The 57,671-nt window shown below is 54.5% G+C and carries 49 protein-coding genes and 3 pseudogenes (1 of these 52 cut by a window edge); 32 read left to right on the top strand and 20 right to left on the bottom strand.

What is annotated here, in order from left to right; translation table 11 throughout:
* From DZE2538_RS08550 to DZE2538_RS08540, 3 genes are all read right to left on the bottom strand, one after another.
* Positions 1-218: the start of a response regulator gene (locus tag DZE2538_RS08550; RefSeq protein WP_012884573.1), read on the bottom strand. The gene continues 424 nt to the left of window position 1, outside the view; 218 of the gene's 642 nt are visible here — the first part of the coding sequence; its start codon is at positions 216-218; the stop codon falls past the left edge of the window.
* 32 nt (positions 219-250) lie between these two features.
* Positions 251-1,717, bottom strand: coding sequence for a PAS domain-containing sensor histidine kinase (locus DZE2538_RS08545; RefSeq protein WP_038916102.1), 1,467 nt, complete (start codon positions 1,715-1,717; stop codon positions 251-253).
* Positions 1,718-1,967: 250 nt separating this feature from the next.
* Positions 1,968-2,522 carry an RNA polymerase sigma factor gene (locus DZE2538_RS08540; RefSeq protein ID WP_019845520.1) on the bottom strand — a complete coding sequence of 185 codons (555 nt, stop codon included), beginning with the start codon at positions 2,520-2,522 and terminating at the stop codon, positions 1,968-1,970.
* Positions 2,523-2,845: 323 nt separating this feature from the next.
* Between DZE2538_RS08540 and sctW the strand changes: the two genes are divergently transcribed.
* From sctW to sctU, 11 genes are read left to right on the top strand one after another with little or no spacing between them, the layout of a single operon-like run.
* Positions 2,846-4,000, top strand: coding sequence for a type III secretion system gatekeeper subunit SctW (gene sctW, locus DZE2538_RS08535; protein ID WP_038916101.1), 1,155 nt, complete (start codon positions 2,846-2,848; stop codon positions 3,998-4,000).
* A 3-nt stretch (positions 4,001-4,003) separates the two neighbouring features.
* On the top strand, positions 4,004-6,106 hold the full coding sequence (sctV, locus tag DZE2538_RS08530; protein WP_038916100.1) for a type III secretion system export apparatus subunit SctV: 2,103 nt from the start codon (positions 4,004-4,006) through the stop codon (positions 6,104-6,106).
* Positions 6,107-6,116: 10 nt separating this feature from the next.
* Entirely contained in the window at positions 6,117-7,088 is a 972-nt protein-coding gene (gene sctD / locus DZE2538_RS08525; protein ID WP_038916099.1) for a type III secretion system inner membrane ring subunit SctD, read from the top strand.
* Positions 7,088-8,470, top strand: a complete 1,383-nt coding sequence (sctN, locus tag DZE2538_RS08520) for a type III secretion system ATPase SctN (protein ID WP_038916098.1) — start codon at positions 7,088-7,090, stop codon at positions 8,468-8,470. Before sctD ends, sctN begins: the two co-directional genes overlap by 1 nt.
* The gene (locus tag DZE2538_RS08515; protein ID WP_023639552.1) at positions 8,457-8,936 is read left to right on the top strand and encodes a hypothetical protein; all 480 of its coding nucleotides are present in this window, start codon (positions 8,457-8,459) and stop codon (positions 8,934-8,936) included. Before sctN ends, DZE2538_RS08515 begins: the two co-directional genes overlap by 14 nt.
* Positions 8,933-9,472: a type III secretion system HrpP C-terminal domain-containing protein gene (locus DZE2538_RS08510; protein WP_038916097.1), complete on the top strand. Its 540-nt coding sequence runs from the start codon at positions 8,933-8,935 to the stop codon at positions 9,470-9,472. Before DZE2538_RS08515 ends, DZE2538_RS08510 begins: the two co-directional genes overlap by 4 nt.
* Positions 9,469-10,671, top strand: a complete 1,203-nt coding sequence (sctQ, locus tag DZE2538_RS08505; RefSeq protein ID WP_038916096.1) for a type III secretion system cytoplasmic ring protein SctQ — start codon at positions 9,469-9,471, stop codon at positions 10,669-10,671. The genes DZE2538_RS08510 and sctQ overlap by 4 nt, the downstream gene beginning before the upstream one ends.
* Positions 10,668-11,321 carry a type III secretion system export apparatus subunit SctR gene (gene sctR, locus DZE2538_RS08500; protein ID WP_038916095.1) on the top strand — a complete coding sequence of 218 codons (654 nt, stop codon included), beginning with the start codon at positions 10,668-10,670 and terminating at the stop codon, positions 11,319-11,321. Before sctQ ends, sctR begins: the two co-directional genes overlap by 4 nt.
* A gap of 7 nt (positions 11,322-11,328) precedes the next feature.
* Positions 11,329-11,589 carry a type III secretion system export apparatus subunit SctS gene (gene sctS, locus DZE2538_RS08495; RefSeq protein WP_012884562.1) on the top strand — a complete coding sequence of 87 codons (261 nt, stop codon included), beginning with the start codon at positions 11,329-11,331 and terminating at the stop codon, positions 11,587-11,589.
* A 7-nt stretch (positions 11,590-11,596) separates the two neighbouring features.
* Positions 11,597-12,400 (top strand): type III secretion system export apparatus subunit SctT, encoded by an 804-nt coding sequence (gene sctT / locus DZE2538_RS08490; RefSeq protein ID WP_038916094.1) that lies wholly within the window; start codon positions 11,597-11,599, stop codon positions 12,398-12,400.
* A 36-nt stretch (positions 12,401-12,436) separates the two neighbouring features.
* The gene (gene sctU / locus DZE2538_RS08485; protein ID WP_038913866.1) at positions 12,437-13,516 is read left to right on the top strand and encodes a type III secretion system export apparatus subunit SctU; all 1,080 of its coding nucleotides are present in this window, start codon (positions 12,437-12,439) and stop codon (positions 13,514-13,516) included.
* Between the two features lie 240 nt (positions 13,517-13,756).
* Here sctU and DZE2538_RS08480 read toward each other — a convergent pair whose 3' ends face one another.
* Positions 13,757-14,362 carry a hypothetical protein gene (locus tag DZE2538_RS08480; protein ID WP_019845509.1) on the bottom strand — a complete coding sequence of 202 codons (606 nt, stop codon included), beginning with the start codon at positions 14,360-14,362 and terminating at the stop codon, positions 13,757-13,759.
* Positions 14,363-14,722: 360 nt separating this feature from the next.
* Here DZE2538_RS08480 and sbmA point away from each other — a divergent pair, with 360 nt between their 5' ends.
* The 4 genes from sbmA (at position 14,723) to DZE2538_RS08460 (ending at position 22,259) form a co-directional block, all read left to right on the top strand.
* Positions 14,723-15,952, top strand: coding sequence for a peptide antibiotic transporter SbmA (gene sbmA / locus DZE2538_RS08475; RefSeq protein ID WP_038916093.1), 1,230 nt, complete (start codon positions 14,723-14,725; stop codon positions 15,950-15,952).
* Between the two features lie 660 nt (positions 15,953-16,612).
* Positions 16,613-18,586 (top strand): methyl-accepting chemotaxis protein, encoded by a 1,974-nt coding sequence (locus DZE2538_RS08470; protein ID WP_038916092.1) that lies wholly within the window; start codon positions 16,613-16,615, stop codon positions 18,584-18,586.
* A 562-nt stretch (positions 18,587-19,148) separates the two neighbouring features.
* The gene (locus tag DZE2538_RS08465) at positions 19,149-21,104 is read left to right on the top strand and encodes a methyl-accepting chemotaxis protein (RefSeq protein WP_038916090.1); all 1,956 of its coding nucleotides are present in this window, start codon (positions 19,149-19,151) and stop codon (positions 21,102-21,104) included.
* A 345-nt stretch (positions 21,105-21,449) separates the two neighbouring features.
* Complete coding sequence (locus DZE2538_RS08460; protein WP_413464262.1) at positions 21,450-22,259, top strand: transporter substrate-binding domain-containing protein; 810 nt, start codon at positions 21,450-21,452, stop codon at positions 22,257-22,259.
* Positions 22,260-22,276: 17 nt separating this feature from the next.
* Here the strand turns inward: DZE2538_RS08460 and DZE2538_RS08455 are convergent, their stop codons facing one another.
* On the bottom strand, positions 22,277-23,686 hold the full coding sequence (locus DZE2538_RS08455) for an MmgE/PrpD family protein (protein ID WP_038916089.1): 1,410 nt from the start codon (positions 23,684-23,686) through the stop codon (positions 22,277-22,279).
* Positions 23,687-23,965: 279 nt separating this feature from the next.
* Between DZE2538_RS08455 and DZE2538_RS08450 the strand changes: the two genes are divergently transcribed.
* From DZE2538_RS08450 to DZE2538_RS08425, 6 genes are all read left to right on the top strand, one after another.
* Entirely contained in the window at positions 23,966-25,333 is a 1,368-nt protein-coding gene (locus tag DZE2538_RS08450) for a pyridoxal-phosphate dependent enzyme (protein ID WP_038916088.1), read from the top strand.
* A 30-nt stretch (positions 25,334-25,363) separates the two neighbouring features.
* Positions 25,364-26,518, top strand: coding sequence for a trans-sulfuration enzyme family protein (locus tag DZE2538_RS08445; RefSeq protein ID WP_019845952.1), 1,155 nt, complete (start codon positions 25,364-25,366; stop codon positions 26,516-26,518).
* A 227-nt stretch (positions 26,519-26,745) separates the two neighbouring features.
* Positions 26,746-27,417, top strand: coding sequence for an amino acid ABC transporter permease (locus DZE2538_RS08440; RefSeq protein WP_038904190.1), 672 nt, complete (start codon positions 26,746-26,748; stop codon positions 27,415-27,417).
* An 8-nt stretch (positions 27,418-27,425) separates the two neighbouring features.
* Positions 27,426-28,100, top strand: coding sequence for an amino acid ABC transporter permease (locus DZE2538_RS08435; RefSeq protein ID WP_012884550.1), 675 nt, complete (start codon positions 27,426-27,428; stop codon positions 28,098-28,100).
* Positions 28,101-28,143: 43 nt separating this feature from the next.
* Positions 28,144-28,926, top strand: coding sequence for an amino acid ABC transporter ATP-binding protein (locus DZE2538_RS08430; protein ID WP_038913857.1), 783 nt, complete (start codon positions 28,144-28,146; stop codon positions 28,924-28,926).
* 9 nt (positions 28,927-28,935) lie between these two features.
* On the top strand, positions 28,936-29,853 hold the full coding sequence (locus tag DZE2538_RS08425; RefSeq protein ID WP_023639534.1) for an aminotransferase class IV: 918 nt from the start codon (positions 28,936-28,938) through the stop codon (positions 29,851-29,853).
* 83 nt (positions 29,854-29,936) lie between these two features.
* Here the strand turns inward: DZE2538_RS08425 and DZE2538_RS08420 are convergent, their stop codons facing one another.
* The 3 genes from DZE2538_RS08420 to hisN form a co-directional block, all read right to left on the bottom strand.
* Positions 29,937-30,746 carry an HAD family hydrolase gene (locus DZE2538_RS08420; RefSeq protein ID WP_038916087.1) on the bottom strand — a complete coding sequence of 270 codons (810 nt, stop codon included), beginning with the start codon at positions 30,744-30,746 and terminating at the stop codon, positions 29,937-29,939.
* Between the two features lie 28 nt (positions 30,747-30,774).
* On the bottom strand, positions 30,775-31,953 hold the full coding sequence (locus DZE2538_RS08415) for an MFS transporter (RefSeq protein WP_050568667.1): 1,179 nt from the start codon (positions 31,951-31,953) through the stop codon (positions 30,775-30,777).
* Between the two features lie 75 nt (positions 31,954-32,028).
* The gene (gene hisN, locus DZE2538_RS08410) at positions 32,029-32,820 is read right to left on the bottom strand and encodes a histidinol-phosphatase (RefSeq protein ID WP_038916086.1); all 792 of its coding nucleotides are present in this window, start codon (positions 32,818-32,820) and stop codon (positions 32,029-32,031) included.
* Positions 32,821-32,933: 113 nt separating this feature from the next.
* Between hisN and DZE2538_RS08405 the strand changes: the two genes are divergently transcribed.
* Complete coding sequence (locus tag DZE2538_RS08405) at positions 32,934-33,713, top strand: DeoR/GlpR family DNA-binding transcription regulator (RefSeq protein ID WP_038916084.1); 780 nt, start codon at positions 32,934-32,936, stop codon at positions 33,711-33,713.
* Between the two features lie 45 nt (positions 33,714-33,758).
* Here the strand turns inward: DZE2538_RS08405 and DZE2538_RS08400 are convergent, their stop codons facing one another.
* On the bottom strand, positions 33,759-34,616 hold the full coding sequence (locus DZE2538_RS08400) for a pyridoxamine 5'-phosphate oxidase family protein (RefSeq protein WP_038916083.1): 858 nt from the start codon (positions 34,614-34,616) through the stop codon (positions 33,759-33,761).
* Positions 34,616-35,218, bottom strand: coding sequence for a glutathione S-transferase (locus DZE2538_RS08395; RefSeq protein WP_038916082.1), 603 nt, complete (start codon positions 35,216-35,218; stop codon positions 34,616-34,618). The genes DZE2538_RS08400 and DZE2538_RS08395 overlap by 1 nt, the downstream gene beginning before the upstream one ends.
* Positions 35,219-35,317: 99 nt before the next feature.
* Here DZE2538_RS08395 and DZE2538_RS08390 point away from each other — a divergent pair, with 99 nt between their 5' ends.
* A complete protein-coding gene (locus DZE2538_RS08390; protein WP_038916081.1) occupies positions 35,318-36,217 on the top strand; it encodes a LysR family transcriptional regulator in 900 nt (299 codons plus the stop codon).
* An 82-nt stretch (positions 36,218-36,299) separates the two neighbouring features.
* On the opposite strand, the gene DZE2538_RS08385 is transcribed toward DZE2538_RS08390, so the two are convergent.
* The 5 genes from DZE2538_RS08385 to DZE2538_RS08365 all read right to left on the bottom strand — a co-directional run bounded on the left by DZE2538_RS08385 (position 36,300) and on the right by DZE2538_RS08365 (position 42,559).
* On the bottom strand, positions 36,300-37,118 hold the full coding sequence (locus DZE2538_RS08385; protein WP_023639526.1) for an ABC transporter permease: 819 nt from the start codon (positions 37,116-37,118) through the stop codon (positions 36,300-36,302).
* Between the two features lie 33 nt (positions 37,119-37,151).
* Entirely contained in the window at positions 37,152-38,423 is a 1,272-nt protein-coding gene (locus tag DZE2538_RS08380; protein ID WP_038916080.1) for an ABC transporter permease, read from the bottom strand.
* 34 nt (positions 38,424-38,457) lie between these two features.
* Positions 38,458-39,489 (bottom strand): ABC transporter substrate-binding protein, encoded by a 1,032-nt coding sequence (locus DZE2538_RS08375; protein WP_023639525.1) that lies wholly within the window; start codon positions 39,487-39,489, stop codon positions 38,458-38,460.
* Positions 39,490-39,811: 322 nt separating this feature from the next.
* Complete coding sequence (locus tag DZE2538_RS08370; RefSeq protein ID WP_038913850.1) at positions 39,812-41,272, bottom strand: NAD-dependent succinate-semialdehyde dehydrogenase; 1,461 nt, start codon at positions 41,270-41,272, stop codon at positions 39,812-39,814.
* A gap of 21 nt (positions 41,273-41,293) precedes the next feature.
* Positions 41,294-42,559: a 4-aminobutyrate--2-oxoglutarate transaminase gene (locus DZE2538_RS08365; RefSeq protein WP_023639523.1), complete on the bottom strand. Its 1,266-nt coding sequence runs from the start codon at positions 42,557-42,559 to the stop codon at positions 41,294-41,296.
* Positions 42,560-42,684: 125 nt separating this feature from the next.
* Between DZE2538_RS08365 and pdxR the strand changes: the two genes are divergently transcribed.
* The 6 genes from pdxR to DZE2538_RS08335 all read left to right on the top strand — a co-directional run bounded on the left by pdxR (position 42,685) and on the right by DZE2538_RS08335 (position 49,711).
* Positions 42,685-44,172 carry a MocR-like pyridoxine biosynthesis transcription factor PdxR gene (pdxR, locus tag DZE2538_RS08360; RefSeq protein WP_019845968.1) on the top strand — a complete coding sequence of 496 codons (1,488 nt, stop codon included), beginning with the start codon at positions 42,685-42,687 and terminating at the stop codon, positions 44,170-44,172.
* A gap of 387 nt (positions 44,173-44,559) precedes the next feature.
* Positions 44,560-45,654 (top strand): ABC transporter ATP-binding protein, encoded by a 1,095-nt coding sequence (locus tag DZE2538_RS08355; protein WP_023639522.1) that lies wholly within the window; start codon positions 44,560-44,562, stop codon positions 45,652-45,654.
* 275 nt (positions 45,655-45,929) lie between these two features.
* The gene (pptA, locus tag DZE2538_RS08350) at positions 45,930-46,160 is read left to right on the top strand and encodes a tautomerase PptA (protein ID WP_012884527.1); all 231 of its coding nucleotides are present in this window, start codon (positions 45,930-45,932) and stop codon (positions 46,158-46,160) included.
* 215 nt (positions 46,161-46,375) lie between these two features.
* Positions 46,376-46,867, top strand: coding sequence for a hypothetical protein (locus DZE2538_RS08345; RefSeq protein WP_050563657.1), 492 nt, complete (start codon positions 46,376-46,378; stop codon positions 46,865-46,867).
* 807 nt (positions 46,868-47,674) lie between these two features.
* The gene (locus DZE2538_RS08340; RefSeq protein ID WP_038916079.1) at positions 47,675-48,652 is read left to right on the top strand and encodes a DUF1852 domain-containing protein; all 978 of its coding nucleotides are present in this window, start codon (positions 47,675-47,677) and stop codon (positions 48,650-48,652) included.
* A gap of 27 nt (positions 48,653-48,679) precedes the next feature.
* The gene (locus DZE2538_RS08335; RefSeq protein ID WP_038916077.1) at positions 48,680-49,711 is read left to right on the top strand and encodes a methionine synthase; all 1,032 of its coding nucleotides are present in this window, start codon (positions 48,680-48,682) and stop codon (positions 49,709-49,711) included.
* Between the two features lie 146 nt (positions 49,712-49,857).
* On the opposite strand, the gene DZE2538_RS08330 is transcribed toward DZE2538_RS08335, so the two are convergent.
* Positions 49,858-50,481 carry a glutathione S-transferase family protein gene (locus DZE2538_RS08330; RefSeq protein ID WP_038916076.1) on the bottom strand — a complete coding sequence of 208 codons (624 nt, stop codon included), beginning with the start codon at positions 50,479-50,481 and terminating at the stop codon, positions 49,858-49,860.
* A 371-nt stretch (positions 50,482-50,852) separates the two neighbouring features.
* Between DZE2538_RS08330 and bglB the strand changes: the two genes are divergently transcribed.
* Genes bglB through DZE2538_RS08315 form a run of 3 tightly spaced genes read left to right on the top strand, consistent with a single transcriptional unit; the run spans position 50,853 to position 55,832 of the window.
* Positions 50,853-51,929, top strand: coding sequence for a beta-galactosidase BglB (gene bglB, locus DZE2538_RS08325; protein ID WP_038916075.1), 1,077 nt, complete (start codon positions 50,853-50,855; stop codon positions 51,927-51,929).
* Between the two features lie 36 nt (positions 51,930-51,965).
* Positions 51,966-54,449 carry a PA14 domain-containing protein gene (locus DZE2538_RS08320; RefSeq protein WP_050568666.1) on the top strand — a complete coding sequence of 828 codons (2,484 nt, stop codon included), beginning with the start codon at positions 51,966-51,968 and terminating at the stop codon, positions 54,447-54,449.
* A 36-nt stretch (positions 54,450-54,485) separates the two neighbouring features.
* A complete protein-coding gene (locus DZE2538_RS08315; protein ID WP_038916074.1) occupies positions 54,486-55,832 on the top strand; it encodes an MFS transporter in 1,347 nt (448 codons plus the stop codon).
* Positions 55,833-55,856: 24 nt separating this feature from the next.
* On the opposite strand, the gene DZE2538_RS08310 is transcribed toward DZE2538_RS08315, so the two are convergent.
* The 4 genes and pseudogenes from DZE2538_RS08310 to DZE2538_RS21470 form a co-directional block, all read right to left on the bottom strand.
* Positions 55,857-56,897, bottom strand: a complete 1,041-nt coding sequence (locus DZE2538_RS08310; protein WP_023639515.1) for a LacI family DNA-binding transcriptional regulator — start codon at positions 56,895-56,897, stop codon at positions 55,857-55,859.
* Positions 56,894-57,043 (bottom strand): annotated as a pseudogene (locus DZE2538_RS20305) (helix-turn-helix domain-containing protein); the annotation flags it as partial. The gene DZE2538_RS08310 and the pseudogene DZE2538_RS20305, both read right to left, overlap by 4 nt.
* Before the next feature lie 52 nt (positions 57,044-57,095).
* Positions 57,096-57,292: pseudogene (locus DZE2538_RS21475) on the bottom strand (IS481 family transposase); the annotation flags it as partial.
* A gap of 57 nt (positions 57,293-57,349) precedes the next feature.
* Positions 57,350-57,460, bottom strand: a pseudogene (locus tag DZE2538_RS21470) (IS481 family transposase); the annotation flags it as partial.
* Between the last annotated feature and the right edge of the window lie 211 nt (positions 57,461-57,671).

Below are 57,671 nucleotides of genomic sequence, written 5' to 3'. Positions count from 1 at the left end.
ACAATGCGAATAATCAGCTCTTCGCCACAAATCCCTGGCATGCACATATCCAGCAGCAGCAAATCAACCTGACATTCCCGCAGTTGCGAGAGCACCTGTGAGCCAGTTCCCGCCTCTGCCACCACTTCCAGACTCTCGTCTAATGCAAAGATCTGCTTTAACCCTTCGCGCATAATCACATGATCGTCGGCGATCATCAGTTTTATCAGTCTATCCATTCGCGTTTTCGTCCCCTTTAGAGAAATCTGTGTTACGCGGTATCCTGCGGAAACGTCAATCGAACCAGCGTACCGACTCCCGGCTGGCTGTTTATCGTCACTTCACCTCCCAGCATCCGGCCACGTTCTTTCATACTCATCAGGCCGAAGGCATTAGGTTTACAGGTTTGAGCGTCAAATCCTTTACCGTTGTCGCGCACGCTTAACACAATCATGCCGTCACGATTTTCCAGTGAAATCACCACCTGTGTCGCTTGTGCGTGCCGTGCAATATTAGTGAGCGACTCCTGTACCACCCGAAATGCCGCGGTCGCATACTCATCATTGAGCAGCACTTCCGGCTCTGGAGCATGCAACAAACAAGGGCAGCGATACTGACGAATAAAATCATCACGCAGCCACTCCAGTGCCGGTGTTAACCCCATGTCCAGCACGTTGGGCCGTAACCGGGTGGCGACATGCCGCACTACCTGGATGGTCTTATCAGACAATGCCATTAAATTCTGTAATTGTGTCAGCATATGCGGATTATCGCGGGCAAACTGCATACGCATCAGCGACAGGCTCATGCGCATGGAGGTCAGGTGTTGACCCAGTTCATCATGAATTTCTCTGGCGATGTGCTTACGCTCCTCTTCACGGGAAATCTCCCTCTGGCGCGCCAGCAACCGTAATTGCATGTGAGAGTTTTCGAGCTTTTTTTCGGCGTAGCGTATGGCGGTGATATCGCGCCCGACCGTCAGAATCGAAGTCAGCCGACCGTTCTGGTCAAACTCCGGTACACAACGAATGTGGTGGATAACCCGATGGCGCGTCGTCGTTACTCCCATGTCCTCTTCCAGTTCGCCCTCAACGCTGCTTTGTGTATCTACCACCTGTTTCACCAGTTGCAAAATCCGCTGTGCACAGCGGGCATTCGGCAGTAAATCCGTCATCCTGCGTCCACGTAACTGCTCGGCGGTAAAACGCAAATGGGCCAGCGTAGCCGGGTTGGCGTACTGGCAGTTAAGCTCTGGATCAAAGCGCGTAATCAGATCCGGTGAATTCTCGACCAGCGCCTGGAATTCCTGTTCCCGGGCATAGGCCAGTTGCTCGTTCTGTTTACGCTCACGAATATCCCTGACTACACACATACTGTACTGTCGTCCTTTATGGAGAAAATGATTCACGCTGACTTCTACCGGCAAGATCATCCCCGAGCGGGTTTTGTGCTGAGTTTCAAACGTCAGCCCACGCTTCCAGCAGCGCGGATCGCGCCAGTGGCGATTCGCCTCTTCTTTTTTCCAGCTCAGATCGATGTTGTGTATCTGCATGCGACGAAAATCGTGGCTACTGTAGCCCAGCATGCGACAGGCCTCGTCATTGACGTAACAAAACCGCTCCCTATCGTTGACGATATAAATGGCATCCTTGATACGGCTAAAGGCAAAATCCACCAGTTCCAGCGGCGGTACATCGTCCGGCTGCTGGGGTTGCCGGAAAGTCGGGGTATATAACATTGCCATCTCCTTGCTAGCGCTAAGCCTGCCAACGCGTGCTTACAGGCGTCGGCAGCGAAAGGAAAGCCGCAGGCACCACCTTCAGGTGAGAAGACCTGCGACCCTGTTAGGCGGCACCATCACACTACGTGGCGGCGACAGCCTGATGCTGACTGACAGGTTCCTTCATCTCCCGATTCCAGGGAGATGCCCTCCTGAGCATGGCAATATAAGTCATCCCCTGCGCGGGTGTACCACGCAGGGGCTGGGCTTATGCATCAACGGCCTGGCGCAGATATCCTCTGGCGCGGGAAAGACGCGAACGAACAGTACCAATGGGAATGTTGAGCTGAGTGGCAATATCCTGATAGCTGATATCGGCATCCAACAGCATCACTAACATCTTGCGTGTGTCCTCCGGCAAGTGCGCACTGGCGGCCAGAGCCCGGTCCAACGCGTGATCACACTCGGTAATCCGGCTGGGATCGATATCCGTTGACATCACCTCCACGGCCTCCAGTACCTCGTCGCTGATATCGACGGTGCGATAACGCGCCTGCTTGAAGTGATTACGCACCAGATTCAAAGCAATGCCGAAAACCCAGGTCTCCGGACGTGAAGCACCGGCGAATTTCTCACGGTTTTTCAACACTTCCAGATAGGTCATCTGTTGTAAATCTTCCACATCCTCACGGTTCGATACACGCTTACGAATGAAGTTTTGCAGTCGCTTGCCATGCAGGCGGAAAACCTGCTCCCAGTCCACGGTATTGGCAGGGGTATGAACCTGACACACATCCAATTGTTTCAGTGCAGTAGTTTCCATTTCATTTACTCTCCATCGTTGTGCCCTCATTGGCGCATCCGGGAGAGCAAGGCGCGTGCCAGCCCATGAAAACCACTTAACCAACTGTTATATAATAATTTATTTTTTCTCTGCGTGACGTTTTACGCCAGTTATTGCCCATGAAATTCGGTCCGAATTGCAAGCTCTTGCAGAACAAATCAATCAAATAATTTCAAATATAAATAATAACTAATTGTTACTTTTCGTTGTTGACTTGCATCATTTAACGGGAACCCAGCATCAGGTCCAGCCACATAACAGCACACCGCTAACGCTGAGGCCGCTTCAGGCAGGACAGGACCATGATTTCACTCAACAACGTTTCTTCTGTGCTCACGACCAGCAGCACATCCATCAACGACAACGACATCGATGACCAGGAGCCGGTCGGCTCACCGGCCAAAGCCAGCGAAGCCCGCCCGTCGCACGACAAAGCGCTGAACGATGCAATGGAAGAAGTGACAGCCAGCTTTGGCGAGCAGGTTGAACGCAAAAGTAAGGCGCTTAGCCGTCGGCAAATCAGCCAGCCGCAAAGCCGCATGCTGGCCAATATCGAACGTATCGAAAAACTGACGGAACTGTTTCAGTTACTGGAAAACCCGAAACACCCGACGCTTGACCAGCAAATTCGTCAGATGCAGGTGCTGTTGGGCCAGTCATCGCCGCCATCGGTCGATGCTATTCTGCACGCGGCAGGCGGTGATGCGGCACGCAGCGATATCGTGCTGCGCCATGTGTTAAGTCAGGCACAACAGCAGCAGGACGCTGCGCTCACACAGGCAGCCAGCCAGAGCCTGACGCAGTTGCAACAAGAGAAAGGGCCGGAAGTGCGGGCCGGTCTGAATACCGCCGCCGCTATCTCCCTGTTCAGTACCGATCCAAACCAGAAGCAAGCGCTGCGTGAGCTTTACTACCAGCGCATTGTCCACCAACAGTCTCCCGCCGCCCTGTTGGATGCTCTGCTGGAACGTTTTGACGCTCAGCATTTCGCGGCCGGATTACGCACCCTCCAGCGCGCGCTGGCGGCGGATATCGCCTCGCTGGCGCCATCCATCTCAAAAACGGTGCTAAGCCGGATGCTCAGCAACCTGAACGACTCACGCCAACTCAGCCATACGCTGTCGGCCAGTCAGTCACTGCTGGCCAGGCTGGCGTCGCGGATGCCGGAATGCACACTGGGCGCGGTAGACCTGACGCGGCGGTTGATTGGCCTGAGCGCCAACGGGGCGTATGCCCGCGATCTGCACAATCTGGGCCGTGAAGTCGCCGGGCAGGACATGCAACGCCAGTTACTGTTTTTCAACGGGTTACTGCCGCTGGTTAATGACCTGCCGCACCCGCTGTGGCGCGATGCCAAAAACCGGCTCACCGCCCTGCAACTGATTCGTGGTCTGATTGGCGATATCGCCCAGTACGAAAAACAACAGCAGAACGACCGAACCCAGGCTAAGGGGTAACCGATGGCTGTGTTGATCGTATGGCTTAACCGTTTTGCCATGAGCGCGATGCAGCGCTCCGAGGTAGTGGGTGCTGTGATCGTCATGGCAATAGTGTTCATGATGATCATCCCGCTGCCGACCGATCTTATCGACGTGCTGATTGCGCTCAACATCTGTATTTCATCACTGCTGATTGTGCTGGCGATGTACCTGCCCAAACCGTTGGCGTTTTCCACCTTCCCGGCGGTACTGCTGCTGACCACCATGTTTCGGCTGGCGCTGTCTATCTCCACCACCCGGCAGATCCTGCTGCAACAGGATGCCGGTCACGTGGTGGAGGCTTTCGGCAACTTTGTGGTTGGCGGCAACCTGGCGGTCGGTCTGGTGATCTTCCTGATCCTGACGGTGGTGAACTTTCTGGTCATTACCAAAGGGTCGGAGCGGGTGGCGGAAGTCGCCGCGCGTTTTACGCTGGATGCCATGCCCGGTAAACAAATGTCCATCGACAGTGACCTGCGTGCCGGGCTGATTGATTCCCAACAGGCTCGTCAGCGCCGGGAAAACCTCGCCAAAGAGAGCCAACTGTTCGGCGCGATGGACGGCGCGATGAAGTTTGTGAAAGGGGATGCCATCGCCAGTCTGGTGATCGTGTTTATTAACATGATTGGTGGCTTCGCCATCGGCGTACTGCAAAACGGCATGGCCGCCGGTGACGCCATGCATATCTACTCGGTGTTGACCATCGGCGACGGGTTGATTGCCCAGATCCCGGCGTTGCTGATTTCCCTGACCGCCGGGATGATCATCACCCGTGTGTCAGCCGACGGCCAGCAAACGGACAACAATATTGGCCGGGAAATTGCCGAACAGCTAACCAGCCAACCCAAAGCCTGGATTATCTCCTCAGTCGGCATGCTGGGTTTCGCTCTGCTGCCGGGGATGCCAACACTGGTTTTTCTGATGATCAGTCTGGTTTCGCTCACCAGCGGGTTATTCCAGCTCTGGCGTGCCAAGCAAAACGGCCTGCAGGATGCGTTACTGGCAAACAACAGCCTGCCTGCCGACCAGAACGGGTATCAGGACCTGCGGCGTTTCAACCCCACCCGTGCCTACCTGTTGCAGTTTCACACGGTATGGCAAAGCGCCGCGGCGACGGCCGTTCTGGTGCAAAACATCCGACGCCTGCGCAACCAGCTGGTGTACCACTTTGGTTTTACCTTGCCCTCGTTTGATATCGAATTTACCCCTGCCATACCGGAAGATGAGTTCCGCTTCTGTGTCTATGAAATTCCGCAGTTGCGGGCCAGCTTCGGCGTGCCGTTGCTGGCCGTTTCACGCGAACAGCTGCCGCAAGACGCACCGGACGACGGCATGATACCTGGCCTTGCTGCCCGCGATGAACAGCACCTGCTGTGGATGACACCAGAACACCCGATGCTGCAACAGCCGCAACTGTGTCCCTGGAGCGCGGAAACGCTGATCCTGATGCGTATGGAGAATGCGATGCATCGCAGCGGCGCACAGTTTATCGGGCTACAGGAAACCAAATCGATCCTCGCCTGGCTGGAGAGCGAACAACCGGAACTGGCGCAGGAGCTGCAACGCATCATGCCGCTATCGCGTTTTGCCAGTGTGCTGCAACGGCTGGCGTCAGAACGGGTGCCACTGCGCTCAGTGCGGCCGATTGCCGAAGCGCTGATCGATATCGGCCAGCATGAGCGCGACATCAACGCCCTGACCGACTATGTGCGTCTGGAACTGAAAGCTCAGATTTGCCATCAGTACAGTCAGGACGACAGCCTTACCGTTTGGCTGCTGACACCAGAAACCGAAGAGCTGCTGCGTGATGCGTTGCGCCAGACGCAAAACGACACCTTCTTTGCTCTCAACCAGGAATACGCCGCCACCCTGCTCGGCCAGTTGCGACGTGCATTCCCACCGATGCTGCCGCCATCAACGCTGATCCTGGTCGCGCAGGACCTGCGCAGTCCACTGCGCATTCTGTTACAGGACGAGTTTCATCACGTCCCCGTGCTGTCATTCACCGAACTGGAATCGCACCTGTCCATTAACGTCGCCGGTCGTATCGACCTGCTGGACAGAACTGACCCTTTTAACGCATAGGAAACGCAATATGTTTGAACTACGAGTTCTGACCGGATTGCACCGTGGGGCCGCGCTGCCGCTGAGCGGAACCTCATGGCGTATAGGCTCGGCCGATGAAGCCGACATGGTGCTCTACGATCCCGGTATCCGCGAGCAGCACTGCCTGCTGGAAGCCTCATCCGACGGCTGGCAGGTCTGCGTACTGGATGGCCCAGTCAGCAATAGCGAAGGCCACAACGTGGAACAGTCGCTGATACTGCCGCCCGGCACGCCGTTCGCCGTCGGGGCTATCTGGCTATGCGTGGTCAGCGCCGACACCCCGTGGCAGGACGACACCTCAGCCACACCGTCACAAGACGCATCGCGCCACGACCGTGCTGACATCGACGCTGACATGCCTGCGGTGGATACCGACATCGTCGTGAATACACACCAGCCTTCTCTGCCGGAAGCAGCCACCGCATGCCGGGAAAAACGCCGTCTGCCGCTGTGGGCGAAATTCAGTTACCTGCTACTGGGCGTATTACTGTTTATGATCGTCGGCAGTTGGATGCTACAGGAAACGGCTGCGATGCCGCCTGCGCCATCACCGCAGGATAACCGTTTGCCCGTCGGCACGCTGCCACAGTTAAACAGTACGCTGCAAACCATGCTCACCGACCGCGAACTGGAACGACTGGTCACCCTCAGTCAGGACAACAGCCGCATCGTGCTGAGCGGGGCGCTCCTACCCGCGCAACACACCCGGTTGGCACGAATGCTGGCGCAATTCCACCAACGCTACGTCACCGCCTTACAGATTGAAAACCGCACGACGGAGAAAACCGACGGGCTACCGTTCCAGATTGTGCAAGTCACCAGTGGTCCGAAAGCCAACATCGTCACCGCCGATGGTCGACGCCTGTTCGTCGGCGACGAGGTGGATAACCTGCGGCTGGTCAGCATCAACGACAGCCAGATCGAATTTCGCGGCAAGCAGCAGATCAAGGTGAACTGGTAATGACGACGCAGGACACCATCGATAGCCGTTACCCCGCGCTCACCCACTGGCTGCAACAGCAGCAACGCCAGCTGGCGGCCTATTCGCCGGTGACGCGGCAGGGGCAAATCATCGGCATCAGCGGCATTTTGCTGGAATCCAGCCTGCCTAACGCCCGCATCGGTGATCTGTGCCTGATCGAACGTCACGACCACTCGCAGGTGCTGGCGGAAATTGTCGGCTTCAGCCCGAAAAATACCTTTCTGTCGGCACTGGGGGCGCTGGACGGTATCGCTCAGGGCGCTGTCGTCACACCGTTGTACCAGCCGCATTGCGTACAGGTTTCCGAAGCCTTGTTGGGCAGCGTGCTCGACGGCTTCGGCAGGCCGCTGGAACACGGCAGCCACAGCGCATTCGTAGAGCCTGGCTCGCTTAGCGAAAGCCCGCCGATACCGGTGATCGGCGATGCCCCACCGCCGACCGAACGCCCACGTATTGCCTCGCCACTCCCGACCGGCCTGCGCGCCATCGACGCTCTGCTGACTATCGGCTGCGGCCAACGTGTGGGGATATTCGCCGGAGCAGGCTGCGGCAAAACCACCTTGCTGGCAGAGCTGGCGCGTAATACGCCCTGTGACGCCATCGTATTCGGTTTAATCGGCGAGCGTGGCCGCGAACTGCGCGAGTTTCTCGACCATGAGCTGGATGCGCAGTTACGAAGTCGCACCGTGCTGGTCTGCTCTACCTCCGATCGCAGCAGCATGGAGCGCGCTCGCGCGGCGTTTACCGCGACCGCCATCGCCGAAGCCTTTCGTGCCGCAGGTAAACAGGTGCTGTTGATTATCGACTCGTTAACCCGTTTTGCCCGCGCCCAGCGTGAAATCGGCCTGGCGCTCGGCGAACCGCAGGGGCGCGGCGGGTTACCGCCTTCGGTCTATACCCTGCTGCCCCGGTTGGTCGAGCGTGCCGGGCAAACCCGTCAGGGGGCGATCACCGCGCTTTACTCGGTGCTGATCGAACAGGACTCCATGAACGACCCGGTCGCCGACGAAGTCCGTTCGCTGATTGATGGTCACATCGTGCTGTCGCGACGTCTGGCTGAACGCAACCACTACCCGGCTATCGACGTTCTGATGAGCCTGAGCCGCACCATGAGCAATGTCGTCGAACCGGAACATACCTGCAATGCCAACGCAGTACGTCGGTTGATGGCGGCGTACAAACAGGTAGAAATGCTGATTCGTCTCGGTGAATACCAGCCGGGGCACGATGCGCTCACCGACGCCGCCGTCAACGCCAACGACGACATCAACCGCTTTCTGCAACAGGCGATGCGTGAACCACAATCTTTTGACGACATCCAGAGGCAACTCGCCGGGGTGAGTCAGTATGCCGAGGTCTGACACCATGACATCCGTCAGCGTAATGGAAGAAGAACAGCCAGACAGCCGTGTGCAGGAGTTGCACGCGGTACTGACGCCGTTATTGCCGATCCGCCGCCAGCGCCTTAGCCGTGCCGAACGCCAGTTGCGTCAGGCCGAGTTAGCGCTCAGGCAAACCGAGGACGCGTTGCGCACCCAACAAGCACAACTGGCGCAGTTGCAGGCCGAATGGCAGCAACAGCGCGACACCTTTCTGCGCGACGCGCTGGGCAAAACCCAAACACTGGAAACCCTGAAAAACCAGCTGGAGCAGGAACAGCAACATATCCGCCAGATTCAGGCCCAGGTGCTGCTGTGTACCGACTGGCAGCAACAGTACCTGAACCAACAGCAACAGGTCGGGCAGGCCAGAGAAACCGCACGCCTGTGCCAGAAAGCCGTCGAGAAACTCGAATTTCTGTTAACCACCTATCAGGAGGCGATATGACCCCTTCCCGCGCTACTCCACCCGAGGTTTCGCCGTCTGGCCCACCACCGCTATCGCACCAGCCGCAACCGGATCTGCCCGGTTATGGCTACGGTGCTGACGATGATGCTTTTTGGGAACCGTTCGGCCGCCTGTCCGAACCTGACGACGCGCTGCCCGATATCCGTTGGCTGCCGTTTGGCCCATCGCTGGCGCTCTACCCAGCGCTTACGCCGACGTCCTTCCAGGATACCCCGGTGCAAACGATACCGGTCATGCCTACAGGCTGGTCAGCCTTGGAATCTTCGCTGGCCGACATGCCGTCGTTACACCGTGGCGAGCCGCTGTCGTTCAGCGTGCAGTTGCCACAACTGGGCAGCGTAGACGTTCGCATGGTAGCGCTCCCCGCTCACGGCTGGGATGTGTCGCTGCGGTTTGGCAAAACCACTTATGAACGGTTGAAAAACCAACGTGACGCGTGCCGCCGTTCGCTGGCAAGCACGTTACGCGCACCGGTACGCCTGCAATTCGACAGCCGGGAGGATGACGACCTATGACCCCACTGGCACAGACACTACGGCACATCAGTCAGGCGCAAGCGACGCTATCGCGCCAGTTGGCGAGCGCACAGCGCTTCGCCTTCACGCTGGAGGGACAACCGGGGGAATTGCGCATGCAGTTAGCGCACGACGCGCCCGTTGTCGGAGCGGAAAGCGGCTGGCGTTGCCACGACGGTACACTATGGCTGGACAATGCTGCCCCCTTGCTGTCGCTGCTCTCCGCCTGCCCGGCACTATTACCCGGCAAGCATGACAACAATGAAACCGTGACCCGTTACTGGACGCACTACAATCAGGCGCTCAGCCCGGCATTGCGCGAGCTGTTCGGTGAAATTCAGCCGCTGTTACCTGCACAACCTGATTCTGTAGCAGCATCAGATGACAATACGCCTTCAGGTGATAACACATCAGCCGAATTAACATTGTGGCTGGAGGTGATACGGGGTGATTTTCGTATTCGCAGTCGGTTACGAACGTCATTCCATACGGTGCAGCGATGGCAGAGTCGGCCGGGGTGGCACGCACCACGCTCGGTTTTGCCCAATCACCTGGCGATACGCCTGCCATTAATACTGGCCGACGTGACGTTGTCACAAGAACAGTTGGCGAGTCTGGAACCGGGTGACGTGATCTGTCCACATAGACAGTACTTCTCACCGCAAGGCGACGGCAGCATTACGCTGGCCGACCGGCGGTTAGCCGGGCAACTCAGGATGGAGGCACTCGCCCCTTACTGGTTTGCCGTGACAGAACTGGAGGACTGCCCCGTGACCACATTTCCTGGCGACACAACGCGCTTTGGTGACCCGACACCGTTTGACGACACCGCTGCTTACGGCAATACCACGTCTTACGGCAATACCCTGCCGAATAACAGCAATGTGCAGGAAACATCACCCTGTGCAGAAAGTACGTTGCCCTCTGGCGAACCGCTGTCAGGTTATCCACTGCCTCCGCTCGCGCTGGCACTGACGGTACGCTGCGGCTACCTGACACTGACACTACAGGATTTGCAGCAACTCGCTCCCGGTACCGTGTTAACCCTGCAACAGGCCACGCCCGGCGAAGCCACGCTGTATCACGGCGAACAACCACTGGCGCAGGGAGAACTGGTCAATGTAGACGGTCGACTTGGGTTACAAATCACCCGTGGACCGATTGCTGGCCGGGAGCTCGCCACGGAGTCATTGCGATGACCTCGGGCAATTTCGACCCGGTGATGTTTGCCCTGTTTCTGGGGTCGCTGTCACTGATTCCGCTGATGATGATCGTCTGCACCTGTTTTCTGAAAATATCGATGGTACTGATGCTCACCCGCAACGCCATCGGGGTACAGCAAGTGCCACCCAACATGGCGTTATACGGTGTGGCGCTCGCCGCCACGCTGTTCGTGATGGCACCGGTATTCAGCGACATCAAACAGCGGTTTCAGGACGCACCGGTGGATTTCAGTAACCTCGACGCGCTGGAAAGCAGCGTGACCCGCGGCATCGAACCGTTACAGAGATTCATGTCGCGCAACACTGACCCGGATATTCTCACCCATCTGCATGAAAACAGCCTGCGCATGTGGCCAGCGGCGATGTCGGAGAAAATAACCACCCAGAGCATCCTGTTAATCCTACCCGCTTACGTGCTCTCAGAGCTACAAGCCGGGTTTAAAATCGGTTTTCTGATTTATATCCCGTTCATCGTTATCGACCTGATTGTCTCTAATGTCCTGCTGGCGCTGGGGATGCAGATGGTAGCGCCGACCACCCTTTCGCTCCCGCTCAAGCTATTGCTGTTCGTGCTGGTTAACGGCTGGACGCGTCTGCTGGACGGCCTGTTCTACAGTTACCTGTGAGGTCATCATGGAAACGCTCACGCTGTTCCGACAGGCGATGGTGTTGGTGGTGATGCTGTCTGCACCGCCGTTGTTGGTCGCGGTGGTGGTCGGTGTACTGATTTCACTGCTACAGGCGGTGATGCAGTTGCAGGACCAAACGTTGCCTTTTGCCGTCAAACTGGTGGCGGTAGGGTTGGTGTTGGCCATGACCGGCCGCTGGATAGGCGTTGAGTTAATCCAACTGGCGGTCATGGCTTTTAATATGATCGAACAAGTCCGGGCATGAGGTGACGATGCTCTCTCTTGCCACCCTCCAGTCTATTTACGATTTTATTTACGCGCTAACGCTCGGCGTAGCCCGGTTGTATCCATGCCTGTTTCTGGTACCACTGTTCTCTTTCAGCATTATCAAAGGCATGCTGCGCAACGCGGTGGCGCTTGCCATCGCGCTAGTCCCGGCCGGTGCTATCCAGCAACACATGTTAACCACCACAATAACCTGGCCCATGTTACCCGCGCTGTTGCTCAAAGAGCTGGTCATTGGATTGCTGCTGGGGGTGGTGCTGGCCATGCCGTTCTGGCTGTTTGAATCTGTGGGCGCGTTGTTCGATAACCAGCGTGGCGCGCTGACCGGCGGCCAGCTCAACCCGGCGCTGGGTAGCGATGCCACCCCGATTGGCCACATGATGAAAGAGCTGTTTACCCTGCTGCTGATCATCACCATCGGGTTTTCCGGCTTCACGCAATTACTGTGGGACAGTTACCGGCTATGGCCCGCATTGGATTTTCTGCCGCCGTTATCGGAGCTGGGTTTTCACACCTATCTCGGTCTGCTCAACGACACCTTCCAACACATGATCGTGTATGCCGGTCCGTTGGTGGCGTTGTTACTGTTGCTGGAATTCAGCATCGCCATTCTCAGTCTTTACAGTCCGCAATTGCAGGTCTACGTGCTGTCCGCCCCGGCCAAGTGCCTGGCCGGGATCGCGTTTTTCGTGCTCTACATGCCGGTGTTGCAGTTTCTCGGTGAAGGCCGACTCAAGGCGCTGGCCGACCTGAAACACCTGTTTCCGCTGTTCTTTCAGGCATCGTCCTGAGCGCTGAATACGACAATTAACCACTAAGGTGCCGGGATGAGCGAAAAAACCGAAAAACCCACCCCCAAGAAATTGCAGGATGCGCGCAAAAAAGGGGAAGTCGGTCAAAGTCAGGATGTTCCCAAACTGCTGATTAGCTTTGCACTACTGGAGATGATTCTGGCGCTGACCGATAACGGCATGAGCAAACTACAGGCATTAATGCAATTGCCGCTGAGCCGTCTGTCTGACCCGTTCGGCCATGCCACCAATGAAGTGTTCAGCGAAGCGTTATCACTGCTGGGCACCTTCTGCCTGTTGACCATTAGTGTGGCGCTGCTGATGCGTATTGTCGGCGGTTGGATCCAATACGGCCCGCTGTTCGCGGTGGAAGCGCTAAAAATCGATGTCAACCGCCTCAACCCGGTCAACCAAATCAAGCAAATGTTCACGATGCGCAAGCTCACCGACATGCTGACCTCTATTCTGAAGGCAACCACCATCGGATTGGTGTTCTGGCTCGTCGTTATACCGCAGTTGGAGTGGCTGGTGGAGTTAGCCTATGGCGACCTGACCGCCTTCTGGAAAGGTGTGGAGAGTGTACTGAAAAGTGTGGCGCGCACCACCCTGTCTTCACTGCTGGCGCTGGCGATACTCGACTTCGGCTTGCAAAAATACTACTTCCTCAAGCAGCAACGCATGAGTCATGAAGATATTCGTAACGAGTTCAAAAATTCGGAAGGCGACCCCCACATGAAGGGGCATCGCAAATCGGTCGCCCAGGAAATCCTCAACGAACCGGCCAGCCCTCGCGCCAAACCCAACATCGAGGATGCCGACCTGCTGTTGGTTAACCCGACACACTATGCGGTGGCGCTATTCTATCGTCCTGGCAAAACGCCATTACCGCGCATTCTACTCAAGGGGGAAGACGAACAGGCCAAAGCGCTCATCGCCCGCGCGCATCAGGCCAATGTGCCGGTGATCCGCTTTATCTGGCTGGCACGAACTCTGTATCGGGTCCCCGAGGGTCACTACATTCCACGCCATACGTTACAGTCGGTTGCGCAGGTTTATCGGGTATTACGCCAGCTGGATAACGACCTGAGCCAGCAGGAAATCATTGAACTGGATTAACCACGGATGGAGCCATGTTTTTTATTTTACTATTTTGCTTAGACATTTATACCCAAAATAATTCGAGTTGCAGGACGGCGGCAACCGAGCGAATCCCCAGTCACTTATATCAGTAAGTGACTGGGGTGAACGAGGGCAGCCAACACACCTGCAACTTGAAGTATGACGGGTATATTTGGGGTGTATCCCTGCCGATAGCCTATCAGCAGGGATACACGTTAGCGGTCTAAGAAAATAAAATCATATCGCCGCACCGGCTTTTGTGTACCACGGTTGTTGACCTGGACAGTTTCTCAATGTCAGCATCTCGACATGCTGTAATGTTTTTTCTCCCGACGCATTATCAACAATTTTATACACCCTTAAGTATTTCCCTGTTTCTGCGTTTCTGTCCTTGAAATCAATCGTCACGTAATAAAATGAACCCGCTTCAGGCTTAAAGGCAATCACGCTCTCTGACACTAACACATCGGGCGAGAAGAATGACCGGTGATTGTTTTCACCGGTGTAGAGCACCCTGACCGCGATATACCCATTGGCACTCACCCAGAATTCTTGATGCCTATCACTCATTTCATCGACGACTGGCATCCCTATCGATTTTTTACTCAAGCGCATGACAGGAACGAATCCGTTATTTTTTGAGTAGAGATCAATACATGTTTTCGTTTCCGGGTAGACCCGAGTTCTATTATTATTCATATCGAAGGCGATACCGACTCTTTTATCGGCAAGCGAATCTGTTAAATCTTTATTATAATCATTCACAGTAGTCAGAGATGAGCATGCCGTTAATAACAACAAGCCAGCCAACCCCAAATATTTCACCACAATCCATCCCTCCATCCCATATAAACTACCTGACACACTATTGGTGCATTTTTATTCTTAAGTGACGAAAACACGAGATACTCGCAATAAATCGCGTTCTACTTTAACACACCCGTTTTCACCAAAAAATCTGATAACATCAATCAAGACCTGACAACGCTGTCAGCCTCGTCGACACACCGCAGTCAGCCAACCGGTCACCCTAATGATACCGGCCTGTCGAGTGTGTCGTGCCACGGTAAGCTTCCTGTCACTGCACGGCTGCGTAAAGAAAAAGCCATCATCGTCAAAAATCGTTTCAATATAATCCTGCACTTAGGTTAAATATTTGCTATTACAGCAATTATTCTCCTGTTACGGATACAAAGTGCGCTTATGTTCAAGTCGTTTTTTCCCAATCCCAAGTGGTTTTTCTCTTCTGCGCTGATCTGGTCGCTGGTGGCAGTGATCATTTGGTATGGCTGGGGACGCCCGCTGGGTGACAGCCTGCTGCACATCAGCGAGCCGTTGCCGCACGGGGCCGCACGGTTCCTGTCACCCGCTTTTTTGTGGTTTTACGGTTATTACCTGCTGTGCGTTTGCCTTTTCGCGGGGGCCTGGGCGCTATTACGTCCCCATCCCTGGCAACGCTGGTCTATCCTGGGAACCTCACTGATTATTTTCGTCACCTACTTTTCGGTGGAAATCGGCGTGGCGGTAAACGACTGGTATGGCCCTTTTTATGACCTGATCCAAAAAGCGCTCAGTGCCCCTAACGCAGTAACGATTCAGGCGTTTTACAAAGAGTTGCTGATTTTCCTGGGTATTGCGCTAACGGCCGTCACCGTAGGCGTAATGCACCTTTTTTTCGTCAGCCATTATGTCTTTCGCTGGCGTACTGCGATGAATGATTACTACTCTTCGCACTGGCAATCCTTACGCCACATTGAAGGGGCCGCGCAACGTATTCAGGAAGACACCATGCGCTTTGCTTCCACCGTGGAAAGCCTGGGCGTAGATCTGGTGAAATCATTGATGACGTTGATAGCCTTTTTACCGGTGCTGGTCAGCCTTTCATCTCATGTCAAAACCCTGCCGTTGATTGGCGAAGTGCCTTACGGTCTGGTGATTGCCGCGATTGTCTGGTCGCTGGCAGGGACGGGCTTGCTGGCGTTTATCGGCATCAAACTGCCGGGGCTGGAATTTAACAACCAGCGCGTGGAAGCCGCCTATCGTAAAGAGCTGGTCTATGGTGAAGACGACGCTACCCGTGCCACACCGCCGACGGTCAAACAGCTGTTCACCAACGTACGGAAAAACTATTTCCGCCTCTATTTCCACTACACCTATTTCAATATTGCACGGGTGCTCTATCTGCAAACCGACAATGTGTTCGGCATTATCATGCTGCTGCCGTCGATCGTCGCCGGTAGTCTGACACTCGGTCTGATGAACCAGATAACCAACGTGTTCGATCAGGTGCGTAGCTCATTCCAATACCTGATTAACTCGTGGACCACCATCGTCGAGCTGATGTCGATTTATAAACGTCTGCGTAGCTTCGAATCGGTGATTAAAGACGTGCCGATAGTTACCGACGCGGCGGATGCCACGTCCGGCGTCTGATAACCGCGCCCCGGTTCTGTGTAGCCAGTCGGCCAGGCAGCACAGCATCGGGGCTCTCTCACCACAGCCTTTATTCTGCGCCTTTATCCTGCGAATCCCCTTCTCGATCATACCTGAATGCGCATGCCCAATCCCACTTACCGCCGATAGCGAGAGATAGCGCATTATATAGCAGACTGTATAGCGCATATTATCAGTTCCGAATTATTCGGGGTGCATACCCTTCATACTTCAAAATGAGAGTGACAGCCCTCTCCCTGATTATTTTTTTCTTTATCGGAAGAATCACATTATTTTATCGACCAACAACAAAATGAAAAAATATGACTTAGTCAGGCTACTTAAAAATAATTTTTTGAAAAAGAGAGCAGATAAAACCACGATCAATACATCATCTAACTAGTACACGAAAACATTTAACAACCTGCGAACAGAATACCGGTAGAAAAAAACAAAACTGGAATAAGAAACACAAACAACCTATGATTTCATTATGTTAGCAAGTGTTTAACTCTCTAAAAAAATGTGATAAGATTCACACGTTTTTCTCCTCGCGAAAGAAACCCATCTCTGTACTTTATGAAAAAACACGGACGTTAACAGATGGACATTCTCTGTTGATTTGTATTGTCAACACATTTAGCTCTGTAGGAAACCTTGATGGATACAATTATGCATACCTATAACAATCTGAAGGTTGGTATTAAACTGGCAATAGGGTTTGGACTCATTTTAGTTATGTCCGCCTTTATCACGCTATCCGGGGTTAATAATTTTCGTAGTATTGACGCTTACGTCAACAAATCCATTATCAGTAATGACATTAATAATAATCTGAACGATGCCAGACGCGCCCGCCTCAATTTCCAATATACCCATGACTACAGTGCAATGGATAAAGTCGGCGACCTGATGGCAAAAGTAGGCGAGTCACTGAAGCAGACCAACCAGTACACCTGGAGGCCTAGTGCACGTAAGCTACTGGATCAACTCAATACCGCCTATAACGTCTATGTACCAGGACGAGAGGCGCTGATAAACGCCAGCAAGCAGCGTGATGCCGTGGCGCAAAAATTCAACCGGGACAGCAGCGCCAGTGTACTGAGTACACTACGCACCCAATTCAGTGCCAGTACGCAGGCACCGGAGTTACGGCTGGAATTTATCACGCTGTACGAACAGCTTGCAGATATCCGCGATACAGCGCATGAGTTGCTGCTGACACCTTCCGCACAAACTGAATCCAACCTGCGTAAAGCCCTTACCAGCGCACAGGCCGCATTCACTCAAAGCCTGCCGAAATTCAGTACGGAACAACAAAGCTGGTTGAATCAGGCCTGGCGTTTCTTTTCCGCCTATAACGGCTACATTGACGAGTACATGGCTGCTTTCCGTAATGAAAGCGCCGCCACTAGCACGATGAGCGGTGCGGCCGTGATTCTGGATAACGCCTCCAACGATTTATACACCGGTCAGTTAGCGCTGGTCAGCAGCACCACCGCCAGTTCACAGTGGCAATTGTTGCTGACCGGTCTGGTGATTATCGCTATAGGGGTCCTGATGGCCTGGCGTATCACGTTGCAGATTACCCGTCCGCTGCACCAGAGCCTGTCGATAGCTGAACGGATTGCCCAGGGTGACCTGACGGCCTCTATCACCGTTGTTCGCCGCGATGAGCTGGGGATGTTGATGTCCGCAATGGCAGCCATGAACCATAAACTGCGTGAGATGATCGGTGAAATTCGTGAAGGGGTGAGCAACGTGGCGTCGGCCGCATCGGAAATTGCCGCTGGTAACACCGACCTTTCCTCACGTACCGAGCAGCAGTCTGCCGCCGTGGTGGAAACCGCCGCCAGTATGGAGCAGCTAACCTCCACAGTGAAACAGAACGCCGATAATGCGCATCACGCCTCACAGCTGGCTGCCGATGCTTCCGCTAATGCGACCCGCGGCGGTGAAATCGTCACTACCGTGGTGAGCACCATGAATGAAATCGCCGTCAGTTCCCGGCGTATTTCCGAAATCACCTCGGTTATCAACGGCATTGCTTTCCAGACCAATATTCTGGCGCTGAACGCCGCGGTGGAAGCCGCGCGTGCTGGTGAACAGGGCCGGGGCTTCGCCGTGGTAGCAGGCGAAGTGCGCAGTCTGGCCCAGCGTAGTGCGCAGGCCGCTAAAGAGATCGAAACGCTGATCAACGAGTCAGTCACCCGGGTGAACACCGGTTCCACCCAGGTGGAAAACGCCGGTAAGACAATGGATGAAATCATCCGTTCCATCTCCCATGTGCATGACATCATGGATGAGATTGCCTCCGCCTCTGATGAGCAGAGCCGTGGCATCAACCAGATCTCTACCGCTGTCTCCGAAATGGATGCCACCACCCAGCAAAACGCCGCGCTGGTGGAGCAATCTTCCGCAGCGGCCAATTCACTGGAAGAGCAGGCCCAGGTGCTGGAGCACGCGGTGTCGTTTTTCCGGACCAGCCATGACAGTGCTATGGTCTCACCGGCAAGACAACGCAACACAACCAGCACCAAAACGCCATTAATGTTGGGGAAATCAACGACCAAAGCGTCTGCTACGGTGAAACCTTCATCAACCTCAACCAAAGATGACTGGGAGTCGTTCTAATCCGTTTTGATAACAGCGTCGGTTAATTTTTACTACGTTTGATCACGACGATTGTTGGTACACACCACACAGCATGGCAATAAACCGCCATGCTGTGTTTAGATTCTGCTTTCTCCCTGCACTGATTTTCCCACCACGTATTTTTGGCATTAAAATGGTGCTACTCACGACGCAACGTAAAGATTATCACTGCGTATTGTCACGCCCATTATTACTTTTTTAGGTATTCCATTTGAAAATACCCCAAAAAATGGATGAGGCATCAGCCATCAATAATCGATATCTCATTTTTCAGTAATCCATTGATAAAATCACTTTTTAATACTATGTTATAAAAGTGTAGTTATTACATTACCCTCCCCTGTGAGATGCATCAGCCATGAGTTTCGGGCCGTAATCGTCTGCTGATAGAGCGACTCACTCACAGTAACAATGACAGACTAGTGCAGCCATAATAATAAAACACAGCTTCAGCACTGAGGTTCTGAAGCGTTCATTATTGAATTATTCAAATCGGTTTTTTCCTCATCATTTCTCTGGCAAATCAAGAAAGGAAGGACCAATGAATACTGTTTTTGGTGCTTATAACAATTTCAAGGTCGGCGTAAAGCTGGCTCTGGGGTTTGGGCTACTCTTGCTCATGGCCATTATCATCATGCTGTCTGGAATAAATGGCTTTCGTAATATTGACGCCTATTCACAAAAATCGATTATAAGTAATAGCATCAATAGCAATCTGGAAGAGGCCAGACGCGAGCGTCTGCGTTTTCAATATACCCACGATTATGCTGCCCTAAATAAAAATAGCGAATTGCTGAATAAAATAACGCAATTACTGAACACAGCAGAAACGCTGAAATGGGATGCCGATACCCGTATTCTGCTGGATAAAATAACTCAGGCCAGCAAGGAATATAATACGGCACGGGGCAACGTGCTCATCGCCAGCCAAAAACGTGATGCGGTTAGCCAAAAATTATCACAGGGCGCTGTCGGCAATGTTGTGGATACCTTGCGCAGACAATTCGACAGTGCCATGTTGCCACTGGAATTACGGCTGGAGTTTTTATACATCCATGAGGCACTGTCTGGCATTAAAGATGCCGCACATGAGCTGACGTTAGCCCCCTCCGGCGAAAACGAAGCCGCACTTCGCAAGGCACTGGCCACAGCTCAGCACACCCTCACACAGGCTCTGCCACAGTACGATGCAGAACAACAGGCGTGGCTGAATCAGGCCTGGCAGGTGTTCGCCACCTACGACAGAGATGTCAGCCTTTATATGACCGCGTATCAGGAGGAAAACACGGCCTCTCAGCGTATGGCGGATATCGCGCTGGTGCTGAATCAGGCAACGACACAGCTTTATCAGGCACAATTAACCAAGGTTGATGACATTACCCGTCAGTCTCAATACGAGCAGTGGGTTATCGGCCTGGCGATTATCGCCATCGGCGTGTTACTAGCCTGGCGCATCACCTTATTGATTACGCAGCCATTGCGTCAAAGCCTGTCGATGGCCGAGCAGATTGCCCAGGGTGACCTGACCGCCACCATTAGCGTCAACCGGCGCGACGAGCTGGGCCAGTTGATGACGGCAATGAACCAGATGAACCATAAACTGCGCGACATGATAGGACGCATTCGTGAAGGCGTAAATAATGTGGCGTCTGCCGCATCGGAAATCGCGGCCGGTAACACTGATCTCTCCTCACGTACTGAGCAGCAATCTGCCGCCGTGGTGGAAACCGCCGCCAGCATGGAGCAGTTAACCTCCACGGTGAAGCAGAACGCCGATAACGCGCATCACGCCTCACAACTGGCCGCCGACGCCGCCAATAACGCCACTAAAGGCGGTGACATCGTCACCAACGTGGTGAGCACCATGAATGAAATCGCCACCAGTTCCCGGCGTATTTCCGAAATCACTTCGGTTATCAACGGTATCGCTTTCCAGACCAATATTCTGGCGCTGAATGCCGCGGTGGAAGCCGCGCGTGCCGGTGAACAGGGCCGTGGTTTTGCTGTAGTGGCGGGCGAAGTACGCAGTCTGGCCCAGCGCAGCGCGCAGGCCGCCAAAGAGATCGAAAGCCTGATCAACGAGTCAGTCACCCGGGTGAATACCGGTTCCACCCAGGTGGAAAGTGCCGGTAAGACGATGGATGAGATCATTCGTTCTATCTCCCATGTCCATGACATTATGGGAGAAATTGCTTCCGCGTCTGATGAGCAGAGCCGAGGGATTAACCAGATCTCAAGCGCCGTCGCCGAAATGGACGCCACCACCCAGCAAAACGCCGCGCTGGTGGAGCAATCGTCTGCGGCAGCTAACTCACTGGAAGAGCAGGCTCAGGCACTGGAACAGGCGGTGTCGATTTTCCGCCTCGGTGATGGCGACACCCACCGCGTTACCCATCACGCCACCGGCACACTCGGCGCTAAAAAACCGCTGATGCTGGCCACTGCAACGACGGGATCTCATTCGTCTGCTGCAAAAAATGAGTGGGAATCGTTCTAGCCGATAATCCCGGTCTCACTATGGCGGGCGATGCCCGCCTTATGTCATGACTTCCATTTTCCGCCTTGCGCATAAGCTCTGTCATTCTTCGCATTTAATGTCGCACCGATTTCCTGCAATACTGCCTAAGCACGCCTCCACCATGTTAATGATATTAAAGCATTATTTATGAAATTAGCTGATGGTGTACACGGTGTTCACCTTTTATTTATTGATTAATCCAACGCCTGGTTTTATCGGGGGATGGGCAGCGTAGCCAGGCCCACACTGACACGTAACATCCCCGCTGATTCAGGCGCTTAACCATTCACACACGGGGACATTATGACGTTATCTTTTCGCAACATGATTGCCGCGCTGGCGCTGGTCGCCGCACCCTGGCTGGTTCAGGCCGAAACGCCAACCTCCACCTGGCAGCACATCAAACAAACCGGCGAACTGCGTATCGGCGTAGCGCAGGGCGAACCCTGGTATTTCAAGAACGCGGCAACCGGCGAATGGGATGGCATCGGCTATCAGGTTGGTAAGGTGCTGGCGAAAGACCTTGGGGTCAAGCTGGTGGCGGTAGAAACCACCTGGGGCAACGCGGTCGCCGCCCTGCAAACCGGCCAGATCGATACCATGCTGGTACTTGACCCCACTGACGAGCGCAAAAAAGCGGTCGATTTTCCGGAGCAGCCTTTCTTTTGGTATGCCCAGGGGGTACTGGTGCGCGATGGCATCAATGTCACCGACTGGGAAGACCTCAACAGGCCGGATATCAAAATCGGCGTCACGCTGGGCTCCAGCCCGGATTTGCTGCTGACCAAAAATCTGCCGAAAGCGCAACTGGTGCGTTTCCCCAACATGGATGAAGGCGTGGCGGCATTTTATGCCGGTCGGGTAGACGCGTTGTCCTATTTCCATCCAGCGCTGGCGTTGCAACAGGCTAAAGTCGGCAAGGGTAACCTGATCCTGCCAAAACCCATCGTGGCGGTCAGTACCAGCGGCGCTATCCGTAAGGAAAGCGACCCAACCTTCCATCAGTTCCTCAACGACGAATTCGCTAAGCTCTATCAATCCGGCCAGATTCAGCAGTTCTACGAGCAGGCACTGAAAGCCCGCGGCGTGGACATCAGCAAGGTACCGCCAGTGCTCCGCGAAGCGTGGAAATAACCGGCGAAAAGGGAACGTCAACCGGCAAACAGTGGTGCCAGCAGCGCCCTTGCATCCGGCTGGCGCTCCAGACTGAGCAGCGCATCAATCAGGCGCTCGCTCTCGCTATCCCCCAGTCGCCGCGACAGATTGTCGCGGCACTTGCGCACAATCTCTGCGTCTGCCATCGGGTTCTCTTCACACCCCGGCGGATAATCCACTGTCGGCGCGTTCAACCACTGCCCGTCAACGTTCACCCTCACCCGGCTGACAGGCCGCCGCTGTACCGCCATCAACTGTTCCAATTCGTTATCCACCACTAACTCGACCCGCCGGGCAAACGCCAGCAATGTCGCACTCTGCCGCGTGGTCGCGTCGCTCCAGTTCTGTCGGGGAATGCCGTAGGCCAGACAGGCCAACGCCAGCGGTACGCTGAACTGGGCATCGGTTTCGCTCAACACCTGCGTATCGGCGAATTGCGCTACCAACGTTCGGCTACCAATGACCTGAACCTGCGTGATCCGCTCCGGCGACAGCGCCTGCTGCGACAGCAGTTGCTCAAACGCCGCCAGTGCTGTGTGCATCCAACGGCAAACCGGATAGCGTTTGATACTGGCATGGCGCAATCGCCACACGTCCCCCAGTCCATCAACCAGTAGGGAGGCATCACATTGGTCAGAGCCTGCCATGCGCCAGAACCCCTGATCTCCTGCCAGCACATCGCGCGGCCCGATGATACCTTCCCGGTGCAGCAGCACCCCGCGCACCCCGGCTTCCGTCGCCGGTGCGTTGTAATCCTTCAACGCCACCAGCGGCCGCTGCTGCCAGTTGTACTTGTGTAGTCCCGGTAGTGGGGTCAACGATGCCGCCAGCCCGATAGCGTTCTCCAGCCCGGCGGCATCGCAGCCGCAGAGCAGACCGAATGCAACCGCCGCACCGAGCGACTGATGCTGGCACACGCCGTACACCTGCTGAAAACGTTCCGGGCTGGGTTGCTGAGACAGGATCACGCGGCCGTTGATTTCCCAGGCGGCGACCAGCGCACATAACAACTGCGCGCCGGATATGCGCCGTCCGTCCAATGCGGCCAATGCCGCTGCCACCAACGTCGCGCCAGGGTGCCCCATACCACGCCCCTCTCGTTCAAACCCATCGTCATAATCCAGCGCGTTCATCGCCACCGAATTGACAAATGCGGCTCCCAGCGCCGACAGCCCATCCCGGCTTCCCAGCACCGGCGATGTTCCCGCCGCATATTGCTGACGCGCCATGCGTTGCGCTTGCAAAAACACCTCGCTCTCCAACCCGGCGACGCCGCAGCCCAGCGCATCCAGCAGATGCAGCAGGATTTTTCGCCGCCAGACCGCAGGGATCGTCTCTGGCGTAAGCTGGCAGGCAAAGCGGGCCAGCGTCAGGGTTATCGGGGAGGTCGCGTGCAAAGAGGTCATCGGTCCAGATTCCGGTCGGCGTCAGGGATGGCGCTTGATGATAACACCGCATTTTCCAGCTGCTTTATGCCATTTTCGCCACCGTTGAAACCAAAGGTGATAACCCGTCGTTTCATCAACGGATGGATATACCGCTGCATGGCTATCAGGCTGTATGGCTTTACCGCCAAACAGAATTTTATTTCTAAAAATCACATATAGATGGTCAATTATATCATTTTCATGCTGTTATGCCTGAGCTCTACCATGTGCACCTCGTTATGATCCGAGGTGATGACTATGTCTATTCCTACATCCGTGCTCAGCCTGATCGGCAACACTCCGTTGCTGGAGCTGACGCAGTTTGATACCGGCCCTTGCCGGTTATTCGCCAAGCTGGAAAACCAGAATCCCGGCGGCTCGATAAAAGATCGTGTGGCGTTATCCATGATTGAAGCGGCAGAACAGCAGGGAAAACTACGGCCTGGCGGCACGCTGATCGAAGCCACCGCAGGCAATACCGGGTTGGGGCTGGCACTGGTGGCGGCTATCAAAGGCTACCAGCTGATTCTGGTGGTACCGGACAAAATGAGCCGGGAGAAAATCTTCCATCTGCGCGCACTCGGTGTCGATGTACGCCTGACCCGATCTGACGTCGCCAAAGGCCATCCGGACTATTATCAGGACTATGCGCAACGGCTGGCAAACGAGATCCCCGGTGCGTTCTACATCGACCAGTTTAATAATCCTGCCAATCCACAGGCCCACTACCGCACCACCGCGCCGGAATTGTGGCAGCAGATGGAGCATGACATTGACGCGATTGTGGTTGGCGTCGGCTCCGGCGGCACGCTGGGTGGACTGAGTCGTTACTTTGCCGACGTATCACCGAAAACCGAACTGGTACTGGCCGATCCGGCCGGTTCTATCCTGACTGACTATGTACGACAAGGCACAATTGGCGACGCGGGCAGTTGGCTGGTGGAGGGCATTGGCGAGGACTTTCTGCCCGCGCTGGCTAACTTCAGTCAGGTAAAACACGCTTACGCCATTAGCGATCAGGAATCGTTTCAGGCCGCCCGCGAACTGCTACTCAAAGAAGGTGTGCTGGCCGGCTCCTCCAGCGGCACACTGCTGGCGGCGGCGCTACGCTACTGCCGCGCCCAAACTGAACCGCTCCGGGTGGTAACGCTGGTGTGCGACAGTGGCAACAAGTACCTGTCGAAGATGTTCAACGACTACTGGATGATTGAGCAAGGGTTAATTCAACGCCCGCCGCTGGGCGACCTGCGCGATCTGATCACCTATCGCCATAATGAAGGCGCTACTGTGTCTGTCTCCCCTGATGACTCGTTGGCGATCGTGCATGCCCGCATGCGGCTGTACGACATTTCCCAGTTGCCGGTGCTGGAACACGACCGGGTAGTCGGGGTGATTGATGAGTGGGACCTGCTCAACAATCTCAAAGCCAACCCGCGCCATTTCTCGCTGACCGCCCGTGATGCGATGACCGATCAGGTCAACACCCTGCAGAAAGACGCCTCGTTCGATCACCTGCTAACCACGTTCGATCGCGGTCATGTCGCCATCGTTCTGGACGGCCAGCGCTTCCTCGGCCTGATTACCCGCACCGATGTACTCAATCACTGGCGGCATCTGGTGCGCTGACCTTTCTACCGTTTACCACAAGGATTTATCATGAGCCATTTCGACACGCTGACCGTTCACGCTGGTTACACCCCGGACAGCACCGGCGCAGTCATGCCAGCCATTTACGCGACCTCAACCTTTGCCCAGCCTGCTCCAGGCCAGCATACTGGTTACGAATACTCACGCAGCGGCAACCCGACCCGTCACGCGCTGGAAGCCAACATCGCCGCGCTGGAAGGTGGTATTCAGGGCTTTGCCTTCGCGTCCGGACTGGCGGCCAGCGCCACCATACTGGAACTGCTCGATCAGGGTAGCCATATCGTCGCAGTGGATGATATTTACGGCGGCACCTGGCGATTGCTGGATCGGGTGCGCAAGCGCACCGCCGGGCTAAGCGTCACCTATGTCGACCCGGCCGACCTGACCACGCTGGAGCAGGCGATCACCCCGCAGACCCGGATGATCTGGGTAGAAACCCCCACCAATCCGCTGCTGAAGCTGGCGGATCTCCGCGCCATCGCCGAGCTAGCCCAGCGCCACGGCGTGATAAGCGTCGCGGATAACACCTTTGCCTCTCCGGCCTTGCAACGCCCGCTGGAGTTGGGCTTTGACATCGTGGTGCACTCGGCCACCAAATATCTGAACGGCCACTCGGACGTGGTCGCCGGGCTGGCGGTGGTCGGGCGGGACAAGGAACTGGCAGCGCAACTGGCATTTTTGCAAAATGCGGTGGGCGGGGTACTCGATCCGTTCAGCAGCTTCCTGACGCTGCGCGGTATCCGCACGCTGGCGCTGCGCCTGGCACGCCATAGCGACAACGCGCTGACGCTGGCGCGCTGGCTGGAACAACAGCCGCAAGTGGAACAGGTGTACTACCCCGGCCTGCCTTCTCACCCGCAACATGCGCTGGCGCGTCAGCAAATGAGTGCGTTCGGCGGCATGATAAGCGTCAGGCTGCGTGGCGACGCCGAGTACGCCAGCACAGTAATTAAGCGCACCCGGTTGTTTACGCTTGCGGAAAGTCTGGGCGGCGTAGAAAGCCTGATCAGCCAACCCTTCAACATGACCCACGCCTCCTTGCCGCTGGAACAGCGTCTGCACCTCGGCATCACGCCGCAGTTGCTGCGCCTGTCGGTCGGTATCGAAAATGTAGAAGACCTGATTAATGACATCCAACAGGCGTTAACCGGCCAGACGGCGTAATCCCGCGTATCAGGGCTGTCATCGGCAGCCCGATTTTTCTGCCCGCAACTTCAGCGAATTTCCCGCTTTCCTTAGCTAAAAATCGGCTATCAATCCGCTTTTTTAGCATTTACTTATCACATTTTTCGGCTGCTAAGATGCTGAGAATATAAAAAATACCATCGATATAACCATATCGTAGTCGACATCACCATTCGTACGCCATTGGCGTTATCAGGGAAAAACACATGCGTTATCAATGGGATTTTTCCGCCCTGCCACACTGGTGGCCGTTGCTGCTGGACGGGTTATGGGGAACAGTCCGCATCGGCTTTACCAGCATTCTCATCGGGATGCTGGCAGGTGTGCTGCTGGCCACGATGAAACTGTCGTCCACCCGGCTGTGGCGCTTGCCCGCTCACCTGTTCATCGGCTTTTACCGCAACACGCCCGCTATCGTGCATTTTTTCTGGATTTACTACGCACTGCCGGTCATCAGTCCGCTGACCCTGTCGCCGTTCGCCGCGGCGGTAACCGCCCTGTCGGCGCAGTCGGCCGCGTTTTACGCCGAAGTCTACCGCGGCGGCATCCTGTCGATTGCTGAGGGGCAGTGGGAAGGGGCCAAAGCGCTCGGTATGTCGCGCCCACTGGCGCTGCGCCGCGTTATCCTGCCGCAGGCGTTGCGACGCATGATCCCACCGCTGATTGAGCGCTCGTTCGAGTTGATCAAATCCACCTCGCTGGCGTCATCACTGGCTTACGGCGAGCTGTTGTATCAGGCGATGCAGATCAACAGCCAGAGCTTCCGCCCACTGGAAATTTACAGCCTGGCAGCGCTGCTCTATTTCACGCTGCTGTTTGTCCTTAGCTTGCTGAGCCAGTACGCCGAGCGGCGACTGTCCTACACCCGTGTACAGTGAGGTCGCCGATGCACTATCAATGGAACTTTGGCTTTATCTGGCAACAGTTGCCGGTCCTGTTGCGCGGGCTGGGCGTCACGCTGGAATTGTGGCTGCTGGCGGGCATCGGCGGCACCCTGCTCGGCCTGGCGCTGGGCATCACCCGCACCGCACGCCGCCGCGCCGTCCGTCTGCCGGTAATGGCGTTCGTCGAACTGTTTCGCAATACGCCGGTGCTAATCCAACTGATCTGGTTTTACTACGCCCTGCCGGTGCTGACCGGCCTACAGCTCAGCACCTTTGGCGCGGCGGTGCTGGCACTGACACTCTACACCGCCGCTTACAGCACCGAAATCTTCCGCGCTGGTCTGCAATCGATGGAGCAAAGCCAGTGGGAAGGAGCCAAAGCGCTCGGTATGTCTTATCCGCTGGCGCTACGCCGCGTGATCCTGCCGCAAGTGTTGCAGCGCATGTTGCCCGCGCTGACCAATCGATTGATCGAGTTGGCGAAGGTCACCTCGCTGGCGTCGATGCTGGCGGTCAATGAGCTGATGTATCAGGGGCGGCTGCTCAGCAGCGACACGTACCGCCCGCTTGAGATCCTCACCGTGGTGGCGCTGTTCTACTTTGTGCTGATTTGGCCCGGCAGCTATCTGGCCGCACGGCTGGAGCGGCGCTGGCGTTCCCCTTTATCAACCCGGTAGCTTTTTATCAACCCGGTAATTCTTATTAACCCGGTAACCACCTATGACTGATTCACAGGATATCGTTTTACGGCTGCGCGGGCTGACCAAAGCATTTCACGGTCAGCCGGTGCTAAAAGGCATCGACCTGGATGTACGACGCGGGGAGAAAATCGCTATTATCGGCGGCAGCGGCTCTGGCAAAAGTACCTTACTGCGCTGCCTGAATTTCATGGAAGTGCCGAGCGGCGGCACTATCGAACTGGACGGAGACGTGCTGGGGCACCCTATGCCGGACGGTACGCGGCGCTACCCAGAAAAGCAATTGTGCGCGGTGCGCCAGCGTGTCGGCATGGTGTTCCAGCAGTTCAACCTGTTTCCTCATCAGAGCGTGCTGCAAAACGTGCAGGAAGCCCTGCTGTCGGTAAAAAAACTACCGCGTACCGAAGCCGACGTCATCGCCCGTCGGCAACTGGAGAAAGTCGGGCTGGCGGACAAGCTTAACGCCCGCCCCAGTAATCTGTCCGGCGGCCAGCAACAGCGGGTGGCGATTGCCCGTGCGCTGGCGATGGAACCGGAGATCATGCTATTTGACGAGCCCACCTCGTCGCTCGACCCGGAACTGGTGGGCGAAGTGCTGCATACCATTCGCGCCCTGGCGGACGAGGGCCGTACTTTATTGCTGGTGACCCACGAACTGGGGTTCGCCTGGCACTTCGCTGACCGGGTTATCTTCATCGCCGACGGCGTTATTCACGAAATGGGAAGCGCCGAGCAGGTACTGCGCCATCCTCAACAACCCCGTACGCAGGCGTTTCTGGCCCGCTTCGCCGAACGTGCGTTTTAAGGAGTCACCATGAGCGCTTCCTCCTCTTCCGCCGTCAGCAGCCAGGCTTACCGGCACGATACCCGCAATGACGACGTGCAGGTGTACGTCAACGGCGAATTTGTGCATCGCTCGCGGGCGGTGGTGTCGGTATTTGATTCAGGTTACGTCTGCGGCGATGGCGTGTGGGAAGGTCTGCGGCTGGTCAATGGCCGCCTGATCTCCCTCGATGCCCATCTGGATCGCTTGCTGGCGGGTGCCGCCGCCATCCGGCTGGATATCGGCCATACCCGCGCGGAGCTAATCGACATTATGCAACGCACGCTGGTCATCAACGGCATGACCGACGGCGCGCACCTGCGGCTGATGATCACCCGCGGGCGTAAAAGCACCCCCAATCAGGACCCGCGCTTTATCCTCGGCGGCGCAACGGTGGTGTGCGTGGCGGAATACAAAGTGGTGGATGAAACGGCGAAGCTGCGCGGACTGGCGCTGTTCACCTCAAGCTATCGCACCAGCACGCCGGATGTGTTCGACCTGCGACTTAACTCCCACAGTCGCCTGAATCTGATTCAGGCGTTGTTACAAGCTCTCGACGCCGGGGCTGACGAAGCACTGATGCTGGACCCACACGGCTTTGTCGCCAGTTGTAACTCCACCAACTTTTTTATCGTACGGCGCGGCGAACTCTGGACCTCCAGCGGCCGCTATTGCTTTAACGGTATCACCCGCCAGACGGTTATCAATCTGGCGCGCGCCCACGGTCTGACGGTACGGGTGGATGATTTCACGCTGGCAGAAGCGATGACGGCCGACGAAGCCTTTGTCACTGGCACGCTGGCCGGCATTACGCCCGTGCGTAAGCTGGATGGGCGGGAGTTTGAGGCGGCGAACCGCACTGTCACTGAACAGATCAGACAGTGGTACCAGGCATTCATTGCAGGCTAACGATGCGGGAAACGGTGTTAGCGGGAAACGGCTTTCAGTACACACTACCGCCTTAGCGCCGTGCCCCGCTTATCATGTAGACGCTATGGTCTGTCTGGCTGCAATGCCAGCAGCCGGATGATGGTGTGCATCACCGCGTCGTCGTCATTGGAGCCGGTAATAAAGCGGGCGGCGGCCTTGGTTTCCTCAAACGCATTACGCATGGCGAAGCTATAGTCGCCACAACGCATCAGTTCAATGTCGTTCAACCCGTCGCCGAACACCATGGTTTCTTCCGCCGTTACCTGCAACATGTCCTGTAACCGCGCCACCGTGCTGCCTTTATGTACACCGACATCGGCGATATCTATCCAGGCGGCTTCAGACACCACGATATACGCGCGGGAGTCATAAGGCGTCAGATGAGTTCGAGTCTGATGACAACGCCCTTTTTCATCGAACAGGGTGATTTTGACAAAATCGTCCCGTACAACGTTGAAATCCGGCACCAGTCGGACGGTGGTGTAAGATTTTTTGACTTTCTCGATCATTGCCGGTGGCAGCGAGTCTTTCAGCACCGCCCCCTCTGGGGTGCAGGCGATAATCACATGTTCCCGATTCACCGCATCCAGCGTGGCGATCATCTCCTGGCCGAGCGCATTGTCGATCAGCGACTGGTAGACGTACTTACCCCGGTGTCGGATACGAGTGGCGCTATCACCCAGGATCCAGAAATCCGCCGCCGGTGCGCCGAACAGTTCTTCAACCCGGTCGCACTGCTTGCCAGTGCAGGGTGCAAACTGCACCTGTTTGCGCTGCATCAACGCTCTGACCTCGTCAAACAGTGGCCGATTGAACTCGCCATAGCGATTAAGAAACGTACCATCCAAATCGGTAATAATCAGCTTAATCATCACTCTACTCCATCCTGTGTCCAAGCCATTAGACCTTCACCGCTTTGGCACTCAGCCCAACCAGTGCCAGCAGGGTCGCCACCACCAGAAACGCGGCCGACAAACTGCTGTGATGCGCAATAAACCCGATACTTGCAGGCCCTGCTAATATTCCCAGATAACCCAGCGTGGTGACCGCAGGCACCGCCGCTGCCTGCGGCATGCTGGTCTGACGCCCGATGGCCGAGAACATAACCGGCACAATGTTGGAACACCCCAACCCAATCAGCGCATAACCGAGCAACGCGACCGACCAGTACGGAACCCACACCGCCAGCATCAGCCCGCTGACTGCCAGCGCAGCCCCGAGCATCACTACCGGCTGTGCACCCAGTCGGGTTATCACCCGATCACCGGTCAGACGACCGAGCGTCATGGTGGCGGCGAAACACGCAAAACCGAGCGCACCTTGCGCATCCGGCATGCCGCGGTATTCGGTCAGAAAGACCGCGCTCCAGTCCAGCACCGCGCCTTCCGCCAGGAACACCGCAAAGCAGATCAACCCCAGCACCAGTACCGTACCGCGGGGGATAGCAAACGCCGGGCCTTCCGGCGGATTGGCGTACCTCAGCAAACCGGCCAGATGCGTCAGCAATAACAGTACCATCACCACCACGCTGATCAGGCTCGCCACCAGCGGCGACAGCCCCAGCGACATCATGCCGCTCATCGCCCCGGCACCGACGATACCGCCAATGCTGTAAAACCCATGAAACCCGGACATCATGGCTTTACCTGAGGCCTTCTCCACCAAAATCGCCTGTACGTTCATCGCACAGTCGGTGGTACCAACCCCGATACCGAAGATCAGTAATGCCAGTGCCAGTAGCGCCGCACTCGGGATCACCGCCAGCCACGGCAAGATCAGGCAGAACAGCAATACCGCCAGCGAAATCACCTTACGGCAGCCAAAGCGCGTGGTCAGCATGCCGGTTAGCGGCATCGCCACCAGCGCGCCGCCCCCCAGACACAACAACAGCAGGCCTAGCATGCCGTCATCCACGGCGGTATTTAGCCGGGCGAACGGCACCAGCGCCGCCCAAACAGCCGTACCAAACCCGGCTAAAAAAAACATCACGCGCGTTGCACGTTGTTCGCGCCGTCCCGGTTCATCAAACAACGGGGCAGTTAAAGGTGAAAGCGTCTGGGAGTCCGTCAACGGTTGCATAAACGATATCGTCTCATGAGAAAGAAATAGACCAATGACCACTGCGACGCATGTGGCCTGTTAACGTGTTCGGCGTTACCCATTCAGGATCCGTAGCACATCTTCGTGTAAGCGTGGGCACCCCGTCGCCAGTATTTGCCCACCGGCTTCCGGCCGTGTGCCCTGCAAGGTGGTTACCACGCCACCAGCCTGCTCCACAATCGGGATGAACGCTGCAATATCATAAAGTTGCAGCGAATACTCCAGACAGATATCGATATGCCCGGCCGCCAGCATCGCCATCGCATAGCATTCACCACCGTAGCGGGTCATTAGCGTGCGCTCGGTGAGAGCCCGAAAGTGGACTTGCGGATGGCGTTCGATAGGTTCTGGCGATGTGGTGTGCAAAATAGCCTGTTCCAGCGACACGTTCTTGCGGGTTTCCAGTCGGCCTTCACCCTGTGGACCACGGTACCAGGCGTGCTCGCCATCCGTCCAAAAGGCTTCGCCGGTGAACGGCTGGCTCATCATCCCCATCACCGCACGTTCGCGATACAACAACCCAATTAGCGTGCCCCACACTGGCAGCCCACACAGGAACGGCCGGGTGCCATCGACCGGATCTAGCACCCACTGGATATCACCGCTGCCTGTTGCGCCAAACTCTTCCCCCATGATCGCATGATCCGGGTAGTGTTCGGTAATCAGCGCCCGAATCACCCGCTCCGCTTCCCGGTCAGCATCCGTCACCGGATCAAAACGAAACCCTTCTTTGGGTTTACTACCGACGTGCAGATTCTGCTGCGAACGAAAGCGCGGCAAGGTTTGCTGACTGGCAGCGTCAGCCAGACGATGGAAGAATGCGATATCGGGTAATGACTGACTCATGGTATTCACCCCTTACGATAGGCTGCACATCACCACTATTTGATTGACAATTCGGCGTCCCAGTGATTAATTTTGCTCGTTATGCTCGATTAAATTAATTATAAGGCTTGGTTATGCTCGATTATGCATCTTTTCCTGAACAACGACAATCGTTGATCCGAGATCGATTAGCGAAGGAAGGTCGGGTGGTTTGTACGTTACTGTCGCAAGAATTACAGGTATCGGAACACACCATCCGGCGTGATTTGCAGGAACTGGCGCGTGAAGGGATATGCAAGCGGGTATATGGTGGCGCGGTCAGCCTGGCACCGGCTGACGGGCATTTTATTACCCGGGCCACTGCCGACAGCGACGCGAAAGACCGGCTGGGGCAATCCTGCGCCGCGTTGATTCAGGCGAATCAGTGCGTATTTATCGATTCTGGCTCGACCAACCTCGCCATCGCCCGGGCGATCCCGCCTACGTTGCCCGTCACTGTCGTCACCAACTCGCCCGCTATCGCGCTGGAAATGATGAAATCCTCCCACGCGGAGGTGATTATGCTCGGTGGACGAGTACAGCCCCGCACCGGCGGCGTACTGGGTATCACACCGCAAAAGCAGCTGGAGAATATCTATTTCGATCTCTGTTTTCTGGGCGGTTGCGCACTGGATGCCAGCGAAGGGCTAACGGTGTTTGACTATGAAGACGCCGAGTTCAAGCACGCGGCGGTGGGCAAGAGCAACGAGGTTGTGGTGGCGATGACCTCGGACAAACTCCCGGCCATCGCCCGTTACCATGTCATCCCCTGTGAAGACATCGCCACACTGGTGGTGGAAGCGACCATCGAGCCAGATAAGCTCGCGCCTTTTCGCGACAAAAAAATGACTATACGGTTTGCCGACACGCCGTAAAACAGGCACAACCTGCACACGATGAGCTTCTCACTGATTTCTCGCTTAGCTATTATCGGGGCCACACACTGACAGCAACGGCCCCAGCCGCCATACACGATAAGGGCGCAACGACCAGTAGCGCTCAGCGCGTTCCCCTTCGTTAGCTTCATCATGCTGTTCCCAATGAATGGCAGCATCACCCTGAATCTGCAACAGATCACCACTCACCCAATCCAGGATCAATAGTGTGGCGCGGGGTTCAGCCAACAGGTTACCCAGTGTGTTCATATAACGGTTGCCGCGAAAATCAGGTATCCACAGTCGTCCATCCCGATAACGGATAAACCCAACTGGCCCCCCACGATGAGAAATATCCATGCCATTCCAACCATAGCTGGCGACAAAGGCGGTATCCGCACGCTGCAATACCTTCCTGACATCATCGTCAACACCGTCATGTACCTGACAAGTCGTCTCGGTGCCAACCAGCGGCATTAGACATCGCTGCCGGATATACTGCGGGCAGTTGCCAAAGCTCTCTCGCACCGCCAACCTGATCCCTTTTGCGTCCAGCGCGTCAATAACACCGTTCACCCGATTTCGACGCCGGGTCATAAAATCGATCCCCAGACCGCCTATCAAACCACCGACATGTAGAGCACTCGTCAGCGGATCTGACTCGGTTGGCATGGACCCAATAAGCAACTGGCGCGCATCCGGCGTTGATAAAAAGCCAGGTGTACCCGATAAGACCGTTGCCACCGGCCACCCATTCCGATCGCGGGTAGCAATAAAAAACAACCGTAACCCAGCGAAAAATTGTTGGTGCTGTATCGGCATCGCATCACGAATTGCAGCCGAAGAGACGGAAAAGCCTGCACGCTGTTGCGCACGACGTTCATCAGGGTGGAAGCTCATCATTACGCGCCCGGTTCCGGCAATGGTTCAAAGCCGGGTAACGCCTCCACTCGCGCCAGCCAGGACCTGATTGACGGCCAGGACGCCAATGTGATGCCGCCTTGCGGTGCCGCCGCGACATAAGCATAGCAAGCCAGGTCGGCGATAGTCGGCTGCTCACTCACCAGCCAGTCGCGCACCTGCAAGTGGGCGTCCATCTGAGGCAGGAAACGCTGCGCTACACGCACCGCGGAATCATAGTCTTCATCAACACCGAACAGCCGGATCAACCGCGCCGATGCCACACCATAACGAATCTCCCCAGCGGCTTTGCCCAGCCACTGGGAAATTTGCGCCGCAGTCTGCGGATCATCCGGCAACCAGTGGCTACCCGGCGCATAGCGTTTGACCAGATACACCATAATGGCAGCGCTGTCGGCCAGCGTGACCTCACCATCGACCAATACAGGAATCTGGCCGAATGGATTAAGACGTTTGAATTCTGCACCGGTACGCACGTCAGCAGGCGCAGGAATGACCTCATAAGGTAACGCCAGCATGTTCAGCAGCAGACACACACGATGGCAATGACCGGACAACGGCGTAGCATACAAATAACGGGACATGTTTTTTCTCCTGTGAAGTTCTGTTGCCAGACTACTTTTTCCTGGAGTAATGTGAATCCCTGCCAGATGAAATAGATAATTTCACTTTATGGAATAATAATGGACCGTCTTGATGAGCTGCTTATTTTTACTACCGTGGTCAGTCAAGGCAGTCTGAGTGCCGCGGCACGTCAGTTACGCCGCTCAGCCCCTGCCGTCACCCGCGCCATTGCGGCGCTGGAGAAGCGACTGGGCACGCGCTTACTGGAACGCACCACCCGCAAAATTGCCCCAACCCCAGCCGGTCTCCGGTTGGCAGAACGCGCCCGCATGCTGCTGGAGGATTATCAGGAGGCAGTACAAGAGTCTAACGAGAGCCAACTCCGCGGTATGTTACGTCTGACCGCACCGGTACAGTTCGGTCGTCGTCACGTCACACCAGTGGTGATGGCGTTTCTATCACAGCACCCGGATATCCAGATAGAACTACTGCTCAACGACCATAATCAGGACCTGATCGAGCAAGGTCTGGATATGGCGGTACGTATTGGCGACCTGAAAGACTCATCAATGGTGGCCCGCCAGGTCGGCAGTGTTAGCCGCATGCTGGCCGCCAGCCCGGCTTATCTTGCAGCACGGGGAACACCCGTACAGCCGTGCGATTTGGCTCACCATGATGTGATCGCCGGAGCGCTGCTGCCAGTCGTTGAGTGGCGCTTTGACGCACATGGGGCGATGGTCAAAGTCCCCATCTCTCCACGGTTGATCACCAATGACGTAGAAGCACAGTGTGTAGCGGCCCGTGCGGGTTATGGCATCGTTCGCTTGCTCAGTTACCAGTTGGAGGACGATTTTCGTGACGGCTCGCTGGTTCATCTGCTGCCGGAATGGGAACCTGCTCCTCTTCCGGTACAATTGGTTGCGCCGCATCGGGAGCTGATGCCTCGCCGGGTGAGGGCGTTCTGGGAGTTTGCCTGCGAGCGGTTGCAGGAAAGATTACAGGAAGGTAAAGGTATATGATGGCTGCGGCGAGTACCGTAGCCATCATCGCAGCAGAGGTCATATACCCATAGTCAACAATGGCGCTTATCCACTGCTGGAATCAATGCCCGCCGCGCAATTTCTCCGAACGACGACGCAGCACTTCCATCACCACCAACAGCACCAGCGCGGCTGCCACCATCATCGTCGCTGCGGCAGCGATAGTCGGGTCAAGGTTTTCGCGGATCCCGGCGAACATCTGCAATGGCAATGTACGCTGACGAGGACTGGCGAGAAACAGCGTCACAATCACCTCATCAAACGAGGTGGCGAACGCAAACAGTGCGCCAGAGAAAACGCCAGGGGCTATCAGCGGCAGGGTTACCCGACGAAACGCCAGCAACGGCGGCGCACCCAGGCTGGCGGCAGCACGAGTCAGGTTCTGATCGTAATTTTTCAGCACTGCGGTGACGGTAATCACCACAAATGGCACCCCCAACACCGCATGAGCCAGCACCAACCCGATGTAGCTATTGAGCAGTGACAGCTTGGCGAAGAAGAAGAACATCCCGACGGCCACGATCACCACCGGGGCGATCATCGGTGAAATCAGTACCGCCATCACCAATGACTTGCCGCGAAACTCACCGCGAACCAGTCCCACCGACGCCAGCACGCCCAATACGGTTGCCAGTATCGTCGCCAGCGGCGCGATCAGCAGGCTGTTGCCCAACGCACCAAGCCATTCGCTGGAATGGAAAAACTCCCGATACCAGCGCAGGGAAAATCCGGCCAACGGGTAGCTGAGAAACGACCCGGCATTAAACGACAGCGGTACAATCACCAGCACCGGCACGATCAGAAACAGCAACATCGCCGCGCCATAAAAATTGAAGAAGCCATTCCACATCCGCAACAGCTGCGATCCCTGTTGTCTCATTTCCTTCATCGGTTTCATCGCTTGCTCCTTCTTTTAACGCGCCGCCGCTTCGGCGTCGGTGCGGGTCACACGGATATACACCACATACAGCAGTACCACGATCACCAACAGTTGCGTCCCCAACGCGGCCGCCATTCCCCAGTTCATGGTGGTGTTGGTGAAAAACGCCACGAAATAACTGAGCATCTGGTCGCCAGGCCCGCCAAGCAACGCTGGCGTAATGTAGTAGCCGATCGCCATCATGAACACCAGCAACGCACCGGCCGTCACCCCGGCGTAAGTCTGTGGCACATACACCCGCCAGAACGCCAGAAACGGATGCGCACCCAGCGAAATCGCCGCCCGAACATAGTTAGGCGAAATACCTTTCATCACTGCATACAGCGGCAGCACAAAAAACGGCAACAGAATGTGGGTCATCGAGATATAGACACCGATGCGGTTAAACACCAGCACCAGCGGCTCATCAATAATGCCCAGACCTATCAGCGAACGGTTGATCAACCCACCGGATTGCAACAACACAATCCAACTGGCGGTGCGCACAATCAACGAAGTCCAGAATGGCAGCAACACCAGAATCATCAATAAATTGGCGCGGTTATCCGGCTGTTTTGCCAGCCAGTAAGCCAGCGGATAACCCAATGCCACACACAGCAGCGTGACGACACCGGCCATCAGCAGCGTGCGTATTAATACATCAACATACAGTGCCTGATCCGCCGGTTGCGCCACCACCTTATCGGTTTGTGGGTCGACCTTATGGTCAAACACCGCCAGCAGGTAATAGCTGGTAAACGGACTTGACGCTCGCTCGATGGTTTTCCAGGTGTTGAGTTCACCCCACATCGGCTGTTCGGCGATCAGTTGCTCACGCAGCCCCGGCTGTTCATCCGACGGCAGTTTACGCAGGGTACGGGTAATCAGTGTGCGGTACTGGCTATCTTCATACCCCAGCCGCTTGGTGATCGTGGCGACCTGCCCGGTACTACGGGCATTGCGCAGATCGCTCACCAGCGCGCGAAACACACTTTCATCCGGCACCGCTTTGCCAGGCCAATTCCGCATCGCCTCCACCGTCATCGGCATACTGACGCGCAAGTCCGGGTTAGACACGCTTTTGCCCAGAATCGACAGTATCGGGAACAGAAAACTGACCAGAATAAACAGGAATAGGGGTGCTATCAGCAACAGCGACCGTTTCTGATAGCGGGCCTGCGCCTGACGCAGTTGCTGTTTCAGACTGGTGCGAGCTTCCTGATTACCGACTGGCGGTTCAGCCTTCAACATCTCACTCTGGGACATAAGCGTGCTCTCCTTGTTCAATACCGGTTCAGGATTACTTCTGGGCAGCCCAGGCGTTGAAGCGCTGTTCCAGCTCTTCGCCGTGATCAATCCAGAATTCGGTATCGACCTGTACAGACTGCGCCAGGTTATCCGGGGCGGTTGGCAGGTTGTTGCTGATGGACGGGCTCAGTAACGCGGTGGTTTTGCTGTTGGTCGGCCCATAAGCGATGTTTTCAGCAAACACCTTCTGGTTTTCCGGCTGGTTGGCGAACGCGATAAACTGTTCAGCCAGCGCTTTATGCTTGGAGCCTTTTACAATCGCCCAGCTATCCAAATCGTACAGGCCATCTTTCCAGACGATATTGATGCCCGGTTTTTCTTTCTGCGCCACGGCTACGCGACCATTGTAGGCAGAGGTCATGACCACATCCCCAGCCACCAGCCACTGCAACGGCTGAGCACCGGATTCCCACCACTGAATATTGGATTTGATCTGATCGAGTTTTTTGAACGCGCGATCGACACCCGCCGGAGTCGCCAGCACGGTGTAGACATCTTCACGCTTCACGCCATCGGCCAACAAGGCGATTTCCAGCGTGAACTTGGCGCTCTTGCGTAGCGCGCGCTTGCCGGGGAAGTTTTTCACATCCCAGAAATCAGCCCAGCTTTTGGGGGCCTGCTGTAATTTATTGGCGTTGTAAGTCAGCACCGTGGACCAGACGAAAATCCCGGCACCGCATTCAGAGACGGCCCCTTTAACGAAATCGGCCTGATGACCCAGCTTTTGCCAGTCCAGCGGTTCAAACAGTCCCTCGTTACATCCACGCAGCAGTTCCGGACCTTCCACTTCCACCACATCCCAGCCAACCTGCCCTGTCTGCACCATTGCGCGGATACGAGCCATTTCACCATTGTATTCACCGGCTTCGATCGTGCCTTTGCCTGCGGCCTGGAACGGCTTATAAAACGCCTTATCCTGTGCATCTTTATTGGTGCCGCCAAAGGAAATCACGGTCAGATTATCAGCCCAGCTCTGGGAGGCCATGGCAACGAGCAGAGCGGATAGTGCAAATTTTTTCAACATGGTCTGGCTCCTAAAGAGAGTAGTCAACGTATGTCCATAAGGGGAAAACCCTTAATTTTTTTGATGTATGACATCATTCTGTATAGCAGTTTTCATGCCAGTTTCTATCGACTGGATTAAAAACTGCCGGATGGAGCCGTGGAAGTCCTACGCTGTGCAATCTGCACAGTGCTGGTGTTATTTTTAATCTGATAGCCTGTTTTTGACTGCGACAGCCGGTGGTTGATTTGCCTTGTTATGGTGCAATCGGTTAACGAGCTGCACCAGACTGGCCCGACCGTTCCTGACATGAACATCCTTGTTCATCCAACTGCATCCGTCGTCAGGCTGATGGGGTAAGGTCAACGCAGAGATATTTCATCTCCAGGTATTCCTCAATGCCGAAGCGTGAGCCTTCGCGTCCCAACCCCGACTGTTTTACCCCGCCAAACGGGGCGACTTCGTTAGAAATGAGGCCGGTATTAATGCCGACCATGCCGTACTCCAGCGCTTCCGGCACACGCCACTGGCGGATGGCATCACGGGTATAGACGTAGGCTGCCAGGCCAAACTCGGTGTCGTTCGCCATCGCCACCGCCTGCGCCTCATCGTCAAACGGGAACAACGGTGCCACCGGCCCGAATGTTTCCTCTCGCGCAAACCGCATCTCGCGCGTTACGCCACCTATCACCGTCGGCGTAAAGAACGTGCCGCCCAGCGCATGGCGTGAACCGCCGGTCAGCAACGTCGCCCCTTTGGCCAGGGCATCGCTAATATGCAATTCGACCTTGCCGACCGCGTCCTGATCAATCAGCGGGCCTTGCGTCACGCCGGGTTGCGTCCCCTCGCCCACGTTCAGTTTTTCCACTTCCTCCACCAGCCGTGCAGCCAGTGCCGGGTAGATACCCCGCTGAACATAAATGCGGTTGGCGCAAACACAGGTCTGCCCGCTGTTGCGGAACTTGGACGCCAGAATGCCTTTTATCGCCAGTTCCAGATCAGCGTCGTCAAACACGATGAACGGCGCGTTGCCACCCAGTTCCAGCGACAGTTTTTTCACCGTCGGCGCACTTTGCGCCATCAAAATGCGGCCAACTTCGGTAGACCCGGTAAAGCTCAGCTTGCGCACCACCGGGCTATCACACAGTACTTTACCCACCGAGGCGGCTTCGCCAGTCACCACCTGCAACACACCGGCAGGAATGCCCGCCTGTAGCGCCAGCTCCGCCAGCGCCAGTGCGGTGAACGGTGTCTGCTCCGCCGGTTTGACTATCATGGTGCACCCAGCCGCTAGCGCGGGTGCCGCTTTACGGGTAATCATTGCCGCCGGGAAGTTCCACGGCGTGATCGCTGCGCATACCCCGATGCCTTGCTTAATCACCAGCAGGCGTTGATTGGCCTGCGGCGACTGCAACACACTGCCTTCCACCCGCTTAGCCTCTTCAGCAAACCAGTCGATAAACGAATTAGCGTAAGCGATTTCCCCACGGGCTTCCGCCAGCGGTTTCCCCTGTTCAGCGGTGAGGATCGCCGCCAAATCGTCCTGATGCTCACGAATCAATTGCGCCCATGCCTGCATCAGTGCCGCACGCTCTTTACCGGTACGCTGACGCCACGCCACCAGCGCCTGCTCAGCCTGCGCAATCGCCAGTTGAGTCTGCTGCGCCGTAACCAGCGGAATGCTGCCCAGTTCATCACCGGTCGCCGGGTTGTTCACGCTCAGGCGAGCGCCGTTATGGCTGTCTTGCCACTCGTCGCCAATCAGACATTGCTGGCGGAATAACGCTTTATTTTTTAGTTGCATAGCTACCTTTTCGCTCACATCTCACTTCGCCAGAACCTGGGCCAGAATAGACAGTGCTTTACTGAACTGGGCATCCGGAATGGTCAGCGGATACAGAAAACGGATCACGTTGCCATGCGTACCGCAGGTCAGTAACAGCAGCCCTTGTTCCAGCGCCGCTTGCTGGTATTTTTTGGTGATTTCCGCGCTCGGTTTGCCGGTTTGCGGGTCATTAAACTCCACCGCCACCATCGAGCCGCGGGCACGGATATCGGCGATCGCCGGGTTAGCAGTTTTCGCCTGCTCCAGCGCTTCAACCAGTGTAGCGCCAAGGCGTTGGGCACGCTGGCACAGTTGTTCTTCTTCAATCACATCCAGCACGGCCAGTGCTGAGGCCACCGCCAGCGGGTTACCCGCATAAGTCCCACCCAGCCCGCCGGGGCCCGGTGCGTCCATCACCTCGGCACGCCCTACCACGCCGGAAATCGGGAAGCCGCCGCCCAGGCTTTTCGCCATGGTGATCAGGTCCGCTTTATCGTCGTAATACTCCATCGCGAACACCTTGCCGGTACGGGCAAAGCCGCTCTGTACTTCATCGGCAATCAGCAACATGCCGTATTTGTCACACAACTGGCGCACACCACTAATGAATTCCGGCGGTGCCACATTGAATCCCCCTTCGCCTTGTACCGGCTCCAGCAGAATGGCGGCGACCTGATCGGCACCGATATCGGTATGCAGAATGCGATCAATGCTCTCCAGCGCCTGTTCTACCGTAACGCCGTGTTGGGCATTCGGGTACAGCGCATGGAAAATGGACCCAGGGAACGGGCCGAAACCGGTGGAATACGGAGCCACTTTACCGGTCAACGTCAGGGTCAGCAGCGTACGGCCGTGGAACGCCGCACCAAAGGCAATCACGCCAGGGCGTTTGGTGTAAGCGCGAGCAATTTTCACTGCGTTTTCAACCGCCTCGGCCCCAGTGGTGAAGAAGGCCGTTTTGGCCGGGCCAGCGATCGGTGCCAGTGCATTCAGACGCTCCGCCAGCGCCACATAGCTGCCGTAAGGCACGATTTGATAGGCGGTGTGGGTGAATTTTTCCAGCTGCTCACGTACTGCCGCCAGCAATTTAGGGTGACGGTGGCCGGTGTTCAGTACCGCAATCCCGGCCGCAAAATCAATATACTCGCGCCCTTCAACATCCCACAGGGTGGCATTCTCTGCCTTGTCGGCATAGAAATCACACATCACACCCACGCCACGCGGCGTGGCGGCCAAACGACGTTGATTCAATTCGCTGTTACTCATTTTCCGCTCCGATTCGATGAACACACCACCCAATAAGGGTTGACGATTGACGTTACGATGTTGTTATTTATCTCCTGTATGGCCCTATAATCCAGAGCCAGTTTTTAATATTTAAAGGATCCACTTTGCGCTCACTACTGACCGATTTGCTGCTGCAGGGGCTGGAACGCCAGTTGGAAGGCACCCTCAACAAGCGGCTGTACGACACCATCCGCCTGGCGATTCTTTCCGGCGATATCGCGCCGGGACGGCGTTTACCTTCGTCACGCGACCTGGCGCAGCAGTTATCGCTATCGCGCAATACGGTGATCGCCGCCTTTGAACAACTGCTGGCGGAAGGCTATATCGAGACCCGTACCGGCAGCGGCAGTTACGTCACCGAACAGTTGCCAGACACCCATACGCCGGATATGCGCGACGATACGTTGTCGCCACTGCGCCCGGCCGTACAGGAAATTTCCCGACGGGGTATGCATCTGCTGGGGTATGCCGGTGCATCGGCCCGCCAGTGGGGGGCGTTCATGCCGGGCGTTCCGGATATCGCCAGCTTTCCGCATGACCTATGGCGGCGGCTGCAAACCCGCCTGTCCCGTCGCCTGAAGCCGGAACAGCTCTCTTATTCGCCGATCGGCGGTTGCCCGGAACTGCAACAAGCGTTGGTGGACTACTTGCGGGTGGCGCGTTCGGTGACCTGCACGCCGGAGCAAATCCTGATTACCGAAGGGACCCATCAGGCGATGGATCTGCTGGCCAAAATGTTGTGCAACCCAGGTGATTTGGCCTGGATTGAAGACCCCTGTTATTGGGGCATGCGCAATGTGTTGACCATCAATGGCCTGCGTGTCGCGCCAGTGGCGGTGGACGAACAAGGCATGGTGCCGCCGGACGATGTCTCGCCGCACTCGGTGCCCCGGTTGATTTGCGTTACGCCATCACATCAGTACCCATTAGGGGCGGTGATGAGCCTGGCCCGTCGCCAGCGGTTGCTGGCATTGGCGCAGGAGCACAACAGTTGGGTCATTGAAGACGATTACGATAGCGAATTCCGCTTTTCCGGCAGCCCGATTCCGGCCTTGCAAGGGCTCCAGACGCAACCGCCGGTTATCTACATCGGCACCTTCAGCAAAACACTCTATCCGGGGCTGCGAGTCAGTTACATGGTGCTGCCGCCACAACTGGCGCGAGAACTGAAAATAGCGCATGCCGAGCTGTACCGTGGTGGGCACCTGCTGACGCAACTGACGCTGAGCCAGTTCATCAGCGAAGGGCACTACGCCGCCCACATCCGACGTATGCGCCTGTTGTACGCCCGCCGTCGCGCGCTGTTGAGCGAATTGATCGTGCAGCATTTGGGGGATGACTACCTCGGCTATAACAGTAACGCCGGGCTACACCTGATTCTGCGCTTGCCCGACCCCATCGATGACGTGGTGCTGGCCACCCGTATTCTGCAACACGGCGTGATGGTCAAACCGCTTTCCAGTTACTACCTGCACCCAACGCATCAGCGCGGGCTGTTGCTCGGTTACGCCGGTGTCGATGAGGCTGAAATAGTACAGGCGTTTGACGTGATTCTTCGCTGTTTACGCGCGCTGGAAAAGCCACACGACTAAGGCCCCGATAGCCCCGCGCCCCTACTTGCCACCCTCCCCAACCGGTGGCAGTAGCCCTCCTCCAACCTCAGGTTTTCGCTCGCACCATTGCACAGCATTGGTGCTTTCGTTTAACAAAAAATCACCATTTTGATGCAATCTCAGCAAACAATGCACCATACTGTTCAGGCATCCTGTTTGTTGCACCAGTGTTAATGCTGTGCACTATGCACTATTAACACACCGGGTAATAGCCGAATATCCGCGTTCATCACGGTAACCGGCTGAACATCTGACGCCTCTTTTTTATTCCAAACCAATAAGAATAGTTTCTCAATTAAGTATCAGGCACGACTTATGCATAAGTCATTATCAGCATCGAGCTACGACACGTGAGAGAAGGGAAGAATGAAAACCTACGTCAGCTTCAAAAATATTCAAAAAACCTACGATGGCGATCGTCTGGTGGTCAAAAACCTGAATCTGGATATTCAGGAAGGTGAATTCCTGACCATGCTGGGCCCGTCCGGCTCCGGCAAAACCACCAGTCTGATGATGCTGGCCGGGTTTGAAACGCCTACGCAGGGTGAAATCCTGCTGCGTGACACCCCATTACACAACCTGCCGCCTCATCAACGTGGCATCGGCATGGTGTTTCAGAACTATGCGTTGTTTCCACACATGACGGTGGCGGAAAACCTGGCGTTTCCGCTGTCCATTCGCCGCCTGAACCGCAGTGACATCAAAGAGAAAGTGGACCGCGTGCTGGACCGCGTCAAACTGGCTAATCTGGCCGACCGTTACCCGGCGCAGATGTCGGGCGGCCAGCAGCAGCGCGTGGCACTGGCCAGAGCGCTGGTGTTTGAACCCCGGTTGGTGCTGATGGATGAACCCTTGGGCGCGCTGGACAAGCAACTTCGCGAACATATGCAATTGGAAATAAAGGAACTGCACCGGGCGTTAGAGCTTACCGTGGTGTACGTCACCCACGATCAGAGCGAAGCGATGACCATGTCAGACCGGGTCGCGGTGTTCAATGACGGCATCATCCAACAGATGGACAGCCCGAACGATATCTACGAACACCCGCAAAATACCTTCGTGGCGCAATTTATCGGTGAAAACAATACGCTGATTGCCACCCAATGCGGCAGCGACGGCAATTATTATCAGGCTCAACTGGATGATGGCACCGTCCTGCGCGCGCTGAAAGTGCGCCCCAGTTCACCGGGTAAAAAAATCCACCTGTGCATCCGCCCGGAGCGGGTAAAAGTTAACGCCAGCGTCCTGCCGGATGGTGCCCAGCAGGTTCGCGCCCATATCCAGCAATTTATCTATCTTGGCGATCACGTCCGCATGATGACCGAGGTGGCCGGGCAACCGCAATTTATGGTGAAACTGCCCGCCAGCGACGTTAATCCGAACTGGCAAATTGGCAGTGAAATCCACTTATCCTGGTTGCCGGAGCACCTGCGCGCACTGGATGTGGTCGTCGTGCAGTAAAATGCCACGGCTCGGCGTGGATCCCACCATCGATCAACGCCGAGCCGTTAATGTAGGCCGCTCAGTTAATCCGGATAGCTTACGTTTGGGTAGCGTGTCTTCGTTGGCTAAATCATCTTCGTTAAGTAAACCGTCTTCTTTGAGCAGATAGTCGTCTTTGATGTAGATAGTCGTCTGCCTAAAACCATGCCAAGATGATTACGCCACAGGCGGTGAGTGTTTCAGTGCTAACCACCCTGCCCTATACCCATTTTCACACACGGAGCGTCTTAGCCATGCCACATGTTGCCATCAAGTATTTTCCCCGCAATCTGCCAGAAACCGTCAAACAGGATTTGGCAAACGATATCAGCGACCTGCTCAAGAAGTACCTGAACGCGGAAGACAAGTCTATCTCGGTGGCGCTAACCGAAGTCACGCCAGATCGCTGGAAAGACACCGTTTACGATATCGAAATCGGTCCAGAACTGGATAACCTCACCAAAAAACCGGGCTATTCGATGTAACATCAACGCCTGAATGCGTTATCGGTAATAAAAGTCTTACTGATAATGCCACTGAGCGACTTCCGTTACCCGGTGTATTACAAGATTCGTGTGGACCCTGTGATGCACCGGGTAAAATCAAAGAGTGTTCATACTGAAGAGTTAGCTCACAACTCACTAATGTTCTTATCTTTTTTGCCGATATGTTCAAGCATGTTTTTTAGAGAATCATCGTCATGATGCGTAACATATTGTCGGCGTTTACTTTATTAGCTGTAGTTTCCATGTCTCATGCACAAGAAAAAGAGCCATATGAACAAGTGAAGCTATCCGTAATTGAGTCCTTAAAGCGGGGGGCTGGTTCTCCAGCAAGTTGTGACTTGCTCAGGGATGCTCTGGCAAAAGATCCTGAAAATGAGAAAAAAAAGAAAATGACGCTAGGGTTCTGTGATAGCGATATTGATTTCTCAAAGCCTGTTTCATTCTCTGAAATTTATCAACACGAATTTGAGAAACGTGCTTATGTGTGCGGTATTATCTCAGGAGAAACAAAGCTTGGCCGAAAAATAGGAGTTCGATTTATTTCAGCAGAACCATATCATCTGATAATAGGTACCAAGTATTCACGGCGTCCCCTTGCTTACGCAACAGATGACGATTTCGTAGTTTATGAATATCTGTCTCAACTCAGATCATTTAATGAACTCAACAAAAAATATTGCCAGTGAGCCATTACAGTAGCGAAAAAATATCAGCCATATTTTGGCTCCGACGCTCCGTAACACAAAGCAAACCTGCCTTTTACTGGCAGGTAGTGCGCCCGTAAATCCCCGCCCTCTTCGCGAATAGCGTGCCATATCGGATCTTTTTTGTGAGTATATCCCGCAACATGGACTTATCGAGGCTCAGATCGGCAGCCCGTATCTTCAGCTACAGATTTTCTTCTTCTAATTGAGACACGAACTTCAGCTCTGATGCATAAAGCCCCGATAGCGTTTTTGTTAGATATAAAAGATAGTATTCAGATCACCGTTAAAAAGTCGTGCTAGCGACGTTCTCCACAACGCCTGAACAGAACCTCACTTCGGGCCGTGTCCACATGACGTGGGTAGCAGTCGGTGTTCAACAACGAGGTGAAGTACTCAACGGTTGCTGTGCTGAAATTCGTGTTATCCCGTCAAGAACAAGGCTCATGATGAGCCTTGTTATACCAATCACCCCGTCTGTCGTTCGCCACCACGGCGTCTACCTCTTTTAGCATTGGCATCAGCATGTTCAGTAATGCATTGATTAATATGGTTAATATTATGAAACTGGGCCACCTACCCCCTCAATGACCTGACAGTATGCCTGACCATGAATATGGCTCATGTTGTAATGAAATTAACTCTCTTTCACTCCCCCCAAAACTCTGGCATAAATTATGCTAAATTAACTTATTAGTAACATGAAGACCACCAAATGATAAGATAAAATCATTTAATATCAATGCATTAACAAGGTCTTCATATCAGGCAACAGGATAAAAGAACGCGATGACTACAAATTTTACATTTACGATTAAGAGCAGTTGCTTCGATGAGAACTATAACCCCTCCGAAAACACACGCATCACCACCAACTTTGCGAATTTGGCCAGGGGAACGAGCCGCCAGGAGAACTTACGCAACACATTGGTGATGATTGATAATCGCTTCAATACATTGGCGCATTGGGATAACCCCAAAGGCGATCGTTATTCTGTCGAACTTGAAATCATTTCTGTTGACCTGCATCTTGCCAATAATGACGGCACCTTCCCGGCCATTGAAATATTGAAAACAAACATTATTGATAAAAAAACGAATCAACGGATTGAAGGTATTGTAGGCAATAACTTCTCTTCTTATGTGCGAGATTATGATTTTAGTGTGTTGTTATTAGAACATAACAATAATCGTTCTGAATTTAGCGTTCCAGATAACTTTGGCGATTTGCATGGGAATATATTTAAGCATTTCGTCAACTCACAGGAATACAAAGGTAATTTTAAAAAATCACCTGTAATATGCTTAAGTGTTTCCAGCAAAGATATCTATCATCGCACTGGAAACCAGCATCCTGTCTTGGGTATCGAATACCAACCGAATGGTTCTTCTTTGACCGAACAGTATTTCGAAAAAATGGGGTTACAGGTTCGCTATTTTATGCCGCAACATAGCGTTGCGCCTTTGGCCTTCTATTTTTCTGGTGACTTACTGAGTGATTATACTGATCTTGAGCTTATCAGTACCATCAGCACAATGGAGACTTTCCAAAAAATTTACCGACCTGAGATTTACAATGCTAACTCTGCCGCGGGGCAATACTATCAACCCAACCTGAATAACCAGGATCACTCATTAACAAAGATTGTTTATGATCGGGAAGAACGCAGCCAGTTAGCGATTAAACAAGGAAAGTTTACTGAAGAGCACTTCATCAAACCATACAAACATATTCTTGAACAATGGTCTGCCCATTACGCGCGTTGATTCACCAAAAATATAAGGTCACCTGCTATGAAAACATTGCTACCCACCTCGACTGCGGGCAGTTTACCCAAACCCTCTTGGCTCGCAGAGCCTGAGAAACTGTGGTCTCCGTGGAAATTACAGAACGAAGAGTTGATTGAAGGGAAAAAAGACGCCCTGAGTTTGTCGCTGTTTGATCAACTGCGGGCGGGTATTGATATTGTCAGCGATGGCGAACAAACACGCCAACACTTTGTCACCACGTTTATTGAGCACCTGAGCGGTGTGGATTTTGAGAAACGTGAAGTCGTTAAAATTCGTAATCGCTATGATGCGAACGTACCAACAGTGGTCGGTGCGGTGGCGCGCCAAAAACCCGTTTTTGTTGAAGATGCCAAATTCTTACGTCAACTCACCCGGCAACCCATTAAATGGGCATTGCCGGGGCCGATGACGATGATCGATACACTCTATGATAACCACTATAAAAGCCGCGAAAAGCTCGCCTGGGAATTTGCCAAAATACTCAATCAGGAAGCGAAAGAATTAGAGGCCGCAGGTGTTGATATCATCCAGTTTGATGAACCGGCATTTAATGTTTTCTTTGATGAAGTGAATGACTGGGGGATCGCCACGTTAGAAAAAGCCATTGAAGGGCTGAAATGTGAAACGGCTGTACATATTTGCTATGGCTATGGCATCAAGGCCAATACCGACTGGAAAAAAACGCTAGGGTCAGAATGGCGGCAATATGAAGAAGCGTTTCCGAAACTGCAAACATCGGCTATCGATATCATCTCACTGGAATGTCACAACTCGCGTGTTCCCATGGATCTGCTGGAACTGATTCGCGGTAAAAAAGTCATGGTAGGTGCTATTGATGTGGCAACCAATACCATTGAAACACCAGAGGACGTCGCCGATACGCTACGAAAAGCACTTCAGTTTGTGGATGCCGATAAGCTCTATCCTTCTACCAACTGTGGTATGGCTCCCTTATCTCGTCGGGTCGCTATAGGCAAACTCAATGCATTAAGCGCAGGCGCAGATATCGTCCGCAGAGAGATTCTGGCTAAATAATACCGCTGGATTGTCGATCATGAAAAACGCAGTCCGTGTCTGGCGCTCAGCTCAATCGCCAGACACGGACTACGTCATATTGATCATTACGTGATGGCGGATAAAAAGCGGCGAATTAATTTATATAGTGCCGTCAGCCCGACTTTTTAGACCATACCATTATTGCCATGACGCAAAAATGCCGGCCGCTGATTCAAGCGCATAAACCACGCGTCAATAGCAGGCACGTCGGGATGGGCAAACGGTGTCATTTTCCAGCGATTCACCGACAACCCAAGCACCACATCCGCCAGCGTAAACGTCTCACCAGCCGCCCAGGCACTGGTGCGCTGGAGTTGTTGTTCCAGAATACCAATACAGTGGTTCCACGCGTTAATGCCTTCGGCAATTGCCTTTTGATCGTTATACGCTGGATTCTTGCGCGCCAGAGCGGGAAAGACATAACGCCAGGCGTTATTAAATTCGGTCGCCTGCCAATCCATCCAGTGCTCGACGTTGGCACATGCTTGCGGCTCATTGGGGAGTAAGTCATCGCGCCCGGCTTTACGCGCCAGATAGCGGCAAATCGAATTCGATTCCCACAGCACGAACTCATCGTCAATCAACACGGGCACCATCGCATTCGGATTCATGGCGCGAAAGGCATCGGTTTGCGTCGAGGCAAATCCGCTACCGTAATCTTCCTGAACATAATCCAGCCCCACTTCTTCGCAGGTCCAAAGCACTTTGCGCACATTGATTGACGTCGTTTTACCCAGTATTTTCAGCATGCTTCGAAGGCCCTTCCGCCTGATTGATCGTTTAAAAACACTACACCAACTTCATGCTTTGTTGCTACTGGCAACAGAGCACTGCCGGTTACGGCGCATCGTGGACAACGACATCATCAATAACAGCTGTTGATAACTACGCAAAAAATTTTCGCAATCCACCCTCTAAAAATGAAACACTGTTCCAGCAACCTCTTGTTTTATCAATAGTTCCCGTTATTGCGATGTGAAAAATAAAAAAGCGAGGTCGAATTAAATATTGCCAAAGCTCACAAAATATGAACGCAAAATTTTTTTCGTATTGCGCACATTAAATATAGAGTGATTTAATCATTATTGAAATAATCATCACGCGCTGGCAGAAAATAAAAATGGAAAAAAGCACTCTGAATAAAAATATCGACTTACTTTTAAGTGGATTTACTGAATTAAAAGATAATGGGCGATTTAATGAACCCAATCTTGACGGTAGCATAGGCGATTATATTTCATTTTCCAGTTGGGAATGGCCACAGGGCGTTGGGCTATTTGGATTGGTGCGTTTATGGGAGAATAATAAATCGAATGCCCTTTATCAAATTATCGATAGCTGGTTTCAGAAAAATATTGAAAAAGGGCTGCCGGGCCTGAACGTGAATACCACCGCACCGATGCTTCCCTTATCGCTTTTTTGGTCTCATCACCGGCAGCCCCATTATCAGCAGGTGTTGGATAACTGGGCAACCCGCGTGATGACCGAACTCCCGCGTACACCAGAACAGGGCTTCCAGCATGTGGTTTCCGACGGCATTAATGAGATGGAGCTCTGGGACGATACGCTGTTCATGGTCGTACTGTTCCTGGCGCACTACGGTACGGTATCCGGGCGCAAAGAACTGGTTGATGAAGCGGTGCGTCAGTTCTTGCTGCATGCACGCTACCTCAATGATCCTCAAACCGGTTTGTGGTACCACGGCTGGAGCTTTGTCGAGAACAGCAACTTTGCCAATGCCCGTTGGGCGCGTGGCAATGCGTGGATTACTGTTGGCATCCTCGAGTTACTGGACCTTGCCGATGTAGACACGGGCGTACGCGAATACCTAATCGAGTGTCTGAAAAAGCAGGTCAATACGCTGATTGACTTACAGGCAGATAACGGCGCATGGCACACCTTGCTCGACCATCCTGACTCCTATACCGAAATTTCTGCCACCGCCGGTTTTGGCTACGGCTTATTAAAAGGCGTACGAATGGGAATTGGCGATGAACGGTGGCAACAGGCGGGTTTAAAAGCGCTGACAATTGTTCAGGATAATATTGATGCCAGGGGGACTGTGCATAATGTTTCTTATGGCACTCGCATGGGGCGAACACTGCAATTTTATAAAGACATTCCATTACAACCTACTGGGTATGGACAGGCGCTGGCAATATTATGCCTGAGTGAAGGCTTACATTTCGTTAATTAAAAATAAAACTGAACCGTTCTCTTTTGGAGAAAAATAATGGCTATTGAATATAGTAATTTTAATTTAACGGCAGGTAATGCTGTGCGTTACTGGCAGCTATCCGATATTTCAAGTTTACGCTATGACACGGTGGATTTACCGATGACAGGCGAAATGGATCCATTTTTCTTTTTAAGCAAACATAAGAACTTCATTCCGCATACTTACCCGTGCCGAGATATTTTTCGCCAGCACTTTTCCGAGAAAAAGCCACAACCCTTTGCAAGCGCAAACTATTCTCGTTGGTGGTTCCCTTTTGCCTCAGACAGAGTCGATCTGTCCGGCTTTTGGTTCCGTCCAACGCGCGTTGGGGCCTGGGCCAGAACGCTGCTCGATTGCCCGCAGGCAGGTGAATATCGTTTTCGCCTGACAACCTGCGGCGGCGCGGTGCTAAAGCTGAATGGTGAAGAAGTACTCTGGATGGCTGATTACCAGCGCAATCTGGAAAGCCAACGTGAATTCAGCCTGCCACTGCATGCCGGAAAAAACGAGCTTGAGATCTGGTTTGATGATTTAGCCGAACGTGATATTCGTTTCTTTTTCGAACTCGACTACCTCGCTGGCAAGCCGCTACACATTGCGCTGGAAACACCCCTGTCTGACACACAGGTCAAAGAGATGGAACAGCTGTTGGATGGCGTGTCCTTTGAGCATCCGGTGTATAACCGTGGCACCATTCGCCTGGCATTCCCGCAGCCTTCCTCGACGGACTATAGGTTACACGTCAACGTCCTGGGCGATTTTATCTCACTCGATAAACCCGTAGCATTTCACACCCAACTGACCGCCGGTGAGTCGCTGGTCGCTATCGCTGAAAGCGAAGAGATCCCGGCGGACTTCCGCAATTTCCACATAACGCTGCAACGTGAAGGGTTCCAGATTAGCCGTACCCTGGGGGTTGAAATCTGCCACGCTGACCGGCAGAAGGATATCCCGCAAACACAAGAAGCGCGGATTGCTGAAGCGCTCAGCGTGGTCGCTCATGAAGGTGAATACAGCAGCGTCAAAGCTCTGGCGCGTCTGGCCTGCGGCCTTAACGATGAGCAAACCCAGCAGATGCTTGATGGCGTTTTGCCGTCTGTTCTCGACTGTCATGATTGCGCAGACTTTACCCTTGTTCCGCTGTTGTGGTGCCGCACAGTGTGGGGCGATGAGATCGATCCGGCGGTACGTGGGCGTATTGATGACGCCATTCTGCGCTTTCGATACTGGATGGATGAACCGGGCAACGATGTCCAATGGTACTTCTCTGAAAATCACGCTCTGTTGTTCCACACGGCGGCGCTACTGGCGGGCAATCTCTTCCCAGAGGCTATTTTCACTCGTTCCGGACGTAACGGACGTGAGCAGGCGGCGGCAGGTAAAGCGCGCGTCATCACATGGCTGGACCATTTTGAACAATGCGAAATGGCAGAATGGAACTCTGCGCCCTATTTCCCCATCGATCTGAAAGGATTAACCGCACTCGCGGCGCTGTCAGGCGACGCGCAGATAAGCAAACGCGCGATTGCAGCCATAGAGCGCCTGCTCACGCAGATTGCCCGTTCAGCCCATCAAGGTTTTCTGACCGCCTCGCAGGGACGTTCGTACGAACACACCCTACGCGCCGGACGCTCTCTGGAACTTGCGGCCATTTCGCGTTTGCTCTGGGGAAAAGGCAACTACGGCTGTCGCTTCCATGCACTGCCGCAATTAGCACTTCTGCTGCGTGATGGCCTGCTCAACCCACCGAGTGAGCTCGCTGACGTTGCCGCCTGGCAAAAAGAGAGCGCTACCGAGTGGTGTTTTGCGCAAGGTGCGAACCGAATTGCCCGACTGTATCACTACAAAAACCGCCATGCGGCAATGGGGTCGATAGCGGGCTACCGCTGGGGTGAGTGGGGCTATCAGGAGACACCTTTCCATTTACGCCTTGGCAGCCAACCCGAAGCGCAGATCTGGATCAATCATCCGGGAGAGACCCTGCACGGTGGCTTCGGTCGCCCCTCCTACTGGGGTGGATGCGGCACGCTCCCTCGCGTTCAGCAATATCGAGGATTGGCCGTGCTGATTTTCAATTTGCACGAGGGCCAACCGTCCTTTACCCACGCGTGGCTACCGCAAAGCCAGTTTGATGAGGTCGCTATCAACAACCAGTACGCAGCCGTACGCAGCGGTGACGGGACGGCGCTGCTGGTGGGAAACCAGGCGTTTGAGACGGTGAATACAGGCCCAACCCGAGACTGTGAAATTCGCCTTAACGGGCAGCAAACCTGTTGGCTGGTGCGCATCAACGACCGTATCGATAGCAGTCTGGACACATTTAGCACGCGCTTTAGCTCCCTGGCAATGACTCAACACGACGACGGCAGCATAGAAGTAAACGATCCGCTGTACGGCACAGTGCGTTTCTTTGCTGACGGGCGAGTGAACGCCGAAGGCCGCACGCTTGACCCTCAGCAGTGGAGCGTCGTGGGCAGTAACTGTGAACTTCCTCTGTAGCCAACACCCGACACAGACCGGGCAAGGAAAATAATAATGGATACACAAATCGACAAACCGTCTGCACCTTCAGGGCTGACCTCTGGTCATGTTAATCCGAGCAGTCTGCACAATTCCGCACTCGAAGAGGCTAAACCGCAACGCAACTATCGCTGGGTAGTGTGTTCCATGCTGGTATTTGCGACGACAGTTAACTATATGGACCGTCAAATTCTCGGCCTGCTGGCACCGATGCTGCAAAAAGATATCGGCTGGACGGAGATCGAGTACAGCTGGCTGGTCAATGCTTTTACCGTGGCTTACGGTGTCGGCACGCTGGTATGTGGGCGAATTATCGACAAACTGGGGACCAAAATGAGTTATGCCGTGGCGATGGTCGTTTGGAGCACCGCAGCGATGCTGCATGCTGTCGCCGGTTCAGTCATCGGCTTTGCGGTGGTACGCGTACTGCTCGGGCTTGGTGAATCCGCTAACTTCCCGGCCGCGATGAAAGTGATTGCCGAGTGGCATCCCAAAAAGGAGCGCACACTGGCGACCGGCATTCTTGGGGTTGCGGTGAATATCGGCGTGGTTATCTCTCCGGCACTGATTCCACTCATCGCGATACATTATGGCTGGCAAGGCGCGTTCTTACTTCTGGGTGCGGTTGGCTTTCTGTGGCTGATCCCCTGGTTCCTCGCCTTTGGTCCGGTGAAGGCGAAAACCAGTGCAGAAGAGCAAGCCTGGATTTCCCAGGATAAAGAAGAGATCGTGAATGTTTCCGCTATTAAATGGTCGCGTCTGTTGGGCTATCGCCAACTGTGGGCCGTGGCGCTAGGTAAAATGTTGACCGACCCAATTTGGTGGTTCTTCCTGTTCTGGCTACCGAAATGGCTGCATGAATCACGCGGTATCGACATGAAAGGCTTAGGCTTACCGCTTATCGTGATTTATCTCTTCGCCATCGTTGGCAGCCTGGGGGCTGGCTGGTTACCCGGTAAGCTGATGAGCAAAGGCTTCAGTACCGCCAGCGCGCGTAAAATCACGATGCTTATCTGCGCCAGCCTTGTTTTGCCGATTTTCGCCGCCACGCAGGTTGAAAATCTGTGGGCGGCAGTGGCGCTGGTTGGTTTGGCCGCCGCAGCTCACCAGGGCTGGTCCGCCAACATCCTGACCTCGGTATCGGACTTGTTCCCAAGCGCTGCCGTCGGCTCGGTCGTGGGAATTGGCAGCACGTTTGGGATGATCGGCAGCGTCATCTTTTCTACCGTCATTGGTGCAGTTCTCGATGCATCAGGTAACTACTGGGCTCTTTTCGCCATCAGCTCCGTCGCTTACCTACTGGCATGGGCGGTTATGTATCTCCTGCTCGTGCCGAAAATGGAACGTGCCAGTTTTGATTAACCCGCTTTCTTTCCGGTGGCCGCCTCACTCGATGCGGGCCACCGATTGACGTTCCACAATAGAGCACGCCAGCTCAATACGCCTTGGCGTCTCAACACTACCTGCAATCATATCCTGCAACAGCTCTAGCGCCAGGGTGCCAATTTCCTGTACTGGAAGATGAACGGTGGTTAATGGCGGTGTCGCAAAATCGGCCTGCGGCAGATTATTCATACCGATCACCGAAATATCTTCCGGCACGCGTAGTCCTAAAGCCCGTACGCCATTAATCGCGCCGAGCGCCAACGAATCATTGGCACACAGTATCGCTGTGCACTCACCCGGATTGTCGCTTAAGCGCGCAATCACCGCCTGCTCCGCCAGCTCTGGCAACCAGTCGCTTACCGTCAAGACGCGTGAGTTGTCGCACACCAGTTGGCGACAGCGCATCGCTTCACGCCAGCCGTCCTCCCGTTGTTCAATCGTCCGTCGGCCGGGATGGGTTAAAAACAGAATGTCGCGATGCCCACGATCCAGCAGATATTCGCAGGCCATGCGCGTCGCCGAACGATTACAGGGAAGCACGCTGGACAACCGCATCAGCGGATCTTCCGTATTCACTAAGACCGCCGGTTTTTTCAAGTTCACCAACGTATTCAGAAAGACGCCGTCATCCACCGTCAGCGCCAATACCCCACCCACGTCAGGTTCTTCCAGCAACGCCTGCAAAGCACCATTGTTATTATCGTTGAGCGGATGGGTAATCAGATCAACGCCCAGCACCTTCGCTCGCTCCTTTAATCCTTGCAACACGTACCAACTAAACTGGTAGCGGTTATAATCCAGCATCGCTACCTGCGAAATAGCCAGAACGATTCGCGCGCCGCACAGCTCCTGAGCCGGGGTATAACGCATAGCACGCGCCACCTCCTGAATCCGTGTACGCAGTTCGTGACTAACCCCTTTTTCACCTGACAGCGCTCGTGACACCGTACTGAGCGAAGTTCGGCAACGGGTGGCAATATCCTCCAGCCGTACCCGGCGATATCCCGCGTCGCGATCTTCCTTATTATCTGGTTTACTCATATCCCATCCTTCCTGCCTTCACTCAGCGTAATCCCAAAGACCTTTTTATACCATGTGGTGAAATAGTTGCTGTTAGCAAAGCCATATAAATAGGCAATTTCGGTCACCGGCGTCTCCGTTTCGCTTAATTTAATCCGCGTATTCACTCAACATGGTATTGATTGGCAGTGTGGTGTGGCTGAATTGGTTAATATGGGGCAAGCTTGGAGCAATTTTGCCGGTATCCCTCTGAACACAATCACCGGGAGCGGAGCGTTCATAGCGAGCGAAATCTGCTTTTAATCGAAACTTAACAACAGGTTTAATTTGATTTCGGCAAAGAAATTTATGGGTAGCCTCTATAGCCAGAGAGAGAAAATGAAGCCGTTTTAGTTCGATCTGAATCCGCCTCCGCCTTGCTTACCAAATTCCGAAGCGTGCGTACTTCCATAGAGCAATTTTCCAGAGAGCAATTTATGTAGTGTGGGACGAAAAATACCATAATAGCGGCAGACAAGCCCCGCATCACCTGACGTATCATAGGGCTTTACCTACAACAATCGTTGTTGAATTTCTCTCTCCATCGCGAACCATTACAGTGAAGCGATGTTTATCAATCACATAAATTAGATAGTAGAAATTTTTCATATACGGGTTGAATGTTGGTTCGTTATTTGTGTAGTTTTTCCTCTGGTTATCAAGTCACATGTCAACAGATGGTACAATTTAAATTACAACTGCGGTTAAATCCGGAGTACCTATAACCGTGAACGAAAAATAACTCCGGAGTGTTTC

It is taken from the genome of Dickeya zeae NCPPB 2538, assembly GCF_000406165.1.
In the GTDB taxonomy this organism is placed as follows: domain Bacteria; phylum Pseudomonadota; class Gammaproteobacteria; order Enterobacterales; family Enterobacteriaceae; genus Dickeya; species Dickeya zeae.
This window is presented reverse-complemented; position numbering and strand designations above follow the sequence as displayed.

Coding starts and splice junctions, on each gene's coding strand:
- DZE2538_RS08545 (WP_038916102.1), bottom strand. CDS start 1,717: ATGTTATATACCCCGACTTTCCGGCAACCCCAGCAGCCGGACGATGTA.
- DZE2538_RS08540 (WP_019845520.1), bottom strand. CDS start 2,522: ATGGAAACTACTGCACTGAAACAATTGGATGTGTGTCAGGTTCATACC.
- sctW (WP_038916101.1), top strand. CDS start 2,846: ATGATTTCACTCAACAACGTTTCTTCTGTGCTCACGACCAGCAGCACA.
- sctV (WP_038916100.1), top strand. CDS start 4,004: ATGGCTGTGTTGATCGTATGGCTTAACCGTTTTGCCATGAGCGCGATG.
- sctD (WP_038916099.1), top strand. CDS start 6,117: ATGTTTGAACTACGAGTTCTGACCGGATTGCACCGTGGGGCCGCGCTG.
- sctN (WP_038916098.1), top strand. CDS start 7,088: ATGACGACGCAGGACACCATCGATAGCCGTTACCCCGCGCTCACCCAC.
- DZE2538_RS08515 (WP_023639552.1), top strand. CDS start 8,457: ATGCCGAGGTCTGACACCATGACATCCGTCAGCGTAATGGAAGAAGAA.
- DZE2538_RS08510 (WP_038916097.1), top strand. CDS start 8,933: ATGACCCCTTCCCGCGCTACTCCACCCGAGGTTTCGCCGTCTGGCCCA.
- sctQ (WP_038916096.1), top strand. CDS start 9,469: ATGACCCCACTGGCACAGACACTACGGCACATCAGTCAGGCGCAAGCG.
- sctR (WP_038916095.1), top strand. CDS start 10,668: ATGACCTCGGGCAATTTCGACCCGGTGATGTTTGCCCTGTTTCTGGGG.
- sctS (WP_012884562.1), top strand. CDS start 11,329: ATGGAAACGCTCACGCTGTTCCGACAGGCGATGGTGTTGGTGGTGATG.
- sctT (WP_038916094.1), top strand. CDS start 11,597: ATGCTCTCTCTTGCCACCCTCCAGTCTATTTACGATTTTATTTACGCG.
- sctU (WP_038913866.1), top strand. CDS start 12,437: ATGAGCGAAAAAACCGAAAAACCCACCCCCAAGAAATTGCAGGATGCG.
- DZE2538_RS08480 (WP_019845509.1), bottom strand. CDS start 14,362: ATGGAGGGATGGATTGTGGTGAAATATTTGGGGTTGGCTGGCTTGTTG.
- sbmA (WP_038916093.1), top strand. CDS start 14,723: ATGTTCAAGTCGTTTTTTCCCAATCCCAAGTGGTTTTTCTCTTCTGCG.
- DZE2538_RS08470 (WP_038916092.1), top strand. CDS start 16,613: ATGGATACAATTATGCATACCTATAACAATCTGAAGGTTGGTATTAAA.
- DZE2538_RS08465 (WP_038916090.1), top strand. CDS start 19,149: ATGAATACTGTTTTTGGTGCTTATAACAATTTCAAGGTCGGCGTAAAG.
- DZE2538_RS08460 (WP_413464262.1), top strand. CDS start 21,450: ATGATTGCCGCGCTGGCGCTGGTCGCCGCACCCTGGCTGGTTCAGGCC.
- DZE2538_RS08455 (WP_038916089.1), bottom strand. CDS start 23,686: ATGACCTCTTTGCACGCGACCTCCCCGATAACCCTGACGCTGGCCCGC.
- DZE2538_RS08450 (WP_038916088.1), top strand. CDS start 23,966: ATGTCTATTCCTACATCCGTGCTCAGCCTGATCGGCAACACTCCGTTG.
- DZE2538_RS08445 (WP_019845952.1), top strand. CDS start 25,364: ATGAGCCATTTCGACACGCTGACCGTTCACGCTGGTTACACCCCGGAC.
- DZE2538_RS08440 (WP_038904190.1), top strand. CDS start 26,746: ATGCGTTATCAATGGGATTTTTCCGCCCTGCCACACTGGTGGCCGTTG.
- DZE2538_RS08435 (WP_012884550.1), top strand. CDS start 27,426: ATGCACTATCAATGGAACTTTGGCTTTATCTGGCAACAGTTGCCGGTC.
- DZE2538_RS08430 (WP_038913857.1), top strand. CDS start 28,144: ATGACTGATTCACAGGATATCGTTTTACGGCTGCGCGGGCTGACCAAA.
- DZE2538_RS08425 (WP_023639534.1), top strand. CDS start 28,936: ATGAGCGCTTCCTCCTCTTCCGCCGTCAGCAGCCAGGCTTACCGGCAC.
- DZE2538_RS08420 (WP_038916087.1), bottom strand. CDS start 30,746: ATGATTAAGCTGATTATTACCGATTTGGATGGTACGTTTCTTAATCGC.
- DZE2538_RS08415 (WP_050568667.1), bottom strand. CDS start 31,953: ATGCAACCGTTGACGGACTCCCAGACGCTTTCACCTTTAACTGCCCCG.
- hisN (WP_038916086.1), bottom strand. CDS start 32,820: ATGAGTCAGTCATTACCCGATATCGCATTCTTCCATCGTCTGGCTGAC.
- DZE2538_RS08405 (WP_038916084.1), top strand. CDS start 32,934: ATGCTCGATTATGCATCTTTTCCTGAACAACGACAATCGTTGATCCGA.
- DZE2538_RS08400 (WP_038916083.1), bottom strand. CDS start 34,616: ATGATGAGCTTCCACCCTGATGAACGTCGTGCGCAACAGCGTGCAGGC.
- DZE2538_RS08395 (WP_038916082.1), bottom strand. CDS start 35,218: ATGTCCCGTTATTTGTATGCTACGCCGTTGTCCGGTCATTGCCATCGT.
- DZE2538_RS08390 (WP_038916081.1), top strand. CDS start 35,318: ATGGACCGTCTTGATGAGCTGCTTATTTTTACTACCGTGGTCAGTCAA.
- DZE2538_RS08385 (WP_023639526.1), bottom strand. CDS start 37,118: ATGAGACAACAGGGATCGCAGCTGTTGCGGATGTGGAATGGCTTCTTC.
- DZE2538_RS08380 (WP_038916080.1), bottom strand. CDS start 38,423: ATGTCCCAGAGTGAGATGTTGAAGGCTGAACCGCCAGTCGGTAATCAG.
- DZE2538_RS08375 (WP_023639525.1), bottom strand. CDS start 39,489: ATGTTGAAAAAATTTGCACTATCCGCTCTGCTCGTTGCCATGGCCTCC.
- DZE2538_RS08370 (WP_038913850.1), bottom strand. CDS start 41,272: ATGCAACTAAAAAATAAAGCGTTATTCCGCCAGCAATGTCTGATTGGC.
- DZE2538_RS08365 (WP_023639523.1), bottom strand. CDS start 42,559: ATGAGTAACAGCGAATTGAATCAACGTCGTTTGGCCGCCACGCCGCGT.
- DZE2538_RS08355 (WP_023639522.1), top strand. CDS start 44,560: ATGAAAACCTACGTCAGCTTCAAAAATATTCAAAAAACCTACGATGGC.
- pptA (WP_012884527.1), top strand. CDS start 45,930: ATGCCACATGTTGCCATCAAGTATTTTCCCCGCAATCTGCCAGAAACC.
- DZE2538_RS08345 (WP_050563657.1), top strand. CDS start 46,376: ATGATGCGTAACATATTGTCGGCGTTTACTTTATTAGCTGTAGTTTCC.
- DZE2538_RS08340 (WP_038916079.1), top strand. CDS start 47,675: ATGACTACAAATTTTACATTTACGATTAAGAGCAGTTGCTTCGATGAG.
- DZE2538_RS08335 (WP_038916077.1), top strand. CDS start 48,680: ATGAAAACATTGCTACCCACCTCGACTGCGGGCAGTTTACCCAAACCC.
- DZE2538_RS08330 (WP_038916076.1), bottom strand. CDS start 50,481: ATGCTGAAAATACTGGGTAAAACGACGTCAATCAATGTGCGCAAAGTG.
- bglB (WP_038916075.1), top strand. CDS start 50,853: ATGGAAAAAAGCACTCTGAATAAAAATATCGACTTACTTTTAAGTGGA.
- DZE2538_RS08320 (WP_050568666.1), top strand. CDS start 51,966: ATGGCTATTGAATATAGTAATTTTAATTTAACGGCAGGTAATGCTGTG.
- DZE2538_RS08315 (WP_038916074.1), top strand. CDS start 54,486: ATGGATACACAAATCGACAAACCGTCTGCACCTTCAGGGCTGACCTCT.
- DZE2538_RS08310 (WP_023639515.1), bottom strand. CDS start 56,897: ATGAGTAAACCAGATAATAAGGAAGATCGCGACGCGGGATATCGCCGG.